Annotated in this window: 43 protein-coding genes and 1 tRNA gene (2 of these 44 cut by a window edge); 25 read left to right on the plus strand and 19 right to left on the minus strand. The window is 35.5% G+C overall.

The annotated features are described in order from the left end of the window. Positions 1-177, plus strand: partial view of a T9SS type A sorting domain-containing protein gene (locus tag KF896_12545; GenBank protein MBX3044536.1) — the 3' end only. The gene continues 543 nt to the left of window position 1, outside the view; only the last 177 of its 720 coding nucleotides appear in the window; the start codon falls outside the window, past its left edge; the stop codon is at positions 175-177. Here the strand turns inward: KF896_12545 and KF896_12550 are convergent, their stop codons facing one another. After that, positions 178-1,755 carry a hypothetical protein gene (locus tag KF896_12550; protein MBX3044537.1) on the minus strand — a complete coding sequence of 526 codons (1,578 nt, stop codon included), beginning with the start codon at positions 1,753-1,755 and terminating at the stop codon, positions 178-180. A 228-nt stretch (positions 1,756-1,983) separates the two neighbouring features. Here KF896_12550 and mdh point away from each other — a divergent pair, with 228 nt between their 5' ends. Beyond that, positions 1,984-2,922 carry a malate dehydrogenase gene (gene mdh, locus KF896_12555; GenBank protein MBX3044538.1) on the plus strand — a complete coding sequence of 313 codons (939 nt, stop codon included), beginning with the start codon at positions 1,984-1,986 and terminating at the stop codon, positions 2,920-2,922. An 83-nt stretch (positions 2,923-3,005) separates the two neighbouring features. Here the strand turns inward: mdh and KF896_12560 are convergent, their stop codons facing one another. From KF896_12560 to KF896_12590, 7 genes are all read right to left on the minus strand, one after another. Beyond that, on the minus strand, positions 3,006-5,228 hold the full coding sequence (locus tag KF896_12560; protein ID MBX3044539.1) for a CHASE domain-containing protein: 2,223 nt from the start codon (positions 5,226-5,228) through the stop codon (positions 3,006-3,008). A gap of 10 nt (positions 5,229-5,238) precedes the next feature. Beyond that, positions 5,239-5,613, minus strand: coding sequence for a response regulator (locus KF896_12565; GenBank protein ID MBX3044540.1), 375 nt, complete (start codon positions 5,611-5,613; stop codon positions 5,239-5,241). A 24-nt stretch (positions 5,614-5,637) separates the two neighbouring features. Beyond that, positions 5,638-7,047 carry an OmpA family protein gene (locus KF896_12570; protein MBX3044541.1) on the minus strand — a complete coding sequence of 470 codons (1,410 nt, stop codon included), beginning with the start codon at positions 7,045-7,047 and terminating at the stop codon, positions 5,638-5,640. A gap of 19 nt (positions 7,048-7,066) precedes the next feature. Beyond that, a complete protein-coding gene (locus tag KF896_12575; GenBank protein ID MBX3044542.1) occupies positions 7,067-8,965 on the minus strand; it encodes a T9SS type A sorting domain-containing protein in 1,899 nt (632 codons plus the stop codon). Between the two features lie 13 nt (positions 8,966-8,978). Beyond that, the gene (locus KF896_12580) at positions 8,979-10,307 is read right to left on the minus strand and encodes a hypothetical protein (protein MBX3044543.1); all 1,329 of its coding nucleotides are present in this window, start codon (positions 10,305-10,307) and stop codon (positions 8,979-8,981) included. 41 nt (positions 10,308-10,348) lie between these two features. After that, on the minus strand, positions 10,349-12,448 hold the full coding sequence (locus tag KF896_12585; protein ID MBX3044544.1) for a hypothetical protein: 2,100 nt from the start codon (positions 12,446-12,448) through the stop codon (positions 10,349-10,351). Positions 12,449-12,554: 106 nt separating this feature from the next. Further along, positions 12,555-14,702, minus strand: a complete 2,148-nt coding sequence (locus KF896_12590; protein MBX3044545.1) for a hypothetical protein — start codon at positions 14,700-14,702, stop codon at positions 12,555-12,557. Between the two features lie 442 nt (positions 14,703-15,144). Between KF896_12590 and KF896_12595 the strand changes: the two genes are divergently transcribed. The 9 genes from KF896_12595 to KF896_12635 all read left to right on the plus strand — a co-directional run bounded on the left by KF896_12595 (position 15,145) and on the right by KF896_12635 (position 25,410). After that, complete coding sequence (locus KF896_12595; protein MBX3044546.1) at positions 15,145-15,567, plus strand: ester cyclase; 423 nt, start codon at positions 15,145-15,147, stop codon at positions 15,565-15,567. Between the two features lie 30 nt (positions 15,568-15,597). Then, positions 15,598-16,353 carry a DJ-1/PfpI family protein gene (locus KF896_12600; protein ID MBX3044547.1) on the plus strand — a complete coding sequence of 252 codons (756 nt, stop codon included), beginning with the start codon at positions 15,598-15,600 and terminating at the stop codon, positions 16,351-16,353. Positions 16,354-16,366: 13 nt separating this feature from the next. Beyond that, positions 16,367-17,191 (plus strand): MBL fold metallo-hydrolase, encoded by an 825-nt coding sequence (locus tag KF896_12605; GenBank protein ID MBX3044548.1) that lies wholly within the window; start codon positions 16,367-16,369, stop codon positions 17,189-17,191. A gap of 23 nt (positions 17,192-17,214) precedes the next feature. Continuing rightward, positions 17,215-18,045, plus strand: a complete 831-nt coding sequence (locus tag KF896_12610; GenBank protein MBX3044549.1) for a type 1 glutamine amidotransferase domain-containing protein — start codon at positions 17,215-17,217, stop codon at positions 18,043-18,045. 169 nt (positions 18,046-18,214) lie between these two features. Then, positions 18,215-20,299, plus strand: a complete 2,085-nt coding sequence (locus KF896_12615) for a hypothetical protein (GenBank protein MBX3044550.1) — start codon at positions 18,215-18,217, stop codon at positions 20,297-20,299. Beyond that, a complete protein-coding gene (locus KF896_12620) occupies positions 20,296-20,865 on the plus strand; it encodes a DJ-1/PfpI family protein (protein ID MBX3044551.1) in 570 nt (189 codons plus the stop codon). The genes KF896_12615 and KF896_12620 overlap by 4 nt, the downstream gene beginning before the upstream one ends. A 7-nt stretch (positions 20,866-20,872) precedes the next feature. Then, positions 20,873-22,954 carry a glycogen debranching protein GlgX gene (gene glgX / locus KF896_12625; protein MBX3044552.1) on the plus strand — a complete coding sequence of 694 codons (2,082 nt, stop codon included), beginning with the start codon at positions 20,873-20,875 and terminating at the stop codon, positions 22,952-22,954. A 9-nt stretch (positions 22,955-22,963) separates the two neighbouring features. After that, the gene (locus KF896_12630; protein MBX3044553.1) at positions 22,964-25,081 is read left to right on the plus strand and encodes an AGE family epimerase/isomerase; all 2,118 of its coding nucleotides are present in this window, start codon (positions 22,964-22,966) and stop codon (positions 25,079-25,081) included. A gap of 92 nt (positions 25,082-25,173) precedes the next feature. Further along, the gene (locus tag KF896_12635) at positions 25,174-25,410 is read left to right on the plus strand and encodes a hypothetical protein (GenBank protein ID MBX3044554.1); all 237 of its coding nucleotides are present in this window, start codon (positions 25,174-25,176) and stop codon (positions 25,408-25,410) included. Between the two features lie 250 nt (positions 25,411-25,660). Here the strand turns inward: KF896_12635 and KF896_12640 are convergent, their stop codons facing one another. The 3 genes from KF896_12640 to pepT all read right to left on the minus strand — a co-directional run bounded on the left by KF896_12640 (position 25,661) and on the right by pepT (position 30,086). Then, positions 25,661-26,707, minus strand: coding sequence for a hypothetical protein (locus KF896_12640; protein ID MBX3044555.1), 1,047 nt, complete (start codon positions 26,705-26,707; stop codon positions 25,661-25,663). 67 nt (positions 26,708-26,774) lie between these two features. Continuing rightward, positions 26,775-28,799 carry an oligopeptide transporter, OPT family gene (locus KF896_12645; GenBank protein MBX3044556.1) on the minus strand — a complete coding sequence of 675 codons (2,025 nt, stop codon included), beginning with the start codon at positions 28,797-28,799 and terminating at the stop codon, positions 26,775-26,777. A 33-nt stretch (positions 28,800-28,832) separates the two neighbouring features. Further along, positions 28,833-30,086 carry a peptidase T gene (pepT, locus tag KF896_12650; GenBank protein MBX3044557.1) on the minus strand — a complete coding sequence of 418 codons (1,254 nt, stop codon included), beginning with the start codon at positions 30,084-30,086 and terminating at the stop codon, positions 28,833-28,835. A gap of 228 nt (positions 30,087-30,314) precedes the next feature. Here pepT and KF896_12655 point away from each other — a divergent pair, with 228 nt between their 5' ends. The 3 genes from KF896_12655 to KF896_12665 all read left to right on the plus strand — a co-directional run bounded on the left by KF896_12655 (position 30,315) and on the right by KF896_12665 (position 31,915). After that, positions 30,315-30,794 (plus strand): hypothetical protein, encoded by a 480-nt coding sequence (locus KF896_12655; protein MBX3044558.1) that lies wholly within the window; start codon positions 30,315-30,317, stop codon positions 30,792-30,794. Positions 30,795-30,948: 154 nt separating this feature from the next. Next, entirely contained in the window at positions 30,949-31,689 is a 741-nt protein-coding gene (locus tag KF896_12660; protein MBX3044559.1) for a DUF481 domain-containing protein, read from the plus strand. 1 nt (position 31,690) lies between these two features. Further along, a complete protein-coding gene (locus tag KF896_12665) occupies positions 31,691-31,915 on the plus strand; it encodes a hypothetical protein (GenBank protein ID MBX3044560.1) in 225 nt (74 codons plus the stop codon). Here KF896_12665 and KF896_12670 read toward each other — a convergent pair. Continuing rightward, the gene (locus KF896_12670; GenBank protein MBX3044561.1) at positions 31,910-34,498 is read right to left on the minus strand and encodes a RecQ family ATP-dependent DNA helicase; all 2,589 of its coding nucleotides are present in this window, start codon (positions 34,496-34,498) and stop codon (positions 31,910-31,912) included. The two genes, KF896_12665 and KF896_12670, sit on opposite strands and share 6 nt — an antisense overlap. Before the next feature lie 243 nt (positions 34,499-34,741). On the opposite strand from KF896_12670, the gene meaB reads away from it, so the two are divergent. From meaB to nuoK, 9 genes are all read left to right on the plus strand, one after another. Further along, positions 34,742-35,842 carry a methylmalonyl Co-A mutase-associated GTPase MeaB gene (gene meaB / locus KF896_12675; GenBank protein MBX3044562.1) on the plus strand — a complete coding sequence of 367 codons (1,101 nt, stop codon included), beginning with the start codon at positions 34,742-34,744 and terminating at the stop codon, positions 35,840-35,842. Then, entirely contained in the window at positions 35,839-36,438 is a 600-nt protein-coding gene (gene rdgB / locus KF896_12680; protein MBX3044563.1) for an RdgB/HAM1 family non-canonical purine NTP pyrophosphatase, read from the plus strand. Before meaB ends, rdgB begins: the two co-directional genes overlap by 4 nt. Positions 36,439-36,456: 18 nt before the next feature. Continuing rightward, positions 36,457-38,241 carry a glycosyltransferase family 39 protein gene (locus KF896_12685; GenBank protein ID MBX3044564.1) on the plus strand — a complete coding sequence of 595 codons (1,785 nt, stop codon included), beginning with the start codon at positions 36,457-36,459 and terminating at the stop codon, positions 38,239-38,241. An 89-nt stretch (positions 38,242-38,330) separates the two neighbouring features. After that, the gene (locus tag KF896_12690; protein ID MBX3044565.1) at positions 38,331-39,695 is read left to right on the plus strand and encodes a DUF389 domain-containing protein; all 1,365 of its coding nucleotides are present in this window, start codon (positions 38,331-38,333) and stop codon (positions 39,693-39,695) included. 64 nt (positions 39,696-39,759) lie between these two features. After that, positions 39,760-40,434 (plus strand): thiamine diphosphokinase, encoded by a 675-nt coding sequence (locus KF896_12695; protein ID MBX3044566.1) that lies wholly within the window; start codon positions 39,760-39,762, stop codon positions 40,432-40,434. Positions 40,435-40,462: 28 nt separating this feature from the next. Then, on the plus strand, positions 40,463-41,194 hold the full coding sequence (locus KF896_12700; protein ID MBX3044567.1) for an esterase: 732 nt from the start codon (positions 40,463-40,465) through the stop codon (positions 41,192-41,194). Between the two features lie 4 nt (positions 41,195-41,198). Further along, positions 41,199-43,331 (plus strand): bifunctional (p)ppGpp synthetase/guanosine-3',5'-bis(diphosphate) 3'-pyrophosphohydrolase, encoded by a 2,133-nt coding sequence (locus KF896_12705; protein MBX3044568.1) that lies wholly within the window; start codon positions 41,199-41,201, stop codon positions 43,329-43,331. 64 nt (positions 43,332-43,395) lie between these two features. Next, on the plus strand, positions 43,396-43,911 hold the full coding sequence (locus KF896_12710; protein ID MBX3044569.1) for an NADH-quinone oxidoreductase subunit J: 516 nt from the start codon (positions 43,396-43,398) through the stop codon (positions 43,909-43,911). Between the two features lie 9 nt (positions 43,912-43,920). Further along, positions 43,921-44,232 carry an NADH-quinone oxidoreductase subunit NuoK gene (gene nuoK / locus KF896_12715; protein MBX3044570.1) on the plus strand — a complete coding sequence of 104 codons (312 nt, stop codon included), beginning with the start codon at positions 43,921-43,923 and terminating at the stop codon, positions 44,230-44,232. Between the two features lie 158 nt (positions 44,233-44,390). Here the strand turns inward: nuoK and aspA are convergent, their stop codons facing one another. From aspA to KF896_12730, 3 genes are all read right to left on the minus strand, one after another. Further along, a complete protein-coding gene (aspA, locus tag KF896_12720) occupies positions 44,391-46,271 on the minus strand; it encodes an aspartate ammonia-lyase (GenBank protein ID MBX3044571.1) in 1,881 nt (626 codons plus the stop codon). 140 nt (positions 46,272-46,411) lie between these two features. Then, a complete protein-coding gene (locus KF896_12725; GenBank protein MBX3044572.1) occupies positions 46,412-47,542 on the minus strand; it encodes a hybrid sensor histidine kinase/response regulator in 1,131 nt (376 codons plus the stop codon). Positions 47,543-47,715: 173 nt separating this feature from the next. Then, positions 47,716-47,798 (minus strand) — tRNA-Ser (locus KF896_12730). 131 nt (positions 47,799-47,929) lie between these two features. On the opposite strand from KF896_12730, the gene KF896_12735 reads away from it, so the two are divergent. Together KF896_12735 and KF896_12740 are read left to right on the plus strand one after the other, a co-directional pair. Then, a complete protein-coding gene (locus KF896_12735) occupies positions 47,930-48,982 on the plus strand; it encodes a hypothetical protein (GenBank protein MBX3044573.1) in 1,053 nt (350 codons plus the stop codon). Between the two features lie 110 nt (positions 48,983-49,092). Beyond that, positions 49,093-49,674 carry a glutathione peroxidase gene (locus KF896_12740; protein MBX3044574.1) on the plus strand — a complete coding sequence of 194 codons (582 nt, stop codon included), beginning with the start codon at positions 49,093-49,095 and terminating at the stop codon, positions 49,672-49,674. A gap of 61 nt (positions 49,675-49,735) precedes the next feature. Here KF896_12740 and KF896_12745 read toward each other — a convergent pair whose 3' ends face one another. The 4 genes from KF896_12745 to KF896_12760 all read right to left on the minus strand — a co-directional run. After that, positions 49,736-50,878, minus strand: coding sequence for an iron-containing alcohol dehydrogenase (locus KF896_12745; protein MBX3044575.1), 1,143 nt, complete (start codon positions 50,876-50,878; stop codon positions 49,736-49,738). A 7-nt stretch (positions 50,879-50,885) separates the two neighbouring features. Then, positions 50,886-51,716 (minus strand): hypothetical protein, encoded by an 831-nt coding sequence (locus KF896_12750; protein MBX3044576.1) that lies wholly within the window; start codon positions 51,714-51,716, stop codon positions 50,886-50,888. A gap of 16 nt (positions 51,717-51,732) precedes the next feature. After that, complete coding sequence (locus KF896_12755) at positions 51,733-53,331, minus strand: PDZ domain-containing protein (GenBank protein MBX3044577.1); 1,599 nt, start codon at positions 53,329-53,331, stop codon at positions 51,733-51,735. Between the two features lie 140 nt (positions 53,332-53,471). Continuing rightward, positions 53,472-57,671 carry the 3' portion of a T9SS type A sorting domain-containing protein gene (locus KF896_12760; protein ID MBX3044578.1) on the minus strand. Its footprint extends 2,376 nt past the window's final position, so only the last 4,200 of its 6,576 coding nucleotides appear in the window; the start codon falls outside the window, past its right edge; its stop codon occupies positions 53,472-53,474.

Raw genomic sequence — 57,671 nt, forward strand, 5'->3', positions numbered from 1 at the left:
GTAAAAATTTTAAATTTCTTAGGGAAAGATGTTAATGAAATAAGTTTCAAATCTCTTAAAGCCGGAACAAATCTACTTCACTTAGACTTAACCAAAATTCCACCGGGAATGTATCTTGGAAAAGTTATTTCGTCAACCGGACAAATAATCAATTTCAAATTAATTTGGTCTAAGTGATTATTCCAAATCTATCCCACTCCCGAAAATCTGTGGAAGCTTATAATCATGATTTCCGAATGCTGAGAAAAGTTGTTTTGTAGATAGAATAATACCACCAAATTTTCCATCGTGAAAATTATAAGCAAAATCTATTCGCATGGTATGACTTGGTGAGCTTGATTTATTGAAGTGAATTCTTAAACCAAGACCTGCTGCATTGTAAAATGGCGTTTCCCAAATTTCATTATCCTGATTCCATACTGCCCCAATATCCCAAAAAGCAACACCTGACAGATTAACAATCCAGACAGGCAAATCCGGGAAATATCTAAGCTCGACATTGGATATGATTCTGTTTTCTCCTGAAAAAATATTCGCATCATAACCTCTGAGTCCAAAATCATTATCAAGAACAAGTTGTCTGAAAGCCCGCCAATTCCAAGCCGTCTGTTGTCTAAAGCGAGCAGCAAGCACCAGCCCATCGGCAATTTTAGTAAATCCAAGTCCAAGAAATTCCTGATAGGTATATGTTGCCACACTTTGACTGAATGCACTGGCGCCGGTCATCATTCCATAGAGATATGACCTGCCGTTATAATAGGAAACTTCACCCTGAGCACCAACATAATAGCGGTCCTCTCCCCTGCTTCCGATTGAAAATATTTTTCCAAGAGTAGCTGATCCATAACCACCTACGACCATATCCTCGACATGATAATAATTGACTTTTTCAGAAATATAAAAATCCTGAGATACAGATGAAAACATTAAAAGAAATTTACCTGAATTATCAAATACCTGACGTGTATTTTCCATAGGTCTGTCAACTTGATGATACTCAATCATTCCTGTCGCGAAAATTCTATCCTGCTTTCTCCATGACTTACTGAAATAAAACCTGCCGACCTGCTCTTCGAAGGGTGCAAGTATAAAACTATCTCTTCCTTGAAATATGAAGTCCTCACCAAATGAATTAAGTCCTGTAAAGCCATATGAATATTCAGTATCTAAAGTTCTGAATGGCTTATAAAGTTCAATATATTGATTAGTACGGTATTCATTTGAAAGTAAGCTTGCAAAAAGTGTAAGCTCAGTCCGGAAAAGTCTTTGCTTTTCAATAATACCAATTCCCTGCCATCCGATATTATTTTCACCTCTGTAAAGAGCCTCAGCTGTTACAGCAGTACCTGTTCCCAAAAGGTTAAATTCCTGCAACCTGCCACCATAATTAGTCACACCACCACCAGTGCCAAATAACAAAGACGGATAAAATGACCATCGGTCTTTCGTAACAATATATGTGTCGTATGTATTGTCACCGACACTGTCGAGTTCAATATATGCGTAAGTAAAGAGATTTGTTTTACGTAAATTTCTTTCTGTTTCAAGGAAATAATCTTCATCAATAAAATCACCTGACCGAAAAAGAACTTCATCCATAATGATAAAATCTTTTGTTGTGGCGTGTAATGCATTAAGCAAAGGAGCCGCAAAAAACCAGTCTTTATCATTTTTTTCAAATACTTTCTTTTTGTCAAGTATGACTTTCCCGACTCTTATCTCCTTTGCTGAAACAGTCAGGCTTAAATTAATCAAAAGAATACAAAGAATAATCAGAAAATTATAAAACTTAAGTTGCATATATTTAATTCATGGCAATTTTAATATAATTATGTTATGACGATAGTCACACTTATTCAGTTCAATTTATCAAAATTTTGTTCAAATATTTGAACAAAATTAAAAATTCAAATATGTAAATAAATTAAAATGAAAATCATTCGTTATTATATTTTTTAATTCTTTCTAAATATCGGAGTAAAAATGAAGATTACAGTTATCGGCGCCGGAAATGTAGGCGCAACCACAGCCCAAATTTTAGCCAACAAAGAGTTAGCAAATGATATCTATTTGGTTGATATCTTAGAAGGCATAGCCAAAGGCAAGGCACTTGATATGTACGAATCAATGCCGATTTTGCAATCAGATTCAAGAATCCACGGCACTTCAAATTATGAAGAAACAGCCGGCTCTGATATCGTAATTATTACAGCAGGACTTGCCAGAAAGCCCGGTATGACCCGCGACGACTTACTTGTAAAGAATGCCGCAATCGTTTCCTCATGCGCTACACAGGCTGTCAAATACTCTCCTAATGCGTATTTTATTGTAGTTTCAAATCCTTTGGATGTTATGACTTATGTTACACTTAAAGTAACGGGCCTTCCAAAGCATAAAGTAATCGGTATGGCAGGCATTTTAGATACAGCTCGTTACCGCTCTTTCATTTCAATGGAAACTGGATATTCAATGAAAGATATTCAGGCACAGCTTTTAGGCGGTCACGGTGATACTATGGTTCCTCTTCCAAGGTTTACAACAATTGCCGGTATCCCTGTTACTGATTTAATTCCAAAAGAAAGGCTTGATGAGATTGTGAACAGAGCTAAGAACGGCGGTATTGAAATCGTCAATTATCTCCAGACAGGCTCAGCTTATTATGCTCCCGGAACTGCTGCTGTCGAAATGGCTGAAGCTATCGTTAAAGACCAAAAACGTGTACTTCCATGTACAGTTCTTCTTGATGGCGAATATGGTATTTCTGATGTTTGTGTTGGTGTTCCGATTAAACTCGGTAAAGATGGTATCGAACAAATTATAGAACTAAACCTCAATAGTGAAGAAAAAGGTATGTTTGATAATTCAGCTGAACATGTCAAGAAAACAATCCAGCAAGCTATGGAACTTATCAATAAGCAATAAATATATTTTAAATTTTACTTAAATAAAAAACGAGCTGACATTGAATATCAGCCCGTTTTTTTTATATCATCTAAACATACAATTTAAATGTTCTTTTTTGCAGCTTTGAACATAAAAGTAACCAAATTGCCATCTTTATCGCCCAATGTATCAATCTTGAAATTGCCTCTCAGAAGCCTCATAGTTGAAGCTAATCTTGTCATTGAAATCAGCAAATCATCTTTGTCATATTTTAATGCATCAATGATAGTATTTATATTATTATTGAAAATTTGCGACATTTCCATAATAATCGGATTTGGAGAGCCCAGAATTTGAAGTTCTACAACTCCTTCATAAGAATTGTATTCCACATTCATGTTAAACTCAGCATAATTAATTCCATAAGAAAGCAGTGTCATAGATTCATTAAGAATTGATACCAACTGCATATCATCAGCAAATACACTAATTTCATTGATTCCATCAGGTAAGTGGAATTCAGCTTTTTGAGCTCCACCGCTTAAATCATTTCTGAATTTATTTACAGCAGATTCTAATGACCTTCCTAAGCTAATTTCTGAAATTGCAAATTCACCGACGTCAATATCGCTGGATTTTGATGCATCTTCAATATCTGTAACATAAGTTAAGAGTTCTTCACTACTTGTGGTTGCAAGGTCAACATACATATCAAGTTCGTCTTCTGTTTCGTAAAGTTTATGTTTAAGCATTTGAAGCGAACCTTCAATACCTGTCAGAGAGTTTCTTAGTTGGTGGCTCATTTCTTTCATGAAATAAGACTTGGAGAAACTTGCCTCTTTAGACAGAATATTTGCAGTTTCGATTTGCTTAGTTCTGAATCTTGCATTTTCTTCTTCTAATTTTTCAATTGTAACGTCTCTACCAATAGAGTATATTAAACCATCGACAACTGAGAAGGTGAAACTCCAGCTAATCCATACTAAACTACCGTCAGGCTTCTTCATCCTCAAGTCAATTCTATCTGTATGGTCATTTTTACTGTTGGAATACATATTCTTAATTTGTTCAGCATCATCAGAATTTTCAAGAAATTCCGCAAAATTACTACCGATAATTTCTTCAGGTGTTTTGGCTAAAATCGGTAATGCTGCAGGATTCATAGTTTTCCAATTCAAGCTACTGTCCATAACAGCAATAATATCATTTGATGTATCAACTATTCGGCGCTGTGACCTTGTCATTTTCTCGGCAATATCCAACGCTTTAGCTTTATTAGTAAGCTGAGTAAATACAAATCCGAAAAATGCCAAGCTAAGTATCAAAGCAGTTATAAATGATATATCGGGCAGATAACTCTGCATTTTTCCGCCATAATTCGGTATTGAATAGAATCTTACTAAAAATTCCTGGTCAGCGATATTCAAAGTATGGTCACTTGATAAAATTGGCTCATAAGAACCGATAATATCATAATTATCTGATTTAAATACTGAGTACTCTTTATTATTTCCGTCAAAGCCGATTATTTCAAAAATTATTGAGCTGTCACTCGGAACAGTAACTTTCTGTCCCATTCCTTCACCCGAAAGTGCTTCTTTGACGAACAAATCAAAGTTGATTTCGAGACTGATTACCCCTTGAAAATTTTCTCTTCTTTCTTCAAGGGTTTCTCTTTCAGTTCCTTTGACATATACAGGATAAAATATATAAAGTCCCGAAGTATCCTCACCTCTTAAGGTATAAACTTCGGTAGCTGACATTTTGTTCAGGTCACGAGCTTTGTTAATTGTTTCAATTGCTAATTCTTCACCACTGATATCATACCCAAGTCTGTGAATATTAGTAAATTCGGGTACAATATTCACAAAGGGATAATATTTTTTCTTAATTCCATCAGTTTTTAATTCATAATCAAAGTAGCCCAAACCTTTGGCATTAATTATGAATAAATCCATATCTTCGTGTTTGACCTCGGGAATATATGCCACACTCAAGATTGAAGCATAGCTTCTTGTTGGTATTGTAGCATATAACTCAAAATAATCTTTAACAACTTCCACAAGCAAATCATAAAGTCCATTCATAGAGTTAAGAACTTCAATCTGCTTATAATAATGTGCAGATACTCTATTCATAACCGAATTTGTAGCTTTATTGAATTCATTTGATAATCCTGTTTCAATATTATCCTTAGCAAAATATCTTATCAAAAAACTTGCAACAATGAATATCACCAAGATTATGTAAGCAGGATAAGTTTGCTTAAAAGAATAAATGCTTCTCTTTTTAGCAGATGTTTGTTTTAGAATTAACTCATAAGAATTTTGATTTTTATTATCCATTGATCTAATATTAATTGTTTATAAAAGCATTGACTTCTTCAGCAAATGTCGAAACATTCACGGGCTTAGACATAAAGCCGTTAAATCCGGCTTGAATATATCTCGCTTTGTCACTTTCTGATGTAAAACCGGAAACTGCAATTACCGGTAACGATTCAAATCCATCAATTTGCCGAATAATTTTCAAAGCATCCCAACCGTTGATTTCCGGAAGTAGAATATCAAGTAATATGACATCAGGTTTGTTAGATCTTAGCCAATTTATACCGTCACGGGCATTATCAAAATCTTGAACGTTGTAGTTATTTTTTTTGAGTACAGAAGAGAATAACTTTCTTATTGGAAAATTATCCTCAATAATGCATACACTTTTATTTTCTGACATAAAATTCTCCCATAATTTTCTAATTTATTCAATTAAAATTTCGACACGTCTGTTCTGTCTTCTTCCTTCTTCGGTGTCATTAGGTGCAACACTGAAAAGAGAACCTTTCCAGCTCGCTATAATACTACCTTGAGGAACGCCTACACTTAACAAGTATTTCTCAACATTCTTTGCTCTCTCCATAGCCCTGGTAGCATTCTGCTCCAAATTACCCCTTGTATCAGAGTGTCCGATGATAATTACACGTGCTGTAGGATTAGCAGCTAAATACTCTGCTACTTTGTCAAGATAACTTTTTATTTCGCCTGTTGTTTGTATAGAAGGTGAAGTTGGATAAGTAAAAGTTTCGGTTACACCTTTTCTGATTACAATTTCTCTCTTCTTTGCAATTTGATCTTGTTGTGTTGATTTTTGTGGCTCAGGTTTTGGTTTAGGAAGTTCGGCAGCTACTGATTTAGCTGTATCAATTTTATCGGGAATAACCTCTGCAATCTCAGCAGAGACTTGAGATACCTCAATATAATCCAATCTTGCTGTCGGGAACTCAAAATCATCCATTGTTGAAACGTAAAGTACTCCTTCGTCATTTCTTGTGGAGGCTATATAATATGGCGGTGGGTCGTAAGTAGGGTCCCACCATAAAGTATCTAACTGTACAATGTCATTGCCGTATTTAATTTGAAAACCAAACCTTGCAAAAGTAGAATAAAAATACGAGTCATTATCATTTACTATTGAACTTCTTATGTTAAAATCAGCAAATGGAGTAAGTAAAAATCTTGCTTTATCCTTATAATCACCCACATAAAAATCATATCCAAAACCAAGTGTCACTCCTAAGCCGCCGAATGGCTTTGTAAATTCAGCCAAATACTCGTGCTGGACCTTGCCGGTATTAACATATTTTAGATTTTTTGCTCCTTCGTGATTAAGCATAAGCTCGAAAATCATGCCGATATTTGCATGAAGCCCTTCTACCGGCAAGTGATACTTTACCGATGGAGATATTGTAATTTGGTTATAAGTTGAGTTTACATCGAATGAACTGTCTCTGTAGGGTACAATTGAGGCAGTTATAGCTCTCCTATCAAAAAAATTAAGTGTCAGCATACCAGACCAATATTCTCCGGGAGGTTTCCATTCAAGAACTCCACCAAAAAAGAAGCCACCACCTGAGGCTGTTTCATAAGTATGAAGGGGATTAAAAGGATTATTTGGCTGGTTTATAGTTCCGACATTCAGATTACCAAAATAATGATTTAACACCATTCCGCCCTGAAGGCCATACCACCAAGTGCCGTATTGCCTCTGAACACGGAGGGTATCGCCACCGGAAAGCATATTGAAATACTGTAGCTCGCCAAGTGGTGCTTGTGAAAAAACCGCCGGTGAACAAATAATAAAAAGTAGTATATAATAGTATTTTCTTAACATATAATATTTTGAATACGTATCAATGTTCGACTATAAAAGGAATAGATTGAAAAATATTTTTGCCGATTAAATTAACAAAATACGTGCCGTTCACTATGTCCTTAGTTTCCAGTGTTATAGTGTGAGAGCCATATTTAAAATAATTTTTAATCTCTTTTCTGATTGCACCATTGATGTCAGTAATTGTGATTGTATAATCACCATCTTCAACGATATCTGCAAGGATATTGGCTACAGAATTAGCCGGATTTGGATACATTGTAATACCGGGCAAAATTTCGCCGACCTGAATATGTCTGCTGAAAGCTGATGGACATTCTTCGATAATTGTAAGCAAACCATCTTCGGTATTAATTACAAAACCATTCTCGGATTTAATTTCAAGAATTCGCATATAACCTGAATAATACGGTCCTAAAAGCGAGAAAGCATCCAGCAAAGCTAATGTATCCTGTGATAAATCAAACACCACATTCAAACTAAGTGTATCAAATTCTCTACCGGAAACATTTGTATGGTAATCAAGAATGTCAACAATCAATATTGGCATCTCGACTAATATTTCAAGATTGAAACTACTTTCCGGCAGGTCGCCCTCTTTGAAGTCATTATCAGTAAGCACAGGAATTTTAAATTCTTCATTTAGAGATACCTGAATATCCGGTATATAAATTGAAAACTCTCTGAAGATTTTTGAATCTACCTGACTTTGATAAGTTGCTGGACGGTAAACCCTCCATATTTTGAAATCATTTGCTCTGCCTGCAGCTGATACAAAATTGCCGTCATGTGAAAAATCAACCGTAAGAATATCAGCGCCGTAATCAATTTTAATTTTGGAATATTCGTATAAATTTTGAGTGTTATAGAATCTTAGAGTGCCGTCTAAGCTACCTGATACCATTAAATCATCTATGGGTGATATCCTTAAAGAGCGTACATGACGTGTGTGACTTTCAAAGGTAGCCAATGGATTGTCCGAAACATAATCCCATAATTTCACCTTTGTGTCAGTACCGCAGGATGCTATCTTACTATTGTCAGGAGAAATATCAACAGACCAAATTACAGCATTGATTGTACCTTCACCGTGAGCATTTTTAGAAAATATCAGGTCCTCAGATTCCACCATATAGCAGTCAATCATTCCGTTATATTCTGTAAGACATAGCCTGCTGCCGTCACGGCTAAACCTTACAGAATACAAATTTTCTGCAGAATTTGATTGAAATTTCTTGACATAATTCAAATTCAAATCGAATAAATATACAAATCCGTCTTTTGAAGTTGCCGCCACCAAACCACCATAAGCAGGAGTGCAGTCAACAGACCTGATTTCAGTTCCTACATCAATCACATTATTAATAATTATACCACCTGAGAAATCTATTTGAACCAAATAATTGCTTACAGCTCCAAAAACAAGATTATCGTCATAAGGTACAGCATATTGAAGTGAACCGATTCTCGAAACATCAACCTGATTGGCAAGATTTTTATCATTCACATCCCAAAGTCTGACCATATTGTCAATTGAGGCTGTTAAGAAGTAATTTCCAGAAGGAGTAAATGCACCTGAATATACATAATCCTCATGCGAGCCGGCGGCATGCCAGTAAAGTTGTGGAACAGGCATAACAGAATAACTGACACGAAATGATATCTGTCCGGCATTATTATTTGGAATTGTCCATTTGTAACTGTTTTGAGATAAATTTTCTTCTATTAAAGTCCAGTCTTCATTATCGAAACGATAGAATAAATCTACGATTTCGTTTTCAGGGTTGTTCCAGATTATTTCAATTTCCTGACCGGGGAATATTTGGGTATCATTGGTTGGATACAAAATAGCAACATCCTGTGAAAGGATGCTGAGTGGAAAAAAAATACATAATATTAATGTAAAAAAATATTTCAAATTACAATCTATTTTATTTTATTAATTGCAGTTTCACATCTGCTCTTGATTCCTCAACACTAATATCATTTATAGGAAGTGCGGTGAATCTTATATTGTAGAATCCCTGCGATGACAATTCGGGTGCTCGGAAAATAAAGGAATAGGTACCTTTGCGTACTTCTACTCGATTCATTATACCGTGTTCAGTTATCAAGGGTTGCGTCCTTTTGCCTAACAAATCAGCTACATAAACAGACAAGTAAACATCATCATCTACTGTATATGTTATAGTAGTCTCATAGCTGAATACTTCAGGACTTGCCTCAGCAAAAGATATTACAGACCTCGGCACTGTCAGACAGTCAGTAGCAAGAAGTGAATCTACTACATTTCCGTCAGGACGTAAAAACGACCCGTAAAGTGCATAACAGTAATCTCCACCCCTGAATTCTAAATCATCAGGGTACATAGCATATCTTTGAGGTTTAGGATTATTAGAATCAACTATGAATTCAGGATTGAATTTGTCGCCAGGTCTCCAGGTACCAATTAAGCGATCAAATGTGATATCTTCATCTGTTCCCAAAAATGGAGTACGGACGCCTCTGTAAACACTGTAGCCCAAAATATCATATTCCTGAACAGTCTGCCAGTAATATTGTGAATTTAGCTGTCCTAAATACTCTGCTCTGAAATAATCAAGTATAAATTGACGGCGAATTGTATCATTAACAAATACATAGGTTATAGATGTTTCGTCTTCCATTGATATATTATCATCACCACCGTATAAAAGAGTATTTTGATTAAATAATGAATCCTCTTCTATCTTAAATGCACATGCCTGATAATAATCATAAGGCTCTTTCCATCTCATTCTGTAATCAGGCAACTTTGGCTCTGTTGTAGAAACTACATAAGTACCGAGCAATACAGGTTTGTCCAATTCTACAGTTTCACAATTGTCAAAATTTTCAGGTCCAAGAATTGTTATCGTTACTCTGTCATCATAAATTTGGAAATCAGTTCTGTAGCCATTTGTAGGTAGATTATTCCCCGGTGCTACATCCTGTCGCAGTTCTGTTCTTGTTTGGTTTATTCTGATATTTTCAGGTGAGATTTTAAAATCAAGGGTATCATCAAATGACAGAGTAAAAGTTCCATTGACAAATTTTATCCACTTTTCTGAATTACGCTCAATATACAAGTCAAATTCAAGCGTTTGTTTGTCCAAAAGTTTGGAATCATAAACTTTTATAAATGCAAGAGTATCCCGGACATCCTGGCTAAATGATACATTTGTAGCCAATATCGAAATTAATATAAATAAATATAATTTTATGTATGTGTTTTTCAGCATTTTTCTAAAATAAGATTAAAAAATCTAATTCCGGTTTGATTTTATTTTAAGCCGCGATTATTCCAGCTTATGTTAAAATCTTTTGTATTTATTATACCGCTCAGATTGAAGTCTGAATTCAAATATCCCTCGCGGGTAAATCCAAGGAATGCACTGCGGTGTTCAAAATCACGTGTGTAGTTATTCAAAAAGTTCATTTGCCCTGACAAGCCCTGAGCGTCATCAGCAAGGAAGCCGCCCTTGAGAGCAAATATTTTGTTACCATCGTAATCAACATATACTAATCTTAATGCTGCTGCCCCACCTTCGACTATACTCGGGTCGCTAAGGTTATAAACAAGCTCGCGGGTAGTATTGTTGATTTCAACAGGCTCTTCTGTTATTACTGCAGAGTGGTTTCTATGCCGAACCGCTACATGGAATCTGCCGCCTTGCGGTGCGATGCCATCAAGTGAATCTATCCGAATTTCAGGACTTCCGAATCGGTCAACAAATACACCATCATAACGAAGGTAGCCGGTTTTTATGAATGTCGGTGCCGCATTACGTTCTTTACGAAACTCTAATACTACTATGTCAACCACCGAGTCTGGAATTTGTGTAAGAAAATCCGGAGTTAGAGCTAAGTCAAGATTTGTTGGATATGCGGTTAAATCTGCCTGTGCAATTAAATCTCTGTCCCATAAATCGTGAGTCATAAATCCACGGCTACCTATTCTATAAGGTCCTTCGAGGTATAATGATGCCCGAAATGTATAAAAATATTTGGTGCTTCCGGGCATACCCAATGCAAATACACCAAAATTATTAAGTTCTTCTATCATACCGCTTGCCCAACCTGTTCCGAAATCAACTTGAGGTTCTGTTGATTTTGGCTCTATGTCAAGCCATTGCTCGTTTATCCATCTCTGGAGTATTACTTCAGCAGGTACTAAATCATTGCTTTCGTCCTGTGTTTGATTTGGAAGATGGCGGAAGCCAAAACCAAAATTCATAGCTATGCCGTCTTCAATTTGTCTTCCTTGAGGATCTAAGCCCCACAAAACATAGGAACGGCGTACTTTTTCATCGCCGGCAGGTAGCTCATGAAATGTCAAAGGACGTATTGTGCTGACAAGGGAAGTTGCTCCGCCTTTGCTGATTTCTGTCGGGAAATATGCCCATGTGTATGGATTATTCAGCAGGATTGTATCAGCTGTCAGCAATGTATTTCTTCTGAAGTTTCCGTCTATTTCAGCAGATGGTCCACCTGTAAAATCAGGGTTTATCTCGCCCTGAAGTATCAATGTGTCATTTACTGCCGAGATATAGGCGCCGACTTCAAGAGAATCTACTACATATACATTGCGGTCTAAAGATAGCGACTGACTGACATTCACACGCATATTCTTAAGAGCAGTTTCGCTCTGAGGTATTTCGGCACCGGTTGTAAGGCTGCCATCGCCCAAATAATGAACAGATATCCGGTTTTCAAGTATGGGCTCGTGTGCTATGCTGCCGCCTACGTGACGTACAATTAAACTTGAATCAAGAATTGTGAAATTATTATCTGTATTGTTGCGTAGTTCGCCTTCTTTAAGAGTGAGCTGCTCCTCGATTGTGAATCCACCGCCGCGAACATCTGCACCAAATTTATTCTCTACCCTGATGCGTGTATATGAGCCATTTCCAAGCAAATCCTGAGCTTTTTCTTCACCTGAAAGAACAAGGTCTTTACCATTGGTATATCTTGCTGTGTTGGTTACTGAGGATTTAGCGTGTACTTCTTCTGATTTAAGTCCTATCCAGCGGGAAGTAAAGTTTGCCTGATTTTCTATTATAAGTGAATCTCTTACAACCATCGAGCGAACAGCATCGCCGTCTTTTCTTTCATCTGAAATTAATTTCAGTGCATCATTTGCTATTACCAACTGGTTATAAACTATATTTGGTATCATCTGCTGAGAAGAAATGCTTTTCTGCAAAAACTCAACTCTGCCACCAATTGTATCAGGAAGGGCTTTTGTCTGACCATTCTTAACCTTGATAGTACCCATATTGTTTATCTTACCACCGGTATTATCAAGGGTATATTGCCCCAATAATGTAACTGGAAGTATAATAAAAATGATTAAAATTATATGTATTAAATTTTTTATCATATTGCTTTAAGTATTTTTATTTATTCCTAAGTGTTAAAAAATAATTTTTTCTAAAAAATGGGGCATACGTTTATGAGTATGCCCCTTTTAAAATTAAACCAAATGATTATTCACCGATTTCGATGATACCTTGGTTATTAATAGCACCTTCGTTTTGAATTTGTGCTGTACCAAGAACTGCAGGGTTAGCGCCAAAACTTGTTAACCAAAGACCATTAACATTAGTTTTAACAACCAAATTTTTAGCTCTTGTGAAAAGGTCACCAACAACTGTAGTATTTGTATTTACGTTAGTAAATGCAGTACCTGTAGCTTTTGTTTTGTGTATGTAAGCAGCAGTGTTATCTTCATTACCAATGATAAGTGAAGCATTAGCAAAATTACCTATTCTAATAGTATTTGCAGCAGGATTTGAACCATAATCATCAAATTCAGCTCTTGTGTTTAATGTTGGAGTATTATCCGCACCACCTGTAGTACCGGCAAATGGACCGTCAATACCTACATAAATAAGATTACGAACTTCAATGTTATCATCTTCATCAGGAATTCTGCCTTCATCCCATACATTTGGATTAGACCAACGACCATCTAAGATAGAGTACATAGTGTTGTTTGCACGTAATACAAGGTCATGCCCTGAAGTAAATTCTCTTTCGATAATTTCGTCAACAGAATTTGTACCATCAATGATACCGGCTAAAGATAATAAACCGAAGTTACCACCAGAAGCATTTGTTCTTGTATAACCAGTACCGGCAACTTTTTCTACATCAGTAGTAGCAGCACCATCAGCTTCGAAGAATTTCAGATCGCCTTCTGTCAAGCCGGCTGCAAAAGTTCCGGGAACTTCTGCTTCAAGGTAAGCAACTTGAAGAACATATTCAATACTACCAATACCACCACCATAAGAAGGAATAATTCTTCTGTTGATATCAGTATTTGCAATGTAATTAATTGGATTAGTTCCACCATCAATATTTAGCTGATAATATCCAGCAGCATCAGGACCAAAACCGGCATCTCCTGCAAAAGTCAAAAGTGTTCCGCTGTTATTAAATGTATAAGGACCGACTGCAGCAGTAGTAAACTGACGTCTGAAAGCACCTTCTACTTCTACTAAACCGGTATAATTAGCAAGGCTTGTTTCGTTTAACATATTTACATAGCCGCTGTTAGTTAACATATCTAAGTTACCATCAGCAAGTGAAAAGTTACCGCAAATTTCAATATTATTACCATATCCGGCAGTACCACCACGTTTGCTACCATCAGATAAATTCAAAATACCATAAGGATTTGAAGTAATTGTCGGTAAAATCAACTGATTAGCAGCAGTACCATTATAAGTTACAACTGAAGTACATTCGAAATCAATGTTTGTACCGTCACCACCATTTGTAAAGTTACCTGTGATGAATAATTCTTCGCCGGCATCAAGGTCAACAATTGAAGTATTTCCTGCTAAAGCCAGTGTTGAAGAAGCACCAATGATGATATCACCGACACCACCATTAAGAATACCACCATTGTTGACAAACACATTACCGTCGAATGTAATGTCACCTGTTCCAATTTGGAAGTTACCACCACTATTAACATTTACTACTCCGTCCAAAGTAGATGTTGCACCTGAGTTAAGTGTACCGTCAACTGCTAAAGGACCGGTTGGCAAAGTAATTGTACCATCAACTGTAGTTGTTCCAACAGGAATAGTATGGTTGGTGCCATCAAGAGCAAGATTGTTGTAAGAGTCATCGCCGGTAACTGGGAATGTAGTTTGACCATCACCAATATAGTTAAATGTACCCTGGAAGTCATTGACAGTAGCAAGCTGACCAACAGTGATAAAGAACGGATAAGTAGCGAAATCACCATATCCGGTCAATAAATCAGCAGGGTCACACGCTTCACCAACAATATAAACACCATCAGCAATAGTTTTATTTGCAGCACCGGAAAGCATCATTTTTTCGTAATAAAGGCCTTGAGCAGTTTGTGTAGCTGAAGTAGCTGCCCATTCTACAATACCTTCAATAGCGTTAGCAGGTGCAGTAATACCAAGAGTGTTACCGCCATTGTTAACAAACTGACCGGAAGTAGCTTTCATTTTGATAACACCGCCGCAGGTAGCGTTATAAGTCGCTCCTCCGGTTTCCATAATAAAATTCTGCGACATAGCATCGCTAAAAGGAAGCAGAGCAAGTACTGAAAGTACAAGTAAAGTTCTGCCTAGTTTCGTAAAACTTTTCATAACATCTCCAAAATATAGAATAAAATTATTTAGTAACATTTTCATATTTAAAATATATTTAACAAATTTACTTTTATCACAGTACAAAAATATGATATATGAATCAATAAGAATTTAAGTAAAATTACTGAATTTTAAGCCTGCACTTAAATTCGATGCATAATTCAGAGAAAAAACCATTTATATAGCACATTTTTAAAATTGCAAGTAATAAATGTATAGTAGTAAATACCGTGCCAATATTGTAAACACTTTTAAAAATAACAAAATAAGTCAATATTTTGCAATAAATATAGAGAAAGTTAAATAATGAAGAAACAGCAGGTATTAGGTTAAGCGAATATTAATTTTATATGAATCCGATTTTTTTTATTAAAACGTTACAATAATTATATTGGTGATAGTCTAAATATATATTTAATTAACTAAAGGAAAAAAACAAATGTCAAATATGCTAACTAAAGAACAAGCCTTCGAAATCATAACACCATTCTATAATCTGTTCTGTTCAGACAGAAGAGATTGGGATTTGGGCTTCGGAGTATTGGATGATGATTGGAAATCATACTATACCAACGACAAATACAGGACAAAATCCGATACACGCCCTTATATCGCCGGACTTTTCGAGATAGTACCTGATATAAACGTTGAAATACTTGACTTTTTCGTATCAGGCGACCAAGTCGCAGTAAGGAGTGAACTTTCCGGTACACCGAACACAGACTTTATGGTGCCACACAGCGGACGCAAATTCAGTATAATGACAATTGACATACACAAGATATCCAACGGAAAAATCGTAGAGCTCCGCCATCTCGAAGATTGGGGGACAGCAATAAGACAACTCAGCGGACAAGAATAATTAATTTTAATAATAAATGAGGATTTATAAATGGGCAAGAAAATTTTAGTAGTTGCATCGAACTATGGTGTTTGGGCAGAAGAGCTTCAAGCTCCTTGGGATGCATTAAAGAAAGCCGGTCATGAGCTTACATTGACCACATTCCTTGGTAAAACACCATTGCCGGGAAAAATCAGTATGGATCCTGAATTTGTGGACCCAATGCAGAAAATCAAGATGAATCCCCCCGAGCTTTTGGCACGTGTTAATGAAATTCTGGATACCGGCGAATGGGACAATCCTGTAAAAATGTCAGATGCAGATATGGATGAATATGATGCATTGGTAATAGTCGGCGGAGCCGGCTCAGCACTTGATGTGGCAGGCAATATGATGGTTCATAATTTAGTCCTTCAAGCGTACAAATCTGGCAAAATTATAGGTGCGTTGTGCTATGCAGTTGCGGCATTATCATTTACCCGCGACCCTGATAACAATATGAAAAGTGTTATCTATGGCAAACAAGTAACGGCTCATCCCCACGCTTGGGATTTTGTAGGTGATTTAGGCTATGATGTAGTCCGTGCAACAGAAGACAATCCTGATATAAAAATGAAAACAAGCGGTTTTGTATTTCCACTTCAATATATGGTCGAAGATGCAGTCGGACCAAACGGCAAAGTACACTCAGACCCTACAACAAGCAGAGAAAAACCAAGTGTTGTATGGGATGCTCCATTTGTAACAGGTCTTTCAGTTGAATCCGCAGTGGCATTCGGCGACAAATTAGTAGAAGTATTAGCATAAAGGAAATAATCAAATGGAAAACCAACTACCTGCTCCAGAAATCAAAGTATCATTCGAAAATGAACATTTAAAGATTCATACATTCATTTCACCGGAGTATTTTTTAGCAGATGCAACACATATAATCGAAACTCAAAGCAGTTTGATAATAATTGACGGTCAGTTTGTAGTGCCTTATGCAATGCAGTTCAGAGCTTATGCCGATAGCCTTGGCAAGCCGATATCAAGAATTTATTTATCGCATGACCATCCCGACCACTTTTTTGGTCTTGGAGCTGCATTTGGCGATATCCCCGGTTACGCACTTCCGGAAACAATAGAATTTTTAAAAAACAACGGCGAAGCAATACGTGTTGACAGAGAGGCAGTTTTCGGTGATTTTGTACCAAAGCAGCTTGCTATTCCTCAGAATGTTGTCGAAACCGGTGAGGAAATTATTGATGGCATTAAATTTGAATTTGTAAAGCATTTGCATACAGAAACCGAATTCCATTTATCAGTAAAACTGCCCGATGCAAAAGTATATATTTTGCAGGATTTAATTTATAGCGGCTCTCATATATATTTGACTTCAGATTTTGATAACTGGATAAATGCCCTTAAGGATATTTACAATTCGGACTATGAATTATTCCTTGCCGGCCACGGGCAACCATGCGGAAAAGATGAAATCAAAGAGAATTATGAATATTTGAGCTATGCAAAAGAACTTTTTACAGGCGGCTCATCAAAAGAAGAGCTCAAAAATGCACTTTTATCAAAATATCCAAATCGCCAAGGATCTGCAATAATTGACATATATTTGCCAAGACTTTTCGGTGAAACTGATTCTGAGTAATTAATAAATTTCGGAGAAAACAAATGAAAAAGATTTTGATAGCGGTATCTGAACATGGCTTCTGGATTGAAGAATTACTTCTACCTATAGACCATTTCAACAAAGCCGGTTACACTTATGATATAATCACACCGACGGGTGCACTTCCCTTCCCTGACGGAGCAAGTCTTGACGACACATATAAAGATCCTCCTCTGGGTCGCTGTGTTACAAGCCCTGAGCTTGCTGAGAGAGGAAAAAACATCAATTGGGAAGAATTCTTTGCAGGAAGACTTTCTCTTAAAGATTGGTTTCCTGTTCGTCCATATTTAAGTGCTGATAATTATGTCGGCAGCTTAGAAAAATACTACGGAGCAAGGTCACAGGCTTGGGAAAAAATCAGCGAGTACGACGGTTTACTTTTAGTCGGTGGCAGCGGACCAATTGTTGATATGGTCAATAATCAGCGTCTTCACGATTTGATTCTCGGTTTTTATTATGCCGACAAATTAATCGGTGCTGAGTGCTATACTGTAACCTGCCTTGCTTTTGCACGCGAACTTGACACACGTCAAAGTATTCTTCGCGGTAAGCATTGCACAGGTCACACTATGGAATATGACTACACTGAAGGCTGGTCATTAATGGCAAACGGAGATTATTTGAATTTCGGTGCACCACCATTTTCTCTGGAATACATACTAAGGGATACAGTTGGTCCTGAAGGTCAGTTCCATGGCAATGTCGGAAGAAGAACATCTGTGATTCTGGATTATCCATTCCTCACGAGCCGCTCTGTTGCATCATCTGACCTTTGCGGTGAAGTATTTGTAAAATGTCTGTCAGAAGGCATCAAAAAATACGGTTGGAAGTAGTAAACTGATTTTTTGTCTGAATGAGTGAAGTCGAAGTTTTTGTATCATTTAATTATATTAATTGTCAAAATTTTCGGCTTCTCTCCTACAGACAAGTTATATATAGAAACAACAATTAACCAGATATTCTAAATCTCATTTTGTTTTGAATAATATAGAAAAATCAAGAATGATAACGAGCGAATTAAAGAACAAAATTATTAGTTTTATAAGATCATTGCAGAAGGAAAGCGGTGGTTATTCAAATTTACCGAATACTACCGAAGACCCTCAAGCTACATTAAGCTGTCTGAAAATATTCGAATTATTTGAAATTTCACCAAGTAATCCTGACACAACTTTTGAATATCTTCTAAAACATTATAATCCGGAAACGCATGCCTTCAAGAATCCGGCAAGCAATCAGGATAATGTATTTACTACTGCCGGCTGTCTTCTTGGAATTAAGAATCTGGGAGCAAAAATTGTTTTTAATAATATTGCAGATGATTGCATTAAGTATATGTCTGATAATGCAACTATTCGTGAGGAACATTTTATGACAATCGGTGTTGTTGACGAATGCAAATTGAATTATATTCCTCAAAACTCCATAGATTTTTTCAACTCTCAATTAAACGATTCCGGTATTTTTGGTGATTCGGTTCTGAATAATGCAATTTCAGCAAGTGCATTGCTCAGAGCAGGAATTAAACCAGATAAGATTGATGAAATAATAGCCTTAGTGCTAAAATCCCAGACCTTATCGGGTGGCTTTTCTGAAGATGGTATAAATCCTAATCTTTGGGTAAGCTATTGTGTTATGAGATTGCTTGACCTTGTGTCAGAAACAGCTTATAAAATTGAACTCATGAACTGGATTTTGGACAATATAGATTATTTAATTTCCGATGATGGTAAAAATTTATCGGCGAACTTTCTATATCAAAATTTGTCAATACTAAACTGGATAATTAATCCAATATTTAAAGCTGCTGAAGACGGTGACATAGATACCCTGTCAAAGCAAATTAAACGTGGCTTCCCGAAAAACAGTCTGAATCTTACGGGCTGGTCACTTTTACAAAGAGCTTCTGTAAGAGGCAATTCAGAAATTGTTGAATATTTATTAAATGATGATGACTCACCAGCTGCAGATATTGGTTATAAGTTAGAATCAGCTGATGCTTCATCATTTTATTTTGCAGGTCAGAGCGGAGATTTGAATACTATTATGGCTTTGCTCAAGCACAAACCAGAAAATTTATTTGAAATATCAAGAATCAACGGACATACTTTACTGCTTCAGCTTGTATTCTTTGGTTCGGAAAAGCATATCAATTCAATCAGATATATTTTTGAGAATCTAAGCGATATTTTCAGTACACAAGACGAAAGTGCTTTAGGAGAAATTCAGCTCAAGCTGACAAGTGCATCAAATGTTCGTGGTTACAATATTTCATCAATGGCTGAATTATGGGGCAACAGTGAGCTCAAAGCCATTGCTTTGCAACACGATATCAGTACTACAGAAAGCCGTAATCAGTATCTTACGAACTTGCTACAAGATGTCAGAAAATTTGATTCAACTTTTTACTCAAAGAATACATTGACAGATGAGTTTGTTGAGAAAATAAGCAACTTTTTCAAAAAAATAAACTCGCAAGATTATGATTTAGATAACATCGAATTTGATAAGAATAATTTAATTGAGGATTTACAAAAAATAATATCAAATCCTGAGTTCGATATAAACCAACTCGGCGGAATTTTATCTGAAACCCCAATTATTACTGCTATCACTGGAGTTGATTCAAGTAAGGAAGTTGCAACTGCAAGATACGAAATAAGCAAATATTTGCTCGAATCCGGTGCTGATGCAGATATTGAAGAATTACATCCAATGAGAGTAGATGCTGTTATACGGGCATCTGTTCTTAATCATTTCAATATATTGCAACTGATTTATGGATTTATGAAACCACTTGCCTTTAAGTTTGCGATGAACTGCAAACCCGCCGTAAACGGACAGACAGCACTTCAGGACAGCGTCCACAGAGCACTTACTTCATCGGGCGATGCACTTGATAAACACCTGGAGCAAATAAGCTGGATGATTAAAAAAGGGGCTGATATTGACATCGATGACCATACCGGAAAATCACCGCACAAGCTTGCTTTAAGCGCCATGAATGATGATATATTCAAGAAAAATGCCGGTAAAGTCATTGCTGCATTAGAAATTAATAATACAAAAGGAGTAAGCATTTTATGAGTACAGCAGGAATGAAAATCGCAATCTTAATTGAAAGCGATTATTATGAAAATGAAATATTTTATTATAAATACAGATTCCCGGAAGAAGGAATTGAGATAGACTTTCTTTCAAGATTATGGGGACAAGAGAAGCTGACATTTTATGGACACGAATACAAAGTACCTATGGATTGTTTCAAGTCCTTCGAGGATATGAGTGATGAGCAATTGGCAGAGTATGCCGCAGTTATAGTTCCATCAGGTATGGTTTCAGACAGACTCAGGTATACAGAAGATGTAGATAAAATACCTCCTGCAACTGAGTTTCTCATACGAGCCTTCTCAAATAAAAACATTTTGAAAGGTATAATTTGCCATGGATTGTGGCTTACAGCACCTGCAACTGAACTTGTAAAAGGTCGTAAATTAGTATGCCATAATAATTTGATTGGAGATGCAAAAGCTTACGGTGCTGTGTATGTAAATGAAGATGTAGTTGTTGATAGCGACCTTGTAACAGGACGTTCTGGTGGACATGCACACCTCTTTGCAAAAAGGATTATTGAAATATTAAATAGTAAATAAGGTTATAATGGCTGGCAAATATAAAATATCAAATGGTAATCAACATCCTTTAGGTGCAACTCCTGACGACAAGGGCACAAATTTCTCGTTATATTCAGAGAACGCAGAAGGAGTAGAATTGCTTATTTTTGATGAACATGATGACTTAATTCCAATTCAGACAATTAGATTTGACCCAAAGAATAACAGAACTTTTCACTTCTGGCATGTTTATGTAGAAGGACTAAAGCCCGGTACACATTATAATCTAAGAGTCTATGGACCTAATGAACCTTATAAAGGGCACAGATTCAACCCTAATAAAGTTTTGCTTGACCCATATTGCAAAGGAATGACCGATAGTGTTTTTGACAGAGGAGCAGCAACTCAGAATCATGATAATACTTCCAAAGCATTAAGAAGCGTAATCATTGATTTAAGAGGTTATGACTGGGAGGGTGACACACCTATAAACACTCCGCTAAAGGATTCTATCATCTATGAGATGCATGTTGGTGGATTTACAAGGAATCCTAATTCAAAAGTAGATAATCCGGGAACTTTCAAAGCTGTAATCGAAAAAATACCATACTTAAAAGAGCTTGGAGTGACAGCGGTTGAGCTGCTTCCGGTTTTTGCGTTTGATGATAAAACCGAAATCGGAAGAACACCTGATGGAAAACCGCTTTATAACTATTGGGGATACAGCACAATATCATTTTTTGCACCACACGCATCATATTGTATAAATCCTGAAACAGGCAATCATATCAACGAATTCAGGGATATGGTCAAAGCTTTGCACAAAGCCGGTATTGAAGTGATTCTTGACGTTGTATTCAATCATACTGATGAGGGCAATCATCAGGGACCTTACTTTAATTTCAAAGGAATTGACAATTCAGTATATTATTTTCTCGTACCTGGCAATAATGAATACTATTTTGATTATTCGGGCTGCGGAAATACTGTTAAAGCAAATCATCCTGCAATTGAGAAATTCATTTTTGATTGCTTAAGGTTTTGGGTGGAAGAAATGCATGTTGATGGATTCAGATTCGACGAAGGCTCTATTTTATCTCGTGGAGAAGACGGTAAGCCTCTCGAGCATCCTCCTTTAATTTGGAATCTTGAACTTGATGAAACTTTCGATAATACCAAACTAATTGCTGAAGCTTGGGATGCAGCCGGTCTTTATCAAATTGGCTCTTTCCCCGGATACAGATGGAGCGAATGGAATGGTAAGTACCGTGATACTTTGAGGAAATATCTGAAAGGTGATTCAGGAATCATAAGTCAGGTTGCAACCAGAATAGCCGGCAGTGCTGACCTTTATCAGCATACTCGTCATAAACCCACAAACAGTATTAATTTCATCAATTGCCATGATGGTTTTACAATGCGTGACCTTGTGTCTTACAATTGCAAGCACAATGAAGCGAATGGTGAAAATAATAATGATGGTGTTGACGACAATATGAGTTGGAATTCCGGTCTTGAAGGCGGCTCTGATGATTTGAATTTAGAAGCTTTTAGAAAACAAAGAATCAAAAATTTCGCGGCATTATTGATGCTTTCAAAAGGTGTTCCGATGTTACTTTCAGGTGATGAAGTCGGAAAATCTCAGAACGGCAATAATAATGTATATTGCCAAAATAACGAAACAGCTTGGTTTGACTGGAATCAGACAGAAATAAATTCTGATTTATTCAGATTTTGGAAATATATGATTGAATTCAGAAAATCTAATCCTGCATTGATGAGTGAGGACTTCTTCTCAGGACAAATTAATTCATTCGGCTTGAAGGATATTGAATGGCACGGTGTAGAGCTAAACAAACCCGGTTGGAATGACCCTCAAGGAAAAGCTCTTGCTTTTACTATAGCCTCATTTACCACAAATAAACCCAATATTCATGTAATGGTTAATATGCACTACGAGGAATTAGAATTTGAAATACCTTTTCTTAATGGTTTGACCTGGTTCAGGTTTGTTGATACCTCAAAAAAATCACCTGACGATATCGTTCCTGCCGGAATTAAAATCAATCAGGATTCAAAAAAATATAAAGTAAATCCATATACAGTAATTATTTTAATATCAAAATAGGTAATCATTATGCAAAATATGAATTTTACATTCTCAGATCTGATTTCCGGCTATGTAAAATCATTTGATTTTTCGAGCGGAATTTTTGTTTTGGAAACATCCGACAAAAGAGAATATAACGTCGCTCTGACAGATACAACTTTTGCAGAGCTTGTTAGAAATCTTGGAGAGCCGTTCATCAATGCTACCGACAATATGCGTGATATGCTTGAACCGGGCAGATTTCTTTTTGCTTACGGAACTTTTTTCCCAGAGGATAATGCTCCTTTTGAAGCAAAGCATATTGTTTTTGTAGGAAGATCTGAAAAAGAATATCGCTTCGAAACTCCTGAGTGGTGGATTAAGCAAGTAGAGCAGCTTGGTAATTTCTATATCAATGCTCAGTTTGGCAGTGATGAAATTGATTTTACGAATTATAGAACAGAGCTCACTCTTGAAGGTACAAAAACAGGTAGTTCGAGACAGGAAACCGATACAATATCCAGACTTGTCTATGGGTTTGCTTCTGCGTATATGCTTACAGGAAATGATAAATTCCTTGAAGCTGCAGAAAAAGGAACAATCTATCTAAGGGAACATTTCAGAGCTGTTGACTCAACTGAAGATATTGTTTTTTGGTATCATGCCATTGATAGAGTTGGAAATAAAGTCAAGAAAATACTGGCTTCCGAATTTGGCGATGATTATGATGCAATACCAGCTTATGAGCAAATATATGCGCTTGCCGGTCCTATACAGACTTATAGAATCACCGGTGATAAAAGAATTTATGATGATGCCAGAAAAACTGTAAATCTTTTCAATAAATTTTTTATTGATAAAGAGAAAGGTGGCTATTTTTCACATATTGACCCTGTTACTTTTGACCCGCGTGCCGAATCTTTGACAAGAGATAAGAGCCGAAAAAACTGGAATTCAGTCGGTGACCATACACCTGCATACTTAATCAATTTATTTTTAGCTACAGGCGAAGAAGATTTCAAAAAAATGCTTGAATATACAGCTGATATGATTACTGAACATTTTGGTGATTACGATAATTCTCCATTTGTCCAGGAAAAATTCCATGAAGACTGGAGTAAAGACCAATCCTGGGGATGGCAGCAAAATCGTGCAGTTGTTGGTCATAATTTGAAAATCGCATGGAACCTTACCAGAGTATATAACTTAATCAAAAAAGACAGTTATAGTGAATTTGCGCACAGAATTGCACAACTGATGCCCGAACATGGAATGGATAAGCAGAGAGGTGGTTGGTATGATGTAGTTGACAGAACTTTATCCGGAAATCATAGTTTCCACAGATTTGCATGGCACGACAGAAAAGCTTGGTGGCAACAAGAACAGGGAATTTTAGCATACCTTATTATGCATGGTACTTATGGAAATAATGACTATCTGAAATATGCCCGCGAGTCTTCAAGTTTCTATAATGCGTGGTTTTTAGACCATGACTCGGGCGCAATATATTTCAATGTTTTGGCTAATGGTCTTCCATATTTGCTTGGAACTGAGCGTGAAAAAGGTTCTCATTCCATGAGTGGGTATCACTCATTTGAATTATGTTACCTTGCTGCAGTTTATACTAATCTTCTCATCACCAAACAGCCCATGACTTTTTACTTTAAGCCAAATCCTAAAGATTTATCAAATGGAGTTTTACGTGTAGCTCCTGACTTGCTGCCATTTGGCTCTGTTAAATTAACTAAAGTATTAGTAAATGATGAAGTTTACAATGATTTTAATGCTGAAGAGCTTTCGGTTAATTTATCCGGTTTTAGTGAACAAGTTCGTGTGAAAGTTGAAATCTCACCAACATCCGGACTTGAACATTTTGATTGCAGTTTAAGCTTTGAAGGTGATAATGCATTATTGACTTTATCAGGTGAACTTGACAAAAATGCTGTTAATCAATTAAGAAGTTATTTGTCGCAGCTCGGACAGAATCATCAGTTGACAATTGATATGAATAATCTGACATACCTTTCCCCTGAAGGTGCCAGGGCTCTTATTTTTGTTCGACAAAAAATTGATATTTCAGAAAAAATATTGTTAAAAGGTGCCAGTGGCCAGCCTAAGGATGCATTAGAAAAAGATGAATTTACTGAAGAAGTTAGTTTTGTATAATTAATTTAAGGGGCTGCAAATTATATTTAATCTTTGTAGCCCCGAATTTTATTCAGGATATGAAAAAAACATTCAAAAAAATCGCAAAATACATGGAAAGCCCAAGATTCAGGTTTTTTATGGGTATTGCTATGCTTATAACAGGATTAATCGAATTTTTTGAAGTTACGACTGAAGAATTAATGGGTTTTGATGTTAAAGTTCACCATATAATTATTATATTTGGATTTAATCAGGCACTTACTTCTTTTGTACATATATTCGAAGGTGTTGAAACACTTGACGAAGTAACCATTGATGAACAAATCGAACAGCAACTTGAAAAGTAATTTTAATTATATCTAATTACTTTTTTATCAAAATACTATCAAAGAACAATTATTCAAGCAATCATAATTTTTTGCATTTCTCACAGTACTGATTTCTGCATTAATTTCATTAAGATTCATATCGGAAAGTCAGGTTTTTCTTGCAATATCGTTACATGCTAAGAGTGATTTTTTTGCATAATCAACACTAAGCAATTAAACTAAATCAAAAAACAAATATTTTTTGACAATATTTCAAAGAAAAATAAATTCAAAATTCATAAATATATAAAGTTTCATCTTTGATTTTGTCATCATTATCATAGTAAGTTCGCTTCAATATATTACCATATTTATCAAATTCTCGAGTTAATTTGTAATATATCTTATCATTTTCCATGATTGTATGACCAATATGTCTATATTCGGAATCATAATAATGATAATTAATTCTTTCAATCTCATCATTTTCGTTGTAAAATATCCATTTGGTTATATTTTCCCTATCATCCCTATACATTCTTGATTTATTTCGCATTCTATCACCATTAATGTCAACAATATCAATATAATTTTCAGTTAAGTTATGCACATAAATCGTATGGTAGGAAGTATCATTGTCGGAATTAAATGAAATTTCTTCAAGAATGTTACCATTTTTATCATATTTGCAAACAGACTTACTTACATCATTACTGTCAATTCCATCTCGATATTCAATCATATTGCCTGTACTATCATATTTCATTGCATATTGGCTTTTCAAATTATTGCTTTTATCATAAATTTGTTCTAATATTTTTTTCCCATTTGCATTTAACTTGGTAATGTGGGTTAAAAAAATCAAGTTTTGATTATCAAAAGACAACTCTCTTTTCAAATATCCTGCCTCTTCAAAATCGATCATTAATAAATATTCAAATGTTGATGTAGAGTCTAATGATATATTCGATAACAATTCACCATTTTTACAATACTCATAAAAGTTTGAACGAAAAATTTTACCATCATCATCAATTGATTTTTCATATTTTATAATACAGCTATCATGATAGATATGATTGGCTATTAAAAATCTATTATTATATAATGTAAATTCTATATGTTCAGTAATTTTTCCATTTTCATTGTAATAAATTATTTCAGACATTTTATTACTATGCGGTAATTCACTATTATCATAAAATATATTCAAAACTGTACATTTCCGGTATCCGCCATGGACATCCGGTTCATTGATTGGATTCAATCTGTTCTCATGTGAAAGAGAACTGATGGAGAATAGAATAATTGTTGATATGTAAAGAATTGTTTTCATATTTACCTCAAATTTAAACTTCCCCACGCTCCACCCCTTTCGAGGTGGAGCATGAGAGAAAATCAGACTAATCTTCGACTTTTGCTCTGAGAGAATCCCAGATGAAGTAGGCGAGAAGTCCGAGGAATGCAAATAATGCGAGAATTTCAGAGCCGACAGCACCTTCTTCCCAAATATTGAGATTGAGATTGATGCTTGCCCAGCCCATATTATTAATAAACATTAGCAGGGCGCCGAATACACCAAAGAGTGCCGCACCGGCGATAAATCCGGAAGCAATGAGCGTACCACGCTGTTTGCGGGCATTAGCAAGTTTTGCATCCTGTGAGCTTTTACCGATATAATGGGAAATCAATCCACCAACGATGAGCGGAGTATTTAAGTCAAGAGGAATGAACATACCCAATGCAAAAGCAAGCGGGGAAATGCCAAGCCAGTTGACAAGAAGTGCAATAATTGCACCAACTACAAAGAGCATCCATACGATTTCTGCTCCGGGAAGCATAAGCGGCTCAATTACTGCTGCCATAGCGTTTGCCTGCGGTGCTACAAGCGGGTCAGGGAATTGCTCTGATTTTACAAAACCATACGCCTGACTTAGAATGTAAATCACCACACCTACTGTACCGGCTGAAACAAGTGTTCCAAGGAATTTCCATGATTCCTGTTTGCGAGGTGATGAACCAAGCCAGTAACCTACTTTCAAATCAGTGATAAAGCCACCTGCCATTGATAGTGCAGTACAAACAATACCGCCAATTATGAGGGCACTGACCATACCTGTTGGTCCCTGAAGACCGGCTTGTACAAGGACGATTGATGAAATAATGAGTGTCATCAGTGTCATACCTGATACGGGGTTTGTACCCACAATAGCGATTGCATTAGCTGCTACTGTAGTAAAGAGGAATGAAATAATAACAAGCGTGGCAAGTGCAATCAATGCCTGTGACAGATTAATTTCGACACCGGTCATCAAAAATACAAATACACCAATAATTGTCAGAAGTGAGAAAATAATCACAAATGTCATTTTAAGGTCTTGTTGAGTGCGGATTTCCTCAGTTTCGCCACCGACATTTTTACCAAGTAGTCCGGCAACTGCAAGTTTGAATGCCGTTCCGATTACACCTGATGATTTTATTATGCCGATGATACCTGCCATAGCAATAGCACCGATACCAATTGGACGAACATACTGGCGGAATATATCTTCCGGGCTCATTGCCGCAAAGAAATTCACTCCGTCAGCACCTGCAATTACTCCGCCGATTGCATTAAGAAGCGGTATAAATACAAGCCACGAAAGTAAAGAACCAACTACAATTATAGTGGAAAACTTCAGACCTACCAAATATCCGAAACTGAATATCAGGGCGCTGACATTTAACTTCATAATAATTTTTGATTTTTCTGCAAGTGCAGCACCAATCGGAACCATTTTTGAAGTTATTACCTCAGACCATAATTTCAAAGAGCCGAACATAAAATCAAACAACCCGCCAATCAGCCCGCTACTGATAAGAATGCCCGCCTGTGAGCCACCTTTTTCGCCGGTGATGAGGATTTCTGTCGTGGCAGTAGCTTCCGGAAACGGAAATTTTCCGTGCATATCCTTAACAAAATACTTTCTGAAAGGAATCAGGAATAGTATCCCCAGAAAACCACCAAGTAATGATGAGAAAAATATCTGGAAGAAGCTAACCTGAATCTCCGGATATTTATACTGTAAAATATATAATCCCGGTATTGTAAAAATGGCACCGGCAACAATTACACCGGAACTTGCACCAATTGACTGAATGATTACATTCTGTCCTAAAGGATTTTTAACTTTAAAAAATGTAGAGGCGCCAACTGCAATAATTGAAATCGGAATTGCTGCCTCAAAAACCTGCCCAATCTTTAGTCCTGAGAATGCTGCTGCTGCCGAAAAAATAACAGCCATCAGCAAACCCATACCGACTGACCAGGGTGTAACTTCAGGAAATACCTTGTTTGCAGGCATTACGGGTAAATACTCTTCACCCGGTTTAAGCTCGCGGTAAGCATTTTCAGGCAAACCGCTTTTGTCTAATGAACTATGTTCCATGTACGTTCCTGTAAATAATACTGTTAGTGAATATTAACGTTTCTTTTCAACCCAAATCTGTACTAAATTAATTATGGTTTCGACAGATTTAACCAGCGCATCAACTGAAACCCATTCAGTTTTGCTGTGGAAATTCTGCCCACCGGTATAAATATTAGGAGTAGGCAAGCCCATTGCTGTCAGACGGCTGCCATCAGTACCACCGCGGATTGGATTCCAGTATGGTTCAACTCCGGAGCGAACTGCTGCTTCCCAAAGATAATCAAGTCCGTGTGGCTGCGCTTCAAGTAAATCGAGCATATTGCGGTAGTATTCAATAACCTCAACTTCAAATCTTACTTTTGGATGATTTTCCTGCACTTTGGCAACAATTTCTTCCATCATTTGCTTCTGTACGTCCAACCCTTCAGTTTTGAAATCACGAAAAAGAAGCTGAAGCTCTGAATAGTCAACAGAACCGGTAACTTTATGCGGATGAATATATGGTTCGTAACCTTCGGTAGTTTCAGGTGCCATATCACGCGGAGTAAGAGCAATAACATCAGCGATAGCACGAAGAGAATTTACCATGATATTTTTTCCGAATCCGGGATGAATATCACGTCCGTATGCTTTTACTATGCAGGCATTTGCACTGAAAGTTTCCTTGTTGATTTCACCGGGCATTTCGCCGTCAATTGTATAAGCATATTCGCAGTTGAATTTTGCTACATCAAAATGATTTGCGCCACGACCAATTTCCTCATCAGGAGTAAAACCGATGCGTATATCACCATGAATAATCTGAGGATTATTCATAAAATATTCCGCTGCCATCATAATTGCTGCAACACCGGATTTATCATCAGAACCAAGTAAAGTGGTTCCATCAGTTGTAACCAAAGTATGCCCAATGCACTTATTCATAGCCGGACATTCTGAAACCTTGATTATGACATTGTTATCAGCCGGAAGGACAATATCTCCACCCTGATAATTTTCAATAATTTGAGGTTTGACATTAGCACCGGTTGTATCAGGCGAAGTATCCACGTGAGCAACAAAACCTACAGCGGGGACTTTGCCGTAAGCAGGGTCATCAGCGGGAATATTTGATGGAATTGTAGCATAGACATAGCATTTATCATCAATTTCAACATCTTTGATGCCCATTACTTTCAGCTCATCAACGAGGAGATTAGCAAGGTCGAATTGTTTTTGAGTGCTGGGGGTTTCATTAACAGCCGGGTCTGACTGAGTGTCAATTTTCACATATCTTAAGAGCTTTTCTAAAACTTGTTGCTTCATACAAAAACCTATTTTAAAATTTGAAATTAAAAAAATTACAAATTAACTTTTTTTAACTTGCTTAACAAATTTTTTGTTAAAAATTGATTGTTTTAAATCACTTTTTGTTAAAAAAAATGAAATTATCAATATTCGAACATTATTTTCAATTAAATGCACAGAATAAGAAATATATTCAAAAAAAATAGTATTTTTGAATTATCTGTAATTTCGTATTAGGAAATTGTTATGAATGATAAAATTTTAAAATTTTTGGAAAAATCCTTAAAAATTGAGGATTCCGGAGTCAATTTTTTCTCAAAATCTGCAAGGAGATTTAGCCGGATTTCCGAGTTGAAAGTTTACTTCGAAACATTTGCACGCACTAAGGTCAGCCATAAGGCATTTATGCACGAGCTGACATCTAATTATAAAAATCATCAATTAAAGATTAAGAAAGATACTATTTCGGATTTTGATATATCCGGTTTAGAAAGCTTGCTTGATGATGTATCCGTAGTTGGTGACCATAGTCTGCCGGAAGATATTTTGAAATCAGCATTTAATTATTTGAACATTACTATAAAATTATATTCTAAACTTTCAGCTACTTTTGGTTTCGATGAATCGTTCAATAAAATGTCAGCAGAGAGCAAACTGGTTTTTGATGTTGTCAAGAAGCATATTCATGAGTTTACTGAAGAAATCCGATTTTATGGATATGAATAATAAAAAACCACAGCCGTAAAAAAATTGCTGACTGTGGTTTATCAAAAGGAGTAGAACTATGTTATTATTTAATACGTTCATAAACTAGAAAAAGTTTCAAAAAATGAAAATTCTGTATAATCGGTTAATTGAATTTGTCTTATTATTAACTTTAATGATTTTACTATTTTCTGTCAAGTCTTATAGCCAAAAAAATACTGAAAAGTTCCGTGATTTCAAAGCTGATGGATTTTATCATTCTATAAATTTATCTGCAAATCTTAAAATGGGAAACGAGGAATTTTACAAATATCAGGGTGATTATCGAATAGACCTTTACCAACCCAATTTCATAACTTATCTGGTTGGAAATATCGAATACAAGGAGGGTAACAGAAGCCTGATAACAAACAAAGGTTTTGCACATTGGAGATTGATTTTGAATAAAGATAAATTTGCAGAGCCTGAAATATTTTCTCAAATTGAGTATAATGATTTTATAAGCCTCAAAGAACGATTTGTTGGAGGTGGCGGGCTTAGAATTAATCCATTTAATAAGTCAGCAAGTGATTCAATCCATAAAATTACTGTCGAATTTGGAATAGGATTTATGTATGAGTATGAAGAAGTCGCAGATACAGCCAAACCTCTTACTAAATACATTCGTTCAACAAATTTTTTGAGTCTGCGATATACGTTTCAGGATAATGTAAATATTTTTTCAGTTACATATTTTCAACCCTATTTAGGAAATATTTCAGATTTCAGGCTGTTACACGAATCGAGATTTTCAGTATCAATAAATAAATTTCTTGCATTCTTTGTTTCAGGTATCTATCGCTTCGACAATGAACCCCCGACCGGTCTTAAAAAATATGATTTTGAATTGCAAAATGGAATAACTATTAATTTTTAAAATGATCGAAAGAAAAGTAAAATATTATCATGTAACATCTGACCCAATAGCAATCGAAAGGAAGATTCGGCTTACTAAAGCACTTGTGCCTGTAATGAAGCAAAAAATGCAAGCCCCACTCAAAAATCTGGGACTTGCATTCAAAATCAATCATTTGAATATTTTAGCTAAAAAGATAGAAATCAACAGATTAACGGCACTTTTAAGACATTATCTTGATTTATAAAATACCTAAGTCATTTTTGGCAAAGGCATATGCCATTTTCATAATTGGTGGCTCAATATCAATTGCTAGTTTAGATTGTAAATCTCGCTGACCCAAGTCAGGATTTTTCTTAATACATGCTTTAACCTGCCGATAAATTGTATCCGGTACAAGCTCTTTCCTTGGCAGGTCATAACCTGCTTCAAGTATTTCTACAACATAATTAGCCATCATAAGCGAATTACCTGCAAAAAGTCTTGTTTTTATTTTGTCAAAGTCTTCTCCCTGCTCCAGCAGTCTTAATGCATCTTTTGCAACTTTTGATACTTTTTGTTCTTTTGGATTTAATTTAATTTTTGCTAATTCCTGTAAAAATATTTTAGCAAATTTTTGCACAAATAATTGACTTACACCAGAAACATTCTTAAGGTCATATTCTGTTTCAGGCATTACTTCAGCTATCTTGCGCATTGCGACATCACTTATAATGCCACGTGGAACTACTCCTGCATTTTCAGCGATTTCGCGTCTTAATGTGACTAATTTATTGAAAATCATTTCGCTTTTAGTTTTTACTTTTTCGGGTCTCGCCATGGTTCTAGATTGCTCCGGTAATTGCTTTAAAAATTCTTCACCAGCTTTGGTTATATATATTTTACTTTTATTTGCTTTTTGAAATTCTACTAATCTCTTCTCATTTAGACTGTTAAGCAAGTTATTTATGAAATCGTCAGGTTTAAAATTCAATAAAATATTTGGAAATTTTCTGCTGACACCTGCTAAAACATTTTCTTCAAAGTAAACTTTTATGTCAGACAGCTTAACGCTATTTTTGTTCTCAACTAAAAACTTTAGAACATATAACTCGAAATTTTCATAATTATTGGAAGACGAATTTACAGTATTTTTAATTTTATTTGATTTGCAAGAAGAACATCTTCCACAATTTCCCTTGAAATCATCATCATTAAAATATTCGAGAATGAAGTTCCTTTTGCAATCATTAGTTAATCCATAACGAATTACCTGATCTAACTTCTTAATTGCGTGGACGCATCTTTTTTGTATTTTCTCAAAATCAATATTGATTTCATCCGAACTATGAATAAAATTATTCAGGAAGTAACTTTCCTCACTACTTTTGGAAAAATAAGAAACCATTCCAAGCATTTGCATTGATTTGATAAGTTCATCAAAATCACTTTTGGGTATTGATTGCTTAACAATAATATCTTTGATATTTAAACTGACTTTTCTTGAAAAAACATCCGGATTAACACTTCTTAACAGTGCTTCAAGAGCTGCTTTACGCTCATCAGAGGAATTTGCGTAATACTCGTGAATTCTATCCTTTGATGTCCCGATGAAAATTTCTGAACTATTATGATAATATCCTCTTGCGATGACCTCATTTCTTTCCAATAAACCAAAAATTGATTTGACAGTCCTGAAATCCATACTTAATTTATTTGCCAGGTTCAGCGGGTCAGGTATATTATAATTTTCGGATTCAGCTGCTGAAGCATTTGTAAAACCTGAAGAAATTTCGGATAAAACTTTGTCCACATCCTTCTTAACAGGATATGTAGATTTGATAAAAAATTCTGGTAAATCTTTATCACTTTCATTATAAAGTAACCAGCAGTCAGAATGTTTGCCGTCTCTTCCTGCTCGACCTGCTTCCTGATAATATGCTTCAATTGTAAGTGGATAATCAACGTGAATTACATTTCGAACATCAGACTTATCAATGCCCATACCAAAAGCATTTGTTGCAACTATGACTTTTATTTTGCCTGAAATAAATCTTTCCTGTACGGCATTTCTTAGCAACACTTTCATTCCGGCATGATATGATTCTGCTTTAATTCCTGATTTTCTTAGTTCTTCTGCAAAATATTCCACTCTCTTTCGAGAGCCTGCATAGATAATTGTTGAGCCATCGCTTATCCCGGAAACTATCTCAGAAATTCGTTCAACTTTATCATATACTTTTTCGGTGTGATATGATAAATTAGTTCTGTCGAATCCTTTGACAAACTTTTTCGGATTATTCATCTTTAGCGATGACACAATATCATCCTGTACTTCCATTGTTGCTGTCGCAGTTAATGCAAGAACCGGACATCTTGGAATGAAATCGAATATTTTATTGATATTTTGATAAGATGGTCTGAAATCATGTCCCCATTCCGATATACAGTGCGCCTCGTCAATGGCGATGAACGATATGTTCATATTTTGTAAAAGGCTCAGAAAATATTTATTGACAAGCCTTTCAGGAGCAACATAAACCAGTTTATAATAGCCTTCAGATGCTCTTGCAAGTCTATTGTTAATTTCGTCATAAGGTAATGTGCTGTTTATTGATGTTGCTCTGATATTCCCGGAAATCAGAGTGTCAACCTGATCTTTCATCAATGCAATTAATGGCGACACTACCAAAACAGTTCCGGGCATAATCATAGCAGGAAGTTGATAACAAATTGATTTACCGCCACCGGTTGGCATTACCGCAAGAGTATCATTACAATTCAGCACTGAACTAATTACTTCTTCCTGCCCGGACCTGAAAGTATCGAAACCGAAATATTTTTTTAGCATTATGCCGAGCTGATTCATTTGTAATTTTGATTGTTGAATAAAAATGTTTGCAAAAATACACAAAATTATTCAAGTAATATTGAAACAAATGAAATAAGATGGTTTTATTACATCAAAATTTTTCAACAATTGAATTTGCAAAAAATTTATTTCACAGTCAATAGTTATATAAATATTGAATTTCTGTTTTTTTTAAAAAGTATAATATTTTTTCCAATTTCAAAGAATTGATTTTTAAATATCATGAGCAACAAAAAAAAACCTGAGTGGGTACCTGAAAAAGGCGGAGATGAATTCGCCAGTTCAGTTATGCCGGGTGTAAGTATCAATCAAGTGCATAAGTATAAAGTAGTCAAAAGAAAGACACTAAATGTAGAGGATTTTGTTCGGGGAGTTTTGGAAAGCAATACTGTAATATTATCGAAAGCAATTACTCTTATAGAGAGCAATAACGAAAAACATACAGAGCTTACTCAATCAGTAATTAAGGAACTTTTACCATATTCCGGGAAATCTGTCAGAATCGGAATAACCGGTCCGCCGGGAGCCGGAAAAAGCACTTTTATCGAATCATTAGGAATGTTCCTCTGTAAAAATGGCTTTAAAGTGGCTGTGCTGGCAGTTGACCCAAGCTCAACAGTATCGGGTGGCTCTATTCTGGGCGACAAAACCAGAATGGAATACTTATCCCGAGAGCATCATGCATATATCCGACCATCGCCATCAGGCGGCACACTTGGCGGAGTAGCAAGAAAAACCCGCGAGACAATTTTAGTTTGTGAAGCTGCAGGTTATGATGTCATACTGATTGAAACAATTGGTGTAGGTCAGAGTGAAGTTACTGTTCGCTCAATGGTTGACTTTTTCCTTCTCTTGCTGCTCCCGGGTTCCGGCGATGAGCTCCAGGGAATTAAGAAAGGGGTTGTAGAATTAGCGGATTCGATTGTAATAAATAAGGCTGAAGGAAATTATAAAGACAGAGCCAATCTGACCAAAGCATCTTACAGCAATGCACTCAGATTGCTTACATCTGCTACTGAAGGCTGGATACCCAAAGCAATGACTTGCTCGGCTCTGAACAACGATGGTATTGAAGAAGTTTGGTCTGTGATAAATGAATTTATGATTAATACTAAAGATTCCGGAATTTTTGAGAAAAGAAGAAATGAGCAGCTCATTAATTGGGTTAATTCTATGGTCGAAGATGAAGTTCACAGACGGTTTTTCGGCAATTCCGAGATTCGGAAATTAAGAAGCGAGCTTGAAAACCGCGTACTATCAGCCGAGGTTACACCAACTCAGGCAGTAAATTTATTGATTAAGAAATATTTTGGAGAAAAATGAGCAAAATTTTATTAGCAAGCAATAATAAACACAAAGCTGAAGAATTCAAGCAAATCTTTATTGATGCTGGACTTTCTTCAAGTCTTGTATTGCCTCAGGATTTGTATCTTGGAGGTTTGGAGGTTGAAGAAACCGGGTTGACATTCGAGGAAAATGCCGAAATAAAAGCCCTTGCTTTCAATAAAGCGGCAGGAATGCCTGTAATTTCAGATGATAGCGGTCTTGAAGTGGATTGTCTTGGTTTGAAGCCCGGTGTTACTTCTGCAAGATATGCCGGAGTGCACGGTGATGATGCGGCAAACAGAAAAAAGGTATTGGATGAGGTTTTAGCAAAAGACTGTGGAAATTTAAAGGCAAGATTCAGATGTGTAATTTGCTATTTTGATGGAAATGAAATCATTCAGGGCGTCGGCAAAGTGGAAGGAAGAATTTCTCTTTCAGAAAGAGGTAGCGGCGGTTTTGGATATGACCCGATTTTCATTCCTGACGGCTATGAAAGCACCTTTGCGGAGCTTCCTGCTGAAATCAAAAATCAAATTTCACATAGAAAGCGCGCTTTAGATGACTTTATTGAAAAATACAAAACCAAAAACTAAATAAACAGTGAATAATTTATGAGAAATTCAAAGAAAAATACAAAATCAATCATTAAAGAAGAGCCATTTCTATTCAAGTATGGGTACATTATTCTTGGTGCATTCACTCTTTTACTATATTTACAAACAATTAATTTTGGATTTACTGGTTTTGATGATTCATCAATTATTCCACCAAACAGAGAAATGCTTAGCTCAGTTAGCAATATAGGGAAAATCTTTCTGGATGATGCTTTTTTTAGAAACGGAGAGCAAAGTTTTTACAGACCATTACAAAATATTACTCTGATGATTGATACAATTATCGCCGGTGATGCTTTATGGATGTATCATTTCACAAATTTGGTTTTACATATTATATCTGTGATTATATTCTACTTCCTATTAATTGAAATAGGTGTTTCAAAGAAAACATCGCTTGGAATGGGCACAGTTTTCTCGGCGCTCCCGGCACTGGCGCATGCAGTTGCCTGGATTCCCGGACGTGGCGATATATTACTGGCTATTTTCTCGATGCTTTTTATCATTTACCTGTCCAAATTTCTTAATTCAAACCAAACAAAGTATCTTATTTATAATTCCTTATTTCTGGCTTTAGCATTGTTGTCAAAAGAAAGTGGCCTGTTTTTGTCAATAATAGCCCTTCTCTTTGTTGCAATATTTCACAAGGAAAACCTAAATTTCAAGTCTGCCATAATTCCTGCTTCCATCTATTCTTCAATGTCAGTATTATATTTAATCCTGAGAAATTTAGTAATTGGTGATATGAGTTCTAAAACCAAATTCGGTATTGAATATCTTATATCAAATCTTGCTTACATTCCCGAGACAATCGGTAAATTATTCATTCCAATAAGTTTAAATCCTATGCCAAGTTACGAATTAATTAATATTGTTACAGGATTTATTTTAATTACAATGATAATTTATTTTGGTATTTCTAAAACCGAAAGCAGGAAGTATCTGTTATTTGGATTTTTATGGTTTTTGCTTTTTTCGATTCCGGGAATGATGTATGAGCATGAATTCGGAACTTATGCATATCAATATTTAGAGCACCGTGCATATTTGCCTGCTGTGGGAATATTAATAATACTGCCATTCATATTTCGAGGGTATAATCTCCGGGAAAATACGATTTTCGCCGGAATACTATTGGTTTCGATTGTTTTTTTCATACTGACTTTGCTGAATTCTCAATATTACAAAAATGAACTCGTATTTTATGAAAGAGCAATTGAAAAATCGCCTGAGACCGCAGCTCTTGCATACTTAAACAGAGGTCTAATCAAAGCGAGAAGTGGAAATCCAAAAGCAGGAATTGAAGATTTTAATACTGCAGCCTCGATATTTCCTGAATATCCGGACGCTTATAACAATCGCGGATTGGCAAAAACACAATTAAAAGATAAGCGTGGGGTTATGGAAGATTACAATAAAGCGATATCATTGGATTCAAATCGAGCTGTATTCTTCTATAACAGAGCAATATTCAAATCCTCAGAAAATGACATTTACGGAGCTTTGGATGATTATAAGAAAGCTATTGCTATTACTCCTACTTATAAACAAGCATATAAAAACATCAATTATGAATATACTCGTCTCAGAGAATTTGATTCATGTATCCATTATACAAGTTTGGCAATACTGCAAATCAATGACAATCGAGACTTTTATTATACCCGCGGGCTTTCAAAATTATCTAATGGTGACACTGCAGATGCTTGCGAGGATTTCCAAATATCCTATGGGCAAGGTTTAGCCTCTGCCGGTGAGCAAATAAGAAAGCACTGTAAATGATAGTTTTTTCAGACTAAAAAACAATGTTTGAAATTGCATTATTTTTTATATTTTTGCATAACATTTATAATGAAAATAAAATTATTAATATGGAAAATAAAACACTCTTAAGAACAGAAGAATTTCTCAAGAAGTTTATTCATTATATCAATCTCGATACAGAGCTTGATGATTATGATAAAATTCATGAGCAAATCGTAAAAGATTCCGTCTTCAAAGGTACGAATTTGTGGATTTTGATGTTTGCGATAATTGTGGCATCTGTTGGTTTGAATATGAATTCAACCGCTGTAATAATCGGAGCTATGTTAATATCACCATTGATGGGTCCAATCAACGGAATGGGATACAGTATAGCAACTTACAATTTCGAATTATTTAAACAAGCATTTAAGAATTTCAGCTTTGCTGTAATCGCCTCTTTATTTGCATCATCTCTATATTTCTTCCTAAGCCCTGTTGCAACAGCACATTCGGAACTTTTAGCAAGAACAAGCCCTACTATTTATGACGTTATTATAGCTCTTTTTGGAGGTCTTGCCGGCATAGTTGCAATAAGCAGTAAGCAAAAAGGAAATGTAATTCCAGGTGTTGCAATTGCTACAGCATTGATGCCTCCCCTCTGTACGGCAGGCTATGGACTTGCTACTTTCCAGTATGAATTTTTTCTTGGAGCATTATTCTTATTCACAATTAATACAGTTTTTATTGCTTTATCATCTGTCATAATTTCGCAATTATTAAAATTTCCGATTACAACCTTAATTGACCAAAATCAAAAGAAGGTTGTAAACAGATGGATAAGTATAATAATCGTTGCAATAACTCTTCCAAGTATATATTTTGGATATATGTTGGTTCTTAAAGAAAAATTTAACGAAAACGCAAGTAAGTATGTTGCAAGTGTTAGTATTTTTGAGGGAAATCTTTTGATAAAAAGTGATGTGGATTCAAAAGAAGGGAGTATTACTTTGCTTTACGGGGGAACAAATATTAGTGAACAACAAAAAGAAATTCTGGTTGAACAAGCAAAATTTTTCGAACTTAAAGATGCTAAAATAATTATCAAACAAGGACTTGATTTCGGAGAATTTGCGAAAGATAAGAATGCGGAAGTTTACAGTTTGAAAGAAGAGTTGGGCAAAATTAAAATGGTACTGAGCGAAAAGGAAAGGCAACTTGACAGTATAAAAACAAACTCATTACTTGGAAAAAGTATTTTAAATGAAATTAATAATTTATATCCCGATATTTCAAAATGTACATTTGCTGATGCTTACAGATTCATAGATACATCTGATACACCTGAGAATGTCAAAATTGTGATGTTTGCCGTCGAGACAAACAGACGTAGAAATCTGGATACAAATAAAATAAACAATTGGCTCAGAACACGACTCAATTTCCCAAGTATAAAAGTAATATACAACACTTATGACAAATCTTTTGATTAATAAAATGTGTCGTTTTTTTTAAAAACAATTTTTGTTAGTAAACGTTAGATTATGATTTAGAAGATTGAATATTAAAGAGCTTAAATTTATAGAGTCGCAATTTGAAGCAATAATTTGCCTGAATGCAAATTTGCCTGATAAGGAATTTTATTTGCTTTTCAATGGAATCAAAATAATTGCCGCAGATGGTGCCGCATATAAACTTAAGTCGTTGGGAATTCAACCTGATATAATAATTGGTGATTTCGATTCATTAGAACCGGATAAATTAATTGATGATTTTGCAGGTTCAGAAATTTTGAAAGTTTCTGATCAGGATAGCAATGATTTTGAGAAAGTACTGAAGCATTGCATGAAATCCAAACTTAAAAATCTATTGATTACAGGTATTCATGGTGGTGAGCTCGAGCATACTTTAAATAATTTAAGTGTCTTGGTCAAATATTGTTCTGAACTTAATTTTTGTGTGTATGATTCTGGACGTTATGGGATTTTAGTATCGGAAAGTTTGTTTTTTGTTTCTATGCCATACGAAATTATTTCATTGATTCCTCAGCCAAAAGCTAGACTTACTACAAAAAATCTTAGATGGGAGCTAAAAGATGATGTTCTGGAATTTGGAATCAGAGAAGGAGCTCGCAATGAATCATCAGGACAATGTATTGAAATCGAACTACATGAAGGCAGATATTTGCTGTTTATTGATTCCAGGGAGCCCTCAAGCCCAATTTTAAAATGATGTTATAATTTAAAAACATAAAATCAAAATGGATATAAAAAAAGATATTTTATACAGCGAAAAACTTGGCAGAGATATGCAGGTAAGTATTTACGGACATTATGGAATATCCGTACTGATGTTTCCTGCAATCACCGATAACGCTGACGAATACGAAAATGAGGGCACTATAAATGCTATTGAGCATTTAATTAAAATTGGTAAATGTAAAGTATTTGTAACATCAAGTATTGACAAGGAAATTTGGTTCGGCGGATCAATGGAACCAAAAGAAAAATCACATCTCCATTTTAAGTTTAATCAATATGTGGAAGATGAGCTGGTACCTTACATTTATGGCAATTGTGGCGGTCCACTTCCTGTCATAACTGCCGGAGCCGGAAAGGGTGCCTACCATGCAGCAAATTCATTTTTTAGAAGACCTGATATTTTCCTTGGTGCAATAGCTATGAGTGGCGATTATGATTTAGGTATTCATACTTACGGTTATTTTGATGATAATTGCTATTATAATTCACCGATTCATTATTTGCCCAACCTGAATGACAACTACTGGCTTTCTTTTTTACATTCCAGAAGACATATTTATTTAACAGCGGGTTCAGGCAAAGGGGAAAACCCCGAAAATTCCAAAAAACTTGCATATATTCTTACATCAAAAGGAATAAGGCATCACTTTGAAATTAAGGACGAGAATTATTCTCATGATTTTAAGTCATGGAATGCGATTTTAAATTCTATTATAGAAGGAAGATTGTAATTTTATGTTCAACTTTCAGTTAAATAACTTACTTGGCAAAAGCAATAAACAAGAGTATTCACCTGGCTTAAGCACTGAAAAAGATCTTGGTTTTCTACTCAGAGAATGTAAGAAATATCTGAAAGTTTTTAATGAACAAAAAGTCAGCAGAGCATTTTTACTTTGTATTGATGCTCACGAAAAAAAACTCAGAAAGTCAGGTGCACCATATTATACTCATCCTCTTGAAGTTGCACGGATTGTAATGAGCGAAATTCCACTCGATGATATTTCTGTTATATCAGCTCTACTTCACGATGTACTTGATGAAGGCGATAATTATTCAATTAAAGATATTCGCTCTGAATTTGGAAACGAAGTTGCCGATATTGTCGAAGGTATTCACAAAATTGAGCATATTGAAAATACCAATATTTCTATAGATGATCAGGCTGAAAATTATCGCAAGCTTCTGCTTTCACTTTTCAAAGATATACGTATTATATTAATTAAGCTTGCTGACAGGCTTCACAATATGCGTACGCTGGAGTATGTATCGCAAAAAAGTCAAATTAAGCTTGCAAAAGAAACCCTTGATATTTATGCTCCTTTTGCTAATAGATTCGGCTTGAGAAATATCAAATGGGAACTTGAAGATTTATCATTTAAGTATTTGAATCCTGATTCGTATAATGAAATAAAAGCCGCTTTAAAGAGTACTCGCGAAGAGCGTGAAGATTATATTGAGAATCTTATTCAGCCTATTTTGGATAAGTTGAAACAAGATGAGCTGTTAAAAAAAATTAAGTTAAAATATGAAGTAAGTGGAAGACCCAAACATATTTATTCAATTTACAACAAAATGCTTGCCCGCAATAAACCAATGGACGAGCTTTATGATTTATTTGCTATCAGATTAATACTCGAATCAAATGAGCCAAATTTGTGTTTTTATGCCTATGGATTGGTGGCTAGTATTTATCAGCCTGTTCCAGAGACTTTTAAGGATTATATAAGCACACCCAAGAAGAATGGTTATCGTTCAATTCATTCAGCGATAGTTGGTCCTGATACAAAAATTGTGGAACTTCAAATACGAACACGTGAAATGCACGAGCTCGCTGAGCAGGGATTTGCTGCTCATTTCAGATATAAAGGTGGAAGGATTGATCAGGCTTCTATTCTTGAACGTAAACAAATTATTGATTGGATATCTGAAGTTAGAGAGATTTTTGATCATGCTAAAAGCGGAACAAATGAAGAATTAATTGAAAATTTCAGACAAAATTTATTCTTTGATGAAATTTATGTTTATACTCCGAAGAATGAATTCCGAACACTACCAAAAGATTCTACACCTCTGGATTTCGCTTATGATATTCACTCCGAAGTAGGAAATCATTTCATCAGTGCCAAAGTAAACGGAAGACTTGTAGCTATTGATTACAAACTTCAGAGTGGCGATCAAATTGAAATTATTACATCAAAAAAGCAAACACCTTCTGAAGAATGGCTGAAATATGTTATAACAGCAAGAGCCAAACAGTCTATAGCAAAATTCCTGAAAGAAATCGAAAGGCAAGTAATTGAATCAGGTAAGAAAATTTGGACTGATAAAAGCAGGGAATATTCAATCAGGATTAATGAAACTGAGTTCGATGCATTAATTAAATCACTGAGATATGATTCTCCTGATGAATTTTTCTATGCCCTTGCAAATAATCATCTGTCACTTGATAAAGCTTTTGATTTTATCAAATTCAAAATCAGAGATGGGCTTAGAATTAATGGCGAGCACCGTGAACGTGCAAGTATTATGAAACAGAACGGTGAATCCCAAAAAAATTCCAAAAGCAGTAATCTGAATGGTAATGGTGAATTGAAAACGAATGAAATTAAGCCTGAAGCTGACGGCTCACTAACAGTATCACTGGCAATCAGAGCTGTCAAACGCAATTTGATGCTTCAACAGATTAACACATCAATATTATCTATGAGTGATACAGAAATTCTCGAGATGAAATATGATGAAATTGAATCCGATTTCAAAGAGACTTTGAAGCTTCATTTTGGTAATTTTTCCTATCTTGAAGTCATAATTGATAATTTAAAACGGATAGATGGCGTAAAAGATGTAGAAATTTTAAAAAATAATTGAAGATTATAGATATTTTCATTATTTTTGTTTTTTGTAATAAGTAACATCGTAAAAATAAAATAACGTGACACTAACAATAATACTTTTCGGAATATTGGCGATACTTGCAATAGCATCAGCATTGGTAACAATTCTGAGCAAGCATCCCATTCGCTCCGCTATGGGGCTGGTCTTTCATTTTTTCATGCTGGCTGGGCTTTATCTTACACTAAGCGCCCAGTTTATTGCGGCACTGCAGGTTCTTGTTTATGCCGGTGCGATAATGGTTTTAGTGATATTTGTTATAATGCTCCTTAACTTAGGAGACGAAGAATCACTCAAATATAAGATTAATCCACGGCAGGTAATTGGAGTTGCTCTTGGGGCGGCTCTACTTGTTATGCTCGGAGCAATTTATATAACCAATGTAACTCCGGATACTGCGGCATATAATGCTGAAATTGCAGAAAGAATCGGTACTGCTGAATCTTTGGGTAATGAGTTATATACTAATTACATTCTTCCTGTGGAAGCGATTGGTATTTTACTTACTGCCGCTATTGTTGGAGCTATAGTTTTAGCAAAACGTAAATTAAGTTAAGGAAGAAAAATGTTAGAAGCAATACCTTTAGAATATTATTTAATTGTATCAGCCGTACTTTTTATTATCGGTAGTATTGGTGTGATTACAAGACGTAATGCAATCATTATTTTCATGTCTATAGAATTAATGCTGAATTCTGTGAACCTGACTTTAGTGGCATTCTCTACTTTTTTGGGGGATACAGCAGGTCAGATATTTGTGTTTTTCGTAATGTCAGTTGCTGCGGCAGAAGCTGCAATAGGACTTGCAATAGTTCTGGCTTTATTTAGAGCAAAACAAACTGTTTATGTGGATGAAGTTAATTTGCTTAAGTGGTAAGTTAAAGATTTTATGCTAAAAAGTCCGTTTCATAATAGAAGCGGACTTTTTTTGTTGTCAGAATAACATGTATATTTTTTTATTTATATGACATCAGCACATATGAATACAACTCTTATTTACTGTTTTTATTGAGAAAACTGAAATATATCAGTCAATCAAAACTTCTTTAAAATTTGCACCGGCTTAATCATATTTTCAGGTTTTAACGCTTCTTCAAGTTCTTCTTTTGTCAATAGATTCATTTCAAGAACAAGCTCATATACTCCACGATTCTCTTCAGATGCACGCTTAGCAACCTTAGTGCATGCTTCATAGCCAAGAATAGGATTAAGGGCTGTTACAAGCCCAATACTGTTTAACACCATATTTCTACAATGTTCAACATTGGCTGTAATTCCATCTATACAGCGATATTTCAAAGTCATCATACCATTTTTTAGCATCTCGATTGATTCAAGTATGCTTTGAGTAATCACAGGCTCCATCACATTCAGCTGCAACTGACCTCCTTCAGCGGCAAGAGTAACTGTCAAATCATTTCCAATTACCTTGAAAGCAATTTGATTAACAACTTCGGGGATTACGGGATTCACTTTGCCCGGCATAATAGATGAACCCGGCTGCATTGGCGGGAGATTTATTTCACCAAAACCGGTACGGGGACCGCTGCTAAGAAGTCTGAGGTCATTGCAAATTTTCGAAAGTTTCACAGCCAGACGTTTTACAGCAGATGAAAAAATAACAAAAGCACCAGTATCCTGAGTTGCTTCAACAAGATTTGATGCTAATGTAAAAGGCAGTTCGGTAATTTCGCAAAGATAATCTGTGCAAATCTGGCTGTACTCAGGATCTGCATTGATACCTGTCCCTATAGCTGTACCACCCATATTGATTTCAAAAAACAGTTTTGAATTTTCTTTCAATCTTTGAATTTCTTCCTCGAGAGTTACGGCATAAGCTTCAAACTCCTGGCCAAGTGTCATCGGTACAGCATCCTGAAGCTGAGTTCTTCCCATTTTTATAACATCAGCAAACTCGATAGCTTTGTTTCTAAATGAGTTAATCAATTCTTTGAGAACAACTATCATGTCTTCATTTTCATATATCATTGAAAGCTTAATAGCTGTAGGATATACGTCATTTGTTGATTGGGACATATTTACATGATTATTAGGATGGCATTTTTCATATTCGCCTCTGGTGTAGCCCATTATCTCAAGAGCGCGGTTAGCGATTACTTCATTTGCATTCATATTTGTTGATGTGCCGGCTCCGCCTTGAATCATATCCACAACAAAGTTTGCATGGAATCTGCCATTAATTATCTCCTCGCATGCTTTTATAATTGCATCAGAAATATCATTACCCAGTAGCCCTAATTTGTTGTTGGCTTTTGCTGCTGCCATTTTAACCTGAGCAAGAGAGCGAATCAGATGCGGATAATGGCTTATAGCTATACCTGTAATATTGAAATTCTCCAGACCTCGCAAGGTTTGAATGCCGTAGTAAAATTCGTAAGGAACTTCCCTGTCACCAAGAAGGTCATGTTCATGTCTTGTTTTACCTGAAATATACTGAGCCTGAGCACCTACAACCTGACTGGTGGTTATGCTCATTCTTCTGGAAATAACTCTGGAAACTGTAGCCAAAATCTTCACAGCTAAGTGATAGTTTGCTTTAAAGAGTTCATTGAAGTTCTCCCGACTAATTACTAAAAGTTCAGAATCTTCCACAACTTTAGCAGATGTCGAATGTGGATTATCTTCATCCATTAAAGCACCTTCACTCATGAAATCAAATCGCTCAAACACCCTGAATAGCTTTTCTTTTCCAAATGGATTTCTTTTTACTAATTCAACTCTACCATTGATTAATAAAAATAAATTTAAACGCGGTTGGTTTTCTTCAAAAAGATATTGATTAATTCGATATGTTTTAAAATTACATATAAGGGCAATACTTTCAAGTTCGGTATTGCTTAAACCTTCGAAAAGTTGAACTCCACTTAGGAATTCCAATATTTCACTGGCATTCATATTTATACCTGAGTATTAGTTAATTTTGTAAATGTTATTGTGAATTTACACTTAAATATAATGCAAGTTAATAGGTTTTTTTGAAATAAAAAAATAAATTATAAATAAATATTTATTAATAATCAAAAATATAAATGAATTTAATTTTTATGATTAATTGGGATTTTCAAAATAAACTTAGCGCCCTTGCTATGATTTTTATCAAGCATAACATCAGCATCAATAACATTACAAATCATCTTAGTCACAGCAAGACCAAGCCCGGTTGTTAGTTCCTTGTTGGTTGGTATAGCAGAAGTTTTTGAGAATTTCTTAAATAACAGATTCTGTTCCGATTCTTTGATTCCGGGACCATTATCTTCAACTTCAATCACTATTTTTGGTTTTCTTTGTTGATTGATAGTTTCATTATAACTTAATACATGAATAGTACTGCCTTCCGGTGAAAATTTTACTGCATTGGAAAGAAGATTTTCGATACACTCCATAATTAAATTATAATCCTGAAATAATTTTGGAGTCCTTATTTTATTGATTTGAATAATATTTATATTCTTGACTTCTGCTTTCGCTCTGTACTTATTAACATATTCATTCAGTAAAAAAACAACATCCATCTCAGTTGGATACGCCGTAATTTCTCCGGACTCCAATTTAGCAATCATCGAAAGATTATTGAGAATTTTGTACATAACATCGCCTGTATCGGAAATATCATTTAGCATCTCAAACAAATCTTTTTCATCATACTGCCCATAATGTTGAAGAATAATTTTCAAAAATCCCTGAACAACAAGAAGTGAATTTTTCAAATCATGGGTGGCAATTCGCATGAAATTATTTAGTTCAAGATTCAAACTCTCCATAATTTCATTTTGGGTTTTAATCTTGTCTTTTGATATTTTCAACTCCAGAGTATTTTTCACTCTGACTTCAAGTTCTTCTTTTTCAAATGGTTTTGTAATATAGTCAGCAGCTCCGATTCTCAACCCTTCAATAATATCTTCATGATTATTATTACCTGTAAGAAATATCACAGGAATATCTTTAAGGTTTTCATTTTGCTTTAAACGCTTAAAAATATCAAATCCGTCATTTTTAGGCATGATGATGTCAAGTAATATCAAGTCAGGTGGACTTGCCTCGGCAATTCTTAACCCGTCCAAACCCTCAGTAGCTACTGCTCTCCGATAATCTCTGAAAATATCGCAAATATAATGGAGGTTTTCTTCATTATCATCAATTATCAGTATATATGGCTTTTCTCTCATCACGAATATAAAATTTGTTTTCAGCTAACAAACAAAAATATCATTTTATAAGCAATAAACAAAATTTTATCTTCAACAATTGAATTAAACTTAATAATATTACTGATATATGCAATAAATTTATTTAATTCAAAAAAAAAAGTTCCATAATTAAGAATAATTAAGGAACTATGCGGAGGATGAGGGACTCGAACCCCCAAGTGGTCACCCACGGCGGTTTTCAAGACCGCTGCCTTACCAATTAGACTAATCCTCCAGATTGCTAATTTTAAGAACTACAAAAGTAGCACTTTTTTCAAAATTAAAAAAATTATTTTTTCAAATAATGATTATTATTCAAAATAATGTTATTTTTATAATTATATTTTTAGTAAATAAAAGATTTTTATGAAAAGAATATGTTTATTTTATATTTGCTGCCTTTTACTAATTTCTGAGCAGCTACTATGCGCGGATTATCAAGTTTTTGGCTCGTTGAATAGCTATATCTCAACAGATTTTCACGAGTATTCCGGTCATAAGCAAGACCGCACAAATGAAGTTTGCAACTCAATGAAAGGCATCTTTGGAATTAATGAAGCAAGTATAGGTCTTCAGGCTGATGGTAAAAACTACTACGGTAGGGTATCGCTACAGCTTGGAAATTTCCAAAACGAATTTAGAAATAATAACGATTACTTGCAAGATGCTTATGTTGGTTATAAAATTAATAAGAATATTTCGATTGATGGTGGTTATTTTCTGTCAGAAAGTGCTGAAATGATACTTGATAACAGATTTAACTCACAACAATGGGTTAATTATTATTTACCTGTCAACCATGCAGGAATAAGATTAAATTACAGAAAAAAAGATTTCGAGTTCGGTTTTTCAGTGCTCAATTCAATTTATGACAGAAATTCCCGTACCGGAAATCTTGCTTTCAGCCCATCAGTAAAGTATGATTACAATAATGGTATGATAAAAATTAATTTACAAGGGATTTACGGGAATGAAGTTTACGGAGATTACGAAGTTTTCCAGATGTACAATATACTGAAAACTGAAGTCGCTCTTTTAGAACACCTCTTCGGTGGTTTTGAGTTTGTTAATTTTGTAGCTGGTGCCGAACCTGTGCTGAGAGCTAAGCCCAAAACTCTTAATAATATAAATATTTGGCTGAGTGGCAATTTCCTTTCAGATTTTACTGCCTCAGTACGATTTTCTGTCCTTAATAATCATAGCAATCTATGGAATCTTCCGGCGCAAATTAATCCTGACGCAGCTTTATCCATAGAATATAAGCCTTCAAAAAAATCATTCATCAGACTTGAAGTGAGAGATATTTTTCTTGATGGCGAAAGGAGGAATGATTTTTTTATCAATGAAGAAATGCCGGTGAATTACAGGACTGATGTAAGTATTAATTTTGGATTTTATCTGATTAAACTTGTTAATTAAAAATAGATTTAATGATATGATATAATATAACTGTATTAGTCATAACCAATAATTTGGTTAATAATCCATCTATATACTAAATTTTATAACATTTTGGAGAATAATAAATGATGAGTTTGGCTGGAGTATTGAATGGAAAAATACTTTTATTAGTTTTAATTTTTGGGATAATTTCTTGTACAACAAAAGCAGAGGAACAAGTGGATATTAAGAACGTTTATGAATTTACGGTAAAAGATATTGATGGTAATGATGTTACATTATCTAAATACGATGGAAAAGTATTATTGATTGTTAATGTGGCTTCACAATGTGGCTATACGAAGCAATATGCAGGACTGCAAAAATTATACGAGCAGTATAAAGATAAAGGTTTTGTGGTTTTAGGCTTCCCTTGCAATCAGTTTGGTAGCCAGGAACCCGGTACAGAAGAGGAAATAAAGACTTTTTGCGAAACAAGTTTTGGTGTGACATTCCCGATGTTTTCAAAAATAGATGTAAATGGTGATAATGCTCATCCATTATATGTATATTTGAAAAGTCAAGCTAAGGGAACATTAGGAACTCAACCGATAAAGTGGAATTTTGCAAAGTTTTTGGTGGATAAGGAAGGTAACGTTGTTGATAGAATCGGCACCCAAACTTCTCCTGAATCGCTGACAACTCAAATTGAAGAGCTTCTAAAGAATTAGTTTTTTAGATATTTATTAAGAAAAACCCCTATAAATATTGAATTTGTAGGGGTTTTAAATTTTACAAAGCAATTTCAAGAATTTTTACAACATCATCATATTCAATTTTTTTGATATTACCAAGTGTACCCTGCTTCATCGCAATTTCTGCAAGACGCGGAATATAGCTTTTATCAACATTAATTTCAGCTAGAGAAGTAGGAGCTTTCCACTTTTTCAAAGTATTTAGTAAGGCTTCAATTCCTTCTTCGACAGTATTTTCATTGAATACATTTTTTGCCCATCTTTCAAACCGCTTAGGACTATTACTATTTACATACTTAATCCATGCAGGGAAAAGCACAGCCAATCCTTCAGCATGAGCCACTTCCGGAAACATCACGCTTATTGCATGCTCAATTCTATGAACAGCCCATTCACCGCCATTCATTGAAACTCCGGTTATTCCACTAAGAGCAAGGGATGCAGACCAGGCAAGTTCTGCTCTTGCCTGGTAGTTTCGCTCATCAATAAGTAATTCATCCATAGATTTAATAATAGTCCTCATTAATGCTTCATTAATTGACAAGGTCGTTTCGGCATCATCACCGGCAAAGTATAATTCCATAATATGCGAAAGCGAATCAACTCCACCATTAATAGTCTGCCTCCATGGAAGTGTCGTCTGAACTTCAGGGTCAATGATTGAAACTTTTGGATATGAATATGGTGAGCCAAAAGCCCATTTTTTATACTCAGCCGGATTGCTCAGCACTGCAAATGAATTCATTTCTGTTCCGGTAGCTGATAAAGTAAGCACAGTGAATAAAGGTAGTGCTTTTTCTACGCTTTCAGTTTTCTCGAAAATATTCCATACATCATCTACAAAATATCCTGCAGCAATAGACTTTGCTTCGTCAATTACTGAACCGCCGCCTACAGCAAGAACAGCCTGCAAATTATCCTGCTTCATCACTTCAATTGCAAGTCGAGCATGCTCAAGTACAGGGTTTGGTTGAACTCCACCGAATTCAACAAATTCAACACCGAATGATTTTAAAGAGGATACAACCTGATTATAAACACCATTACTCATTATTGAGCCACCACCATAGAGCAAAAGAACTCTATTAATGCCGCTTTCCTTTATTTCTTCACCAATTTTCACAATTGTACCTTTTCCAAAAATCACTTTTGTTGGATTATGAAATTTAAAGTATTCCATTTTATTCCTATTTATTTTCAAGTTCTGTAAAATCTATTTCAGAGCCAAGCATACTGTGAGGTATCAAATAAACTATAATCATTACAACTGTAGCAAGCCAAGCCCACCATGTCTGATTAGGGTGCTTTTTCATTCTAAAAATCGCAATAATCCATATCAATATAGATGCAAGTGTTTTGTTGTCTGTCAGGTCACCAAAATGTAAAATTGTTTTGCCAAAGGGCCAGCCTGTCCAAAAAGCTCCAAAAGCATAATATTGCACTATTGGACCTAGAACCAAGCCGCCAAAAGCAAAAAATCCAAGCGTCCAATACGACAGAGTCAAAACATTATCCCGTTTAAACGAAGCTTCTAAAGCAACACGCATAGCAAATGCAAATGAAAGTATCATCATCAAAATATGAGGATAAAGAACCCATTCAGGTACAACCCCTTTATATCGCAATATAATTGGTTCTTCTGTTATGTATTTCATATCACTTTCCGATTTTCCAACAGATACATGATACATAACTTTTCCTGCGGGTGCCTGCTCAGGGAGACTGCTTATAAGGTAATCACCTTCTCTTTGCATATATGATTCAGACCATTCGTCATGGCTAAGGTATCGCTTAAATTTGATTTTTCCGATGATGTCCTGAGACTTCGCCTGAATTTTGACAGGTGCATTCATGCCAATTTCATGAGAACGTAAGAGATTGTATTCAACTTTCGAGCCCGCAACTTCTATTTCACCTTTCTTTGGATAGGTTGGACCTGTTGCTCTTTGATATATCACAATAACTACCATTAGTACGATTGCCAGTACCCAAAGCAGTATCTTTTTTACTTTATTCATTAACTGATCACTCCAATTATTTATTAATCATTTCGGCAGCATTCACTGTTTCTCTTACTGCCGCAACTAATTCATTATCAACTATAGATAATACTTCTGAAAATGCATTGTAGCCCCATAATACATTAGCTATAACTGCTTTTTGATAAGTAATAAAGTAACGTTTATCCTGCGTAAACATTTCGTTATTCCATACTTTATTTTCTAAAGCATATTGAGCAAATTCGCGTAGCATTTCATCAGTAATCTGAAATTCCATATTGAATTTACTGTAATCGTTACCATATTTATCAAGTAATTCTTTTCCGTATCTATTCTTAAAGGACACAGCCCATTTAAAAAACATACCTCTTCTGATTAAAAGCTGAGTAAGTTGAGTAAGAGTATCATTATCAACAATTTTATCAGGAAAAATTCCTCCGCCACCAATAATATGTCTTCCGGATTCTGACTGAAATACTTTGATTTTGCTCGTTCCCATTTCCCTGATTTTTTTATTTACCGCATCTGCATCAAAATTGGTATCAAGTCCTTTTTCAACCATAAATGGTAACTCATCAGGATATTTTTGAATATCTCTTCCTGAAGGAGTCTGATATTTACCGACTGTAAGTTTAAAACCTGTGGTATCATTCATACTCCAGATTTTTTGGATAGTCCCTTTCCCGTAGGACCTCCTCCCTACAACAATTCCTCTGTCATAATCCTGCAAAACTCCGGCTAATAGCTCACTTCCGGAAGCTGAATTTTCATCAATCAGTGCCACTACAGGAATTTTTTCGAGGAGATCCCCATCATTAGAGTATATTTCAGTCCTTATGTCAGCTGATGGTGAAACTGTCTTAGTGAGAAGTTTCTTTCCTGGTATGAATAAATCAAGAATTTCATCAACTTTTGTCATATATCCACCCGGATTTCCACGCATATCAACTACAATTTTATTCATTCCTTTCTTAATTAATACATTAGCAATTCGGGTAAAATCTTCTGCAACATTTTCTGAAAAGCGACTTATTACAATTATTCCAATATCAGTACCGGGAAAAATATATGATGCAGTTATCCCCGGAATGGGTATATCCTTTCGCAACACCTTTTTTGAAGACTTCTTTCCGGAATATACAGACTGAATTTCGATATTAACATAAGTTGCAGAATCCCCCTGAATCAATTCATCAAAATCTTTCTTCATCATTGCTAAAGTGCTTCTTCCTTCAATCTGAGTGATTATATCGCCAATTTCAATACCACTTTGATTCGCAGGGGAATTTGCTTGCACCTGAATAACATACAAAGTATCATATATACTTACAGCTTCAATTCCGATGCCGTAAGTTATGCCTTTATTTCCTTCTTGCACTAGTTTCATATCTCGCTTATTATAGTAATATGATTCTTTGTCAATTGACTGAAGAAGTGCAGCAAATGCCTCATCACTGATTTTTATAACATCCAGTGAGTCAGGATGATTTTTGTATGCAGTCTCAAGAATATATTTAAATTTCTGTGCCTGAAACTCAATTAATTTATCAATGTCTGACCGGGAATAAGATAAATTTATATTAAATACTATTATAAATATACAAATTAAACTTAATCTTAATGATATCATCATAATTTTTTAAATATTAAAACTAAATAAACCTAACATATAGAATATTATTTTCAATATTTATTGGAATTTACTTAAAAAAAAAGCGGATACCCTTTCGGATATCCGCCTTTTGTCATCAGCAAAAGCTGATATATTTGAGATTACGGCATTACAACCACATTTTCAATGATAACCTCATTACCGGCTGAGATAACTACAGAGTAAACTCCTGCAGCCAAGCCTTTAAGAGGAATATTGAAGCTGTGACGTCCTGCATTGAAGTCAGTTCCACTTACAGGTAACAATACTTGCTTACCATCTGCTGTGAAGAATGATACAGTTACGTTTGCACTCTGTGAGAGGTCAATTGTAAGCGATACATTATCCCGTGCAGGGTTTGGAGTCAAGTATGATGAACTTAAGATATTGTCGCCTACAAGAGGTAAGTCTTCAATATCAAATGCACCCTTCAATGTAGAAGTAACACGATTATTTGATTCTAAATCAGCATTAGTATTATTATAGTTAATAACTGAACCTGAACCATTGTAAGCATAAACCTTAAATGCATAGTTTCTGTTGCTTGCTAAATCGGTAATATCAACCGTTTCACCTGTTCCAACATAAGCTACAAAAGTATTACTTGCAAGGTTAGTACCATCATTCCAGGTTGATGTACCTGCATTGTAAGCTGTACCTGCTGATAACTGAACAGACAATGGTATAATATTATTTCTTCTGGCTGCTACAACCACAGATCCGACAGCGTCAACACCGGTAGTCCAGGAAGCAGTCAATGATGAAGTTGTAACATTAGTAAAGTTCATATTAGTAGCTTGATTTGGCGGTACAATCGGTAGTAAGTTGAATGCATTGCTGTAACCATCGTTTAAGATAGCGTCATCATCCATAGCAACTAATACTATTCCTGCTTCACCAAGTGTTTCATCATCTGCATCTAATGTGATAGTGCGTACTAATGAAGTACCTGTAGTTGGAATTGTACCGGTTAACTGACCTGATAAAGCTGAAATACCTGTATAGACATCAAGAGTGAAATCTACATCTGCATTTGGATTTACAGGGTCGCCGTTACCATCAACAACTACTACAGTAATATTGAATGACTGACCTGTGATAAATGGACCTGCAGGTAAATCAATTCTTAGTGCGGTTGGTTCTGATTCTAGGCTTGTGAATGTAACTTCTACTTCATCATAAGCATAACATGCACCATTTATAATTTCCCAGCCAAACGTGTAAACGCCATATTCTGAAACGGTTACTTCTGTTGTTGGGTCATTTTCATCAGCAAAATCAGCAGTTGCTTCTTCTGGTCCATCAACGAGAGTCCATGTTCCCATACCGGCTGAAGGAGTATTTGCACTGAGTTCGTAAGTGTAACCTGCTATATTGTCATCATCACCAGCGTCAGCAAGTACGATAGCATCTACTTGTACTGAATTAGTGATTGAATTTACACAATCATTTTCATCAGTGTAAGTATAAGTAAGTGTATGTGAACCTGCACCTGCTTCTGAAGGATCGAAGTAGTAAGCACCTTCTTCTTCATAAACGCCTGCACCAGAATAAACACCACCGGTTGGATAGCCACCCGTCAATGCAAATTCATCACCATCAGCACATACTGAACTGTATTCATCATCCCATTCTACAACTGGAAGTGCGTTAACTGTGATTTCGAATGTACAAGTATTTACACAACCTGTTTCTGAGTCAGTATATGTATATGTGATTGTATGGACATCTACACCCGCTACTGAAGGATCAAAGATATCTGATTCAACGCCTTCTCCTGAGAATGAACCACCTTCAGGTGATGCACCAAGCTCAGTTAAGTCAATTGCTTCAGCATCAACACAAACTTCGAAGTCTTCTGGACAATCTACTTCCGGAAGTGGATTAACTGTGATAGTAAATGTACAAGTATTTACACAACCTGTTTCTGGGTCAGTATATGTATATGTAATTGTATGATCATCTGCACCGGCTACTGAAGGTGTAAATACGTCTGATAATACACCGTCGCCTGAGAAATAACCACCATCAGGTAAAGCACCAAGTTCAGTTAAGTTAATTGCGTCAGCATCAATACATACTTCAAAGTCTTCAGGACAATCAAGTTCAGGAAGTGGGTTAACTGTAATAGTAAATGTACAAGTATTTACACAACCTGTTAAAGCTATATAAGTATATGTGATAACGTGATCGCCGGCACCGGCAACTGAAGGATCAAAGATGCCTGATTCAACGCCTTCACCTGAATAATTTCCACCTGTTGGTGAAGCTCCACTTAATGTTACAGGATTTGCATTAATACAAACCTCAAAATCTTCAGGACAGACAACTTCAGGCAATGGATTTACAAGGAATGTAAATTCGCAAGAATTTGAGCAACCTGTTTCAGAATCTGTGATTGTATAAGTAATTGTATGCTCACCTGCACCGGCAATAGATGGATTAAAGAAACCATCAGATACACCTGTACCGGAATATACACCACCACTTGGTGAAGCACCGGTTATTTCACTTAATTCTTGTAATGGATGATCAATACATGATACTAAGTCGAATGGACAAGAAATTTCAGGTAATGCATTAATAGTTATATCCTGAGTTGTTAAGTCTGAACACTCGCCGACAGTTACTTCATAAGTAATTGTGTAGTCACCGGGCTCTAAATCGGTTGGGTCAAAATTATCACCACTTACACCAGTACCTGAGAAGGAAACTTCAGCACCATCAGGAGGATTTACATAATCCAATAAATTAACAAGTGTTGTTGAACCTTCGCAAATTTCTTCAAAGGCTTCGGTAAATTCAGCTTCAGGAGCTGCAATTACTTCAACAGTTATTGTCATTTCTGATGTACATCCATTTTCATCTGTTACAGTATAAGTAACATCCCATTCACCGACAGTTGAAGGATCAAACTCATTGCCTGATACATAGCTACCGGAATAGCTTCCACCTTCAGGTTCGGCTGTAAATGTAAATGGCTGTGAACCAACACAAACAGGTCCTACATTTTCAAAACTTGTGATTACTGGAGCTACATTGACATAAATTGTCATATAATCTTCATCACTACAGCCATCTTCGTTTGTAATACTATAAGTTATTTCATAATCACCATCTAATCCTTCCGGATCGAAGTAATTACCGGATACGCCAGTACCTGAGAATGTACCGCCAGGATTAGTTACATAAGTGCTTAAGTCAATTGAACCGCCATTATCACAAACTTCATCATAATCATCACTAAAGCTTGCATCAGGTGCAGCATTTACAGTTATTGTAAATTCACATGAGTTTTGGCAATTGGTGTTATCATCATAATAGTAATATGTGATAGTGTGTTCTCCTAATCCGGCATCACCAGGAATGAAATTATCCCCTGAAATACCATCTCCGCTATACCAACCACCACTTGGTGAGGCAACATCCAACTCAATCCAATCATCATTTATACATACTTCAAAATCTTCAGGACAAGTTACTTCAGGTAAAGAGTAAACTGCGATAGTTATCGTTTCAGTTCCGGCACAAGCGCCCGGTGCTGTGTAAGTAACTTCATGGTAACCGGGACCGGCTAAAGCAGGATCAAAATCATATCCGGTAACGCCGGGTCCTGAGAAGGTACCACCATAAGGCTCTAAATCATAATCTAATTCAAATGTATCCCAATCAATACATACTTCATAATATTCTGGTTCCCAATAAATATATTCAGGCTCTACAACTACAAACGTTGCTGTTTCTTCTACAACACAGCCACCACTTTCATAAGTGTAAGTTATTGTGTGTTCACCATAGCCTGCATCATACGGATTGAAAAAGTTTCCTGATACGCCTGGACCTGAGAATGTACCACCCTCAGGAGTTACCAATGATGTCATATCAAAATCACTATCATCTTCGGAGCAGAATTCATCTTCCGGGTCGTCAAATGTAACAGTCGGTGGATCATTTACTACTATAGTAATTTCATCATAAACTGTACAAGGACCATTGTAACCCTGCCAGCGTAATACGTAAGTACCTGATTGTGAGAATGTTACAGTTGTGCTGTATGAATCTCTGTCTTCAATATCTACAGGATCTTGTGGATTTTCAGTAATCCATTCACCATAGGCAGTTCCTGCATATCCGCTTGGATCTGAACCTTCAATATCAAATTCAGTATTGATACAAGTTTCGCCACCTACGCCTGCAGTCCATTCGTCAAGTTCATTCCAGAAAGTAACATATACATAGTCAGATGAAGTAGCGCAATCTGTTTCAATAGTCCATTCAAATGAATATGTTCCATAATCAGTTACAGTAACTGATGTGTTATA

Source organism: Ignavibacteriota bacterium (genome assembly GCA_019637995.1).
Taxonomy (GTDB): Bacteria; Bacteroidota; Ignavibacteria; order Kapaibacteriales; family UBA2268; genus JANJTB01.

Excerpts from the sequence above, each read along its gene's own strand:
- mdh (MBX3044538.1), top strand. The coding sequence starts at position 1,984 with ATGAAGATTACAGTTATCGGCGCCGGAAATGTAGGCGCAACCACAGCC.
- KF896_12560 (MBX3044539.1), bottom strand. The coding sequence starts at position 5,228 with ATGGATAATAAAAATCAAAATTCTTATGAGTTAATTCTAAAACAAACA.
- KF896_12565 (MBX3044540.1), bottom strand. The coding sequence starts at position 5,613 with ATGTCAGAAAATAAAAGTGTATGCATTATTGAGGATAATTTTCCAATA.
- KF896_12570 (MBX3044541.1), bottom strand. The coding sequence starts at position 7,047 with ATGTTAAGAAAATACTATTATATACTACTTTTTATTATTTGTTCACCG.
- KF896_12580 (MBX3044543.1), bottom strand. The coding sequence starts at position 10,307 with ATGCTGAAAAACACATACATAAAATTATATTTATTTATATTAATTTCG.
- KF896_12585 (MBX3044544.1), bottom strand. The coding sequence starts at position 12,448 with ATGATAAAAAATTTAATACATATAATTTTAATCATTTTTATTATACTT.
- KF896_12590 (MBX3044545.1), bottom strand. The coding sequence starts at position 14,702 with ATGAAAAGTTTTACGAAACTAGGCAGAACTTTACTTGTACTTTCAGTA.
- KF896_12595 (MBX3044546.1), top strand. The coding sequence starts at position 15,145 with ATGTCAAATATGCTAACTAAAGAACAAGCCTTCGAAATCATAACACCA.
- KF896_12600 (MBX3044547.1), top strand. The coding sequence starts at position 15,598 with ATGGGCAAGAAAATTTTAGTAGTTGCATCGAACTATGGTGTTTGGGCA.
- KF896_12605 (MBX3044548.1), top strand. The coding sequence starts at position 16,367 with ATGGAAAACCAACTACCTGCTCCAGAAATCAAAGTATCATTCGAAAAT.
- KF896_12610 (MBX3044549.1), top strand. The coding sequence starts at position 17,215 with ATGAAAAAGATTTTGATAGCGGTATCTGAACATGGCTTCTGGATTGAA.
- KF896_12615 (MBX3044550.1), top strand. The coding sequence starts at position 18,215 with ATGATAACGAGCGAATTAAAGAACAAAATTATTAGTTTTATAAGATCA.
- KF896_12620 (MBX3044551.1), top strand. The coding sequence starts at position 20,296 with ATGAGTACAGCAGGAATGAAAATCGCAATCTTAATTGAAAGCGATTAT.
- glgX (MBX3044552.1), top strand. The coding sequence starts at position 20,873 with ATGGCTGGCAAATATAAAATATCAAATGGTAATCAACATCCTTTAGGT.
- KF896_12630 (MBX3044553.1), top strand. The coding sequence starts at position 22,964 with ATGCAAAATATGAATTTTACATTCTCAGATCTGATTTCCGGCTATGTA.
- KF896_12635 (MBX3044554.1), top strand. The coding sequence starts at position 25,174 with ATGGAAAGCCCAAGATTCAGGTTTTTTATGGGTATTGCTATGCTTATA.
- KF896_12640 (MBX3044555.1), bottom strand. The coding sequence starts at position 26,707 with ATGAAAACAATTCTTTACATATCAACAATTATTCTATTCTCCATCAGT.
- KF896_12645 (MBX3044556.1), bottom strand. The coding sequence starts at position 28,799 with ATGGAACATAGTTCATTAGACAAAAGCGGTTTGCCTGAAAATGCTTAC.
- pepT (MBX3044557.1), bottom strand. The coding sequence starts at position 30,086 with ATGAAGCAACAAGTTTTAGAAAAGCTCTTAAGATATGTGAAAATTGAC.
- KF896_12655 (MBX3044558.1), top strand. The coding sequence starts at position 30,315 with ATGAATGATAAAATTTTAAAATTTTTGGAAAAATCCTTAAAAATTGAG.
- KF896_12660 (MBX3044559.1), top strand. The coding sequence starts at position 30,949 with ATGATTTTACTATTTTCTGTCAAGTCTTATAGCCAAAAAAATACTGAA.
- KF896_12665 (MBX3044560.1), top strand. The coding sequence starts at position 31,691 with ATGATCGAAAGAAAAGTAAAATATTATCATGTAACATCTGACCCAATA.
- KF896_12670 (MBX3044561.1), bottom strand. The coding sequence starts at position 34,498 with ATGCTAAAAAAATATTTCGGTTTCGATACTTTCAGGTCCGGGCAGGAA.
- meaB (MBX3044562.1), top strand. The coding sequence starts at position 34,742 with ATGAGCAACAAAAAAAAACCTGAGTGGGTACCTGAAAAAGGCGGAGAT.
- rdgB (MBX3044563.1), top strand. The coding sequence starts at position 35,839 with ATGAGCAAAATTTTATTAGCAAGCAATAATAAACACAAAGCTGAAGAA.
- KF896_12685 (MBX3044564.1), top strand. The coding sequence starts at position 36,457 with ATGAGAAATTCAAAGAAAAATACAAAATCAATCATTAAAGAAGAGCCA.
- KF896_12690 (MBX3044565.1), top strand. The coding sequence starts at position 38,331 with ATGGAAAATAAAACACTCTTAAGAACAGAAGAATTTCTCAAGAAGTTT.
- KF896_12700 (MBX3044567.1), top strand. The coding sequence starts at position 40,463 with ATGGATATAAAAAAAGATATTTTATACAGCGAAAAACTTGGCAGAGAT.
- KF896_12705 (MBX3044568.1), top strand. The coding sequence starts at position 41,199 with ATGTTCAACTTTCAGTTAAATAACTTACTTGGCAAAAGCAATAAACAA.
- nuoK (MBX3044570.1), top strand. The coding sequence starts at position 43,921 with ATGTTAGAAGCAATACCTTTAGAATATTATTTAATTGTATCAGCCGTA.
- aspA (MBX3044571.1), bottom strand. The coding sequence starts at position 46,271 with ATGAATGCCAGTGAAATATTGGAATTCCTAAGTGGAGTTCAACTTTTC.
- KF896_12725 (MBX3044572.1), bottom strand. The coding sequence starts at position 47,542 with ATGAGAGAAAAGCCATATATACTGATAATTGATGATAATGAAGAAAAC.
- KF896_12735 (MBX3044573.1), top strand. The coding sequence starts at position 47,930 with ATGAAAAGAATATGTTTATTTTATATTTGCTGCCTTTTACTAATTTCT.
- KF896_12740 (MBX3044574.1), top strand. The coding sequence starts at position 49,093 with ATGAGTTTGGCTGGAGTATTGAATGGAAAAATACTTTTATTAGTTTTA.
- KF896_12745 (MBX3044575.1), bottom strand. The coding sequence starts at position 50,878 with ATGGAATACTTTAAATTTCATAATCCAACAAAAGTGATTTTTGGAAAA.
- KF896_12750 (MBX3044576.1), bottom strand. The coding sequence starts at position 51,716 with ATGAATAAAGTAAAAAAGATACTGCTTTGGGTACTGGCAATCGTACTA.
- KF896_12755 (MBX3044577.1), bottom strand. The coding sequence starts at position 53,331 with ATGATGATATCATTAAGATTAAGTTTAATTTGTATATTTATAATAGTA.